This is a genomic window from Gardnerella sp. DNF01151, assembly GCF_049244235.1.
Lineage (GTDB): Bacteria > Actinomycetota > Actinomycetes > Actinomycetales > Bifidobacteriaceae > Bifidobacterium > Bifidobacterium swidsinskii.
Window position 1 is genome coordinate 115,343 of record NZ_CP058389.1, and the last position, 57,671, is coordinate 173,013.

Genomic DNA, 57,671 nt, shown 5'->3' on the forward strand with positions numbered 1-57,671 from the left:
AGGCTGTTGACAAGCTCACTGCAGAAGATAACGGACAGATTATTGTTGGCTTCCGTCCAGAAGATGCAAGCTTGGCAACATCCGATGATCCAAATGCGTTCTCCTTGAAGGTAATGAACGTGGAAGATCTCGGTTCTGATGGCTATATCTATGGCAATATCATCACCGATGGTTCTCCTGAGGAAGCATCTACTATGATGTCTGATCAAAATAAGCTCACGACTATTCGCGTGAACCCACGTGCTCTTCCAAAGGTTGGCGACACCGTGAAGATCAAGATTGATCCATCTAAGATGCATCTGTTCGCACCTTCTACGGAGTTGCGTTTGAACTAAAACGTTGGTTTGCCTGCTTATATAAGCTAATGAGCAAACTTTCGGTATAAGGTATAGAGCGGGGTTCGCAATATGACGCGAACCCCGTTTTTGGCACAAAAAAGCAGCATAATAAGTGTACAATAATACATCATTACAATGCATCGCTTATTATATATAGTTGTTATCAATAATTCGTCGGTGGTTGAGCTGTGTTTATCTGGAATGCAGTGATATCGTTGGCATGAGCTTGATTGGTAAATAAACTTTATGGAATGGAATGACGCTCCTCAATTAGACCCGCGTGCTGTGCAAGCAACTTCGGTATCTGCACAGGACGAGAATGCGTCTTCTCAAGAGCCGCAGGCACTGAAGATTACTGCGGCTAGTTCAAATCCAAAAATGTTTACACTGCCTTGGGAATTACCACTTTCTCAATGGCCTGCTGATTTATTCGTGAATTTGCCGCGTGGTATTTCTCGCCACGTTGTGCGATTTGTTCACGTTGGCGATGAAGTGTATGCAATGAAGGAAATTACTCGTCAAGTTGCAGAACGTGAGTATGAGCTTTTGCGTAGGCTTCGTAAACTTGAGTTGCCTACAGTTACTCCTATAGCTGTTGTTGCAGGACGCCATGACGCTAATGGTGAAAAGCTTGAGGCAATGTTAGTTACGAAACATTTGAAGTTCTCACTACCATATCGTGCATTATTTGCTCGTACGTTGCGTCCGGATACTGCAGAGCGCCTTATCGATGCGCTTGCTGTTCTTATGGTGCGCTTGCATCTTTCTGGCTTCTATTGGGGCGATGTATCGCTTTCCAACGTGCTGTTTTTGCGAGATGCAGATGCTTTTTCTGCATTCCTAGTTGACGCAGAAACTGGTGATTTGCATGGAAGTTTAACAGAAGGTCAACGAGAATACGATATTGATTTAGCTCGAACCAACATTATTGGTGAGCTTATGGATTTGAGCTCCGGTCAGCTTTTACCGACAGAAGTAGATGAAATCAGTATAGGCAATCGTCTAGTAGATCGCTATCATTCGCTTTGGAGTACGCTTACTGACGTTGATAAGTTCAGTCCTGATGAGATGTGGCGAATTGAACGTCGTGTTAATCGTCTAAATGAGCTTGGTTTCGATGTTGATGAGTTGGAGATGAAGACTTCAGAAGATGGTCGAAGGGTTTTGGTTCGACCTCGAGTTGTGGATGCTGGCTATGCTTCCCGCAAGCTTCTTCGTCTTACTGGATTGGATGTTCAAGAGAATCAGGCTCGAAGGCTGCTAAACGATTTGGATGCATATCGCACTTCTACATGGCGTCAAGGTGAAGAGCTGGAAATCGTCGCAACTGATTGGATGCGTGAAATTTTCGAGCCAACAGTTCGTATGATACCTCCTGAATTCCGTTCGCAAATTGAACCAGCTCAGTTCTTCCATGAAGTGTTGGATCATCGTTGGTTTATGGCAGAAAAAGTTGGCCATGACGTTGCTATGCAAGATGCTGTGACAAGCTATATTAAAAATGTGCTTCCTCAGTACAAAATGGATAAGCATGTTCTTGCTGCTATTAATGCAGATGCTGATTCTGGCGTTGTGGATGATGAATACACGTATTCTTCTCCAGCACCTGTAGGTCACGATATAGATGAAGATGATCAAGATGCTAGTGTTTGGGCAAGTTGAGTATTGTGTTATATAAGTAATCAGCTAATTCTCAATAAGTACGGCATTGATTGCCGTCTTTGATTTTAAGTGAATTTTTCGTCGGGGAGCTTCAACTCCCCGTTTTTTTATTGCAGTTTACTCGCTTACCCTAAATTTGGGTATAAAAAAGTGCCCCCTGTGGGACTCGAACCCACAACCCAAGACTTAAAAGGACTCTGCTCTGCCAATTGAGCTAAAGGGGCAACAAATGCTAAGTGTACTACATTCAATCGACGAAGTGAATATCGTGTTAACTTATGCGTGTTACATATATTTATTGCAGTATTCCGAGTGACTCAAGTTTTGCTTTTATTTGTGTTGCTGATGGCTCAACCATAAAAGTATTATCTGCAAAAGTAACAACTGGAATATGCTTTTGATTGCTAATTTCAATCGCTTTTTCTTCAGCACCCTCTTCTGTTTCAATATCGTGCCAAACGAATGCCACACCATACTGGATTAGCGCAGCTTTCGCACGTTTGCAATCTCCACACCAATCTGCACCGTATACATTTACGGTAGGCTGATCTGACATAAAATCCTCCTCAATGATTTTGTGAATTCAAATTTTGCGTAATAAATAGCTCGTACTATTTATTACTACTTTTACTAGTGTAATAGATGCAGGTGTACCTAAGCATATTGACGTTGAAGTGTAACAAAGATGAGAAAAAATAGTGAAATATATTGCTAGTGTCCCTTGACTTTCATAGTCTTGATGTCATGAATATGGTTATGGATATGAACATGCTAATTTGGTTTGCGGCTGCGGCTGTTGTTATTGTCATCTTATTAGTAACAGTTGCAGTGATTTTGCGCATTCACAGCAATAGTCATGGACCAGTAATTCCTGAAAGCGTTGATAGTGCAATCGATACAAGCAAAACTAAAGCGCGTGGAACAAAAAAATCTGAAAAACAGATAGAAAGTAACGTCGCGGTTGTACCTAATGAAGAAGTAAAGTCTGAATTATTGCCAGAAAGTACTTCTTCGCGTATTAAACATCTTCGTGAACGTTTGGCTCATAGTGCAAATCCACTTGGTCGTGCATTGTTTAATATCATAAGCAAGGACCATCTTTCGGAAGAAGATTGGGAAGATGTAGAAGATACTCTTCTTATGGCCGATGTTGGTTCTCGAGCTAGTGAAGAATTAGTAGAAGATCTACGCAAAGATGCACGCATTGCTGGTACCTCTAATTCAGAAGATGTGCATTCAGCATTGCGTACAAAACTATTGAAAATAGTAGATGAAGACGCTGATCGACGCTTAAATGTAGATAAATCAAATGCGCATCATCCTAGCGTTATTATGATGGTCGGCGTTAATGGCACCGGTAAAACCACTACTGCTGGTAAATTAGCGCGATTGTTTATTGCCAAAAAACGTTCAGTAATGTTTGCTGCAGCAGATACTTTTCGTGCGGCTGCAGCTGATCAACTTGAAACTTGGGCGTCTGCAGTAAGCGTGCCAGTTGTTCGTGCAAATAAAGATGGTGCTGATCCTGCTTCTGTTGCTTTTATTGCTGCGAATAAGGCAAAAGAAGAGCAAACTGATTTATTGATTGTAGATACTGCTGGTCGTTTGCAGAATAAAGCAAATTTAATGGAAGAGCTTGGCAAAATTCGTAGGGTTATAGAAAAAACTATGCCTGTTGATGAAGTATTGCTGGTATTGGATGCTACTACTGGTCAAAATGGCATGTCTCAAGCAAAAGTATTTGCTGAAGCTATTGGCATTACGGGCGTAGTCCTTACTAAGCTTGATGGTTCCGCTAAAGGTGGAATTGTTATAGCTGTACAGCATGAACTTGGTGTACCGGTTAAGCTAGTAGGTCTTGGCGAAGGACCAGATGATTTAGTGCCGTTTGATGCTCAAAGCTTCGTAGACGGTTTGCTCGCTTAATGCTGAGCATTGATGTAGTTGCATGAGTGGTAGTTTTTAATGTTCCACTAAAGTCTTTATGAGTTTTGGCTATAAGAGTTTCTCGGTACAATAGTTATATAAAGTAATACTTAAGCTGCAATGATGTTATTGTTGCGCTGTTTCAAATAATTGAGGTGAAAAATGACCACAATGGATCCGCAATGGGCATTGTTGGCTGGCGCGTTGGTGTTTATTATTACGCCGGGTATTGCCCTGTTCTATGGAGGCCGTGAACGCGCTACTTCCATGGTGAATATGATGATGCTTTCAGCTGGCGCTATTGCTGTAACCACACTGGTTTGGACGCTGTGGGGATGGTCGTTAGCTTTTGCTGGCAAAGATATGGCTGGTGGTGTTATAGGTGATCCATTGAGTGGTTTGCTATTCCGTGATTCGATGGTGGCAGATCATGGTGTGTTTACGTCTATGGACGCAAATTCCGGATTATCTGGCGGCATTCCTGCAGCTTTTCGTTTAGCATGTGCTGTTGTTGCAGTAGCGCTTATTACTGGAGCTCTAGCCGGTCGAGTGCGTTACGCTATTTGGCTTATTTTCGTAGCTGTGTGGATTACTTTAGTATTCGCTCCATTAGCACATATGGTGTGCGGTGGTGGATTGCTTTCGCCTAATGGTGCTATTTCACAGGCGTTAGGTATTTCAGTGCATGACTTCGCAGGTGGCTCTATATTGCATATTGCTGCGGCTGTTTCGGCTTTTGCAATTGTTATGATTATTGGCGGACATGCTCACTTCCCTCTTAAGCGTTTTGTTTTGCATATTAAGAATGTTGCGCATACGAGTGGCAATGCTAATTCTGGAGCTACTAATTCGCGTAATCCTAAAAGTCGTTTATCGCGCGCATTGTGGGCTGATGTTGAGCATGCTAAAAATGCCGCTAGTGAGACTGTTGTCTCTCCAGTTGCTACAGTGACTGAGGTTGCTGCTGAATCCACTGCAACGCAGTCAGCCGTTGAAAATGGTGTTGCTGCTCGCCATCCGCATAATGTTCCTTTCGTTATGCTTGGCGTTTTCTTGATTTGGTTCGGTTGGCTTGGGTTAATGATTGGTTCTTCTGCAGGCGTTCCTGGAGTTGCAGGTTATGCTTGGGTGAGTTCCACAATAACTGCTTCTGCTTCAATGCTTGCCTGGGGTGTGACTGAACGTTTACACTCTGGATGCTTTACTGCTTTGGGAGCTGCGTCTGGTGTTATGGCTGGATTGGCTGCAAGTGCTGCAGCCGCGGATGTTATTGCTCCATTGTGGGCTTTAGTTTTGGGTGTTCTTTCTGGTGTTATTACTTCTCTAGTGACTCACTCTCGTACTTTTGTGCGCTACGATGGTGCCTTGCATGTAGTTAGCGTGAATGGTGTTGCTGCGCTTATTGGTGTGCTTGCAGTAGGCTTATTTGCTGATGGTTCTGGATTACTTGCTGTTGGTGATTGGCATCAGTTAGTTGCACAACTGTGCTTAATTGGGATTACGGTGCTTTATGCAGGTGCTGTAACTGCAGTATTAGCTTTTGTTCTTGAAAAGCTTTTTGGATGGCGTATTTCGGAAGCTAAGGAACGTAAGGGCGTTGATTTGGTTGATCAAGGAGAGCGTGCTTACGATTTTTCTTCTATTGCACAAAGTCATGATGGCGCTGTAGTTGCTGTTGCAGATGATGATGCAAATAAAACTCAAATGGCTGTTCTTACTTCTGTTGATATTGATATGGGTGAAAACGAGGTTGAACAATCTGATTTTATGGTTAATCAATCTGAGGCAAATCCTGAGCAAGGCGATTCTGAGGTTGATTCTAAATCTGAAGTTGAGCAAAAAGAGTCTTCTTCTGAAGAAGAGTTTGAAACTGTAAAAAAAGATGAATCATCGCAAAAGAATAAAAAAACAGAAAAACGAAATAATAGTGCTAAAGAATAGACGCATGTGCGTAAGCGTTATGATTTAGCAGCAAGTTCGAATTATGTTGGTATAAACCGCATGTCTTATCTAAGATATGCGGTTTTGCTATTTTTGCTAATTTAAAATCAAGTTTTTTAATGAATAACTTATTTTTAGTGAATAAGTTATTCATATGACACGCACGAATTGCTTGATGTGGATAAAAAAGATAAGTTATCCACATTTTAGGCGTGTCTACGTGGATATCACACAAATTTATCCACATAGTGGGGATAACATTGTGGATATCCTGCGGATAACTTTTTAAAATAATATTTTTATTTGCGATTTACGCATATTTGTGTTACTTCACTCGCAATTGCTTTTGCATAAAATTTGTTAGCATATTGCAATTTTCTTTTATGCAAGCGTGACAAAGTAGCAGTAGAATGAAGCATTATGACAAATCAAAAGTTGGACAACCAGAACAAAAAAGACGTACTGCGCAATATTTGGCTACTAGCTGTACCGACTTTTGGACAGCTCATATCTGAGCCGGCATTTGTACTCATTGACACTGCTATTATTGGTCATATTGGCAAAAGTGCTCTAGCGGGTCTTTCTATTGGATCAACGGTACTTCTTACTACTACAGGTCTTTGCTTATTTTTGGCTTACAACACAACTTCACAGGTTGCGCGTCTTTTAGGCGCAGGTAAGCGTCAAGAAGGTTTTAGCATTGGAATGGATGGATTGTGGCTTGCATTATTGCTTGGCATAATTCTTACAGTCATACTTATTTTTGCCGCTGAACCGTTATGCTACGCAATAGGCGCGCGTGGCTCTACGTTGCAAAATGCTATTGTGTACACACAAATGGTTATGCCTGGATTGCCTGCGATGCTACTCGTATATGCAGCAAATGGCATATTTCGCGGTCTTTGCAACGTGCGCATAACATTATTTGCTGCTGTAAGTGGAGCTGTTCTAAATACTATTCTCGATATAATCGCAGTATTTGGTCTCAACATGGGAATTGCTGGTTCTGGTATTGCAACAATGATTGCGCAATGGTATATGGGACTTGTTCTCACTATTCCTGCAATTATTTGGGCTACTCAAAGTGGTGCGCGTCTCAAACCACATTTCCAGCATATTCTACATTCTGCTGGAACTGGTATGCCTTTGTTTGTTCGTACATTTGCATTGCGCGTGTGCATGGTAGCTACGGTTGTTACTGCGACCCATCTCGGCACCAATACTCTCGCTGCGTATCAGGTTGCTAATTCCTGTTGGAATTTTGTTATGAATATTTTGGATGCAATTGGTATTGCTGCGCAGACTATTGTTGCTGCAGCGCTAGGTGCAGGCTGTCGTAAGCGCGCAGGAATGATTACGCGTATTTGTGCTCAAGTGGGAGCTGTAAGCAGCGTAGGAGTCGGTTTATTCATGATTTTCGTGGGTTGGAGTTGCGCGCCACTATTTAGTCAGCATACAGATATTCAATTTTTAATTTCTGTAGGCATGACAATATTAGGATTGTTCTTGCCTCTTGCTGGATGGATGTGGGCACTAGATGGCGTATTAATTGGCGCAGGTGATCACCGTTACTTAGCAAAAGCTTGCTCAGTAATGGCTGCTGTGTATTTAACATTTTTGGCGCTCACAAGCGTTTTTGATGTCGTCGTCGATGCTAATGACGTGGTAAGAACTATTACTTTATGGGTTGTTTTAAATGCTGTTTATATTGGGGGGCGTGCAATAGGCAATAGTTTGCGCATAAGAAATGATACGTGGATGGATTCTGCGCTAAAAATGTAAATAAAGTTTTGTGTTAATGCATTTACGTTTTTTCATAATACGTGCGCGCGTTTATACTCGTTTTTATGGCAGATAATGATATGTGGCAATCTACTAAAGGCAATGTTATCCGCGCAGGGAGCAATCGTGGTGGCAATGGTGACGCCTCTGCATATGGTTCTGGCGTTGCAAATCGTGGTGCTGAAGTAGGTGCTACGTTGTTTGATCGTGTGCCTCCTCACGATGTTGATGCAGAAATGGCTGTGCTTGGCGGAATGCTTATGAGCAAAGATGCTATTGGCGAAGTGTCTCAATTGCTTGAAACATCAGATTTTTATTTACCGCAGCACCAAACAATTTATGATGCTATTCTTACGCTTTTTGCAGGATCCCAGCCTGTTGATGTTGTGCTTGTAGCTAACGAATTAATGAAAGATGGAAATCTCGATAAAGTTGGCGGAGCTGACTATTTGCACAGCCTAGTAGCTTCTGTGCCAACAGCCGCAAACGCAATGTACTACGCAGATATTGTGCACCAAAATGCTGTTCTTCGTAACGTTATTACTGCTGGCACAAAAATTGCGCAAATGGGCTATTCTGCTTCCGGAGCGCAAGCAGAAGATATTGTAAATCTTGCGCAATCAGAAGTGTATGAGATGAGTGCCGGCAAAGTGCGTCAAGATTACGTTGCTATTGGCCCAGTTTTGCAAAATACTCTTGATCAGCTCGATAAAATGCAAAATCATGAACTTGAGCAAGGTGTGCCGACTGGATTTAGAGATATTGACGAAGTTACTCAAGGTTTGCAGCCTGGTCAAATGATTGTTGTTGCTGGTCGTCCGGCTATGGGTAAGTCAACACTTGGCATTGATTTCGCTCGTTCAGCAGCACTGCACCACAATATGACGTCTATTGTGTTCTCTCTAGAAATGAGCAAAGTGGAATTGGCTCAGCGCATTATTGCTGCAGAAACTAATATTCCGCTTGCTGCTATGCGAAGAGCGGAAGATATTACTCCGGATCGTTGGAATACTCTTAATACTTTTTGGACAAAAATGCAAAACGCTCCGCTTTTTATTGATGACAGTCCAAATATGAGCTTGATGGAAATTCGCGCAAAATGCCGTCGTTTGAAGCAAACTAATGATCTGAAACTGGTAGTTATTGATTACCTTCAGCTGATGAGTTCCGGCAAGCGCGTGGAAAGCCGACAGCAGGAAGTTTCGGAATTCTCACGTGCGCTTAAGTTGCTTGCAAAAGAGCTTGAAGTGCCAGTTGTGGCATTGAGCCAGCTTAACCGAGGGCCGGAAATGCGAAACGACAAGAAACCACAGCTTTCAGATTTGCGCGAATCTGGTTCTATTGAGCAGGATGCTGACGTTGTGTTCCTAGTGCATCGCCCTGATTTTTACAATAAGGAAGATCGCCCAGGCGAAGCAGATATTATTATGGCAAAGCATCGTAACGGCCCTACTGACACGTTTAATCTTGCCTTCTTGGGTGCAACTTCCAAGTTCATGGATATGCCGCAAGACTACCAGCAGTAAGGGGTGTGATTTAGTATGTCAAGCCGCGACCATGAATCGCATAAAAAGTTGCGTCAAAATTTGCATAAGCATTGGTACAGTTTTGCAATGCCTGCTGTTGGTAAACTTGTTTGCGCTCTTTCTAGGGTGCTACATCATGGCGGAAGCGCATTGCCGGGGAAAGTTATTGAGAGCCTTGATTCCGGCTTTCTAGCGCGTACTCTTGCATCATTGCCATACGGAATAGTTCTTATTTCCGGAACTAATGGCAAAACTACCACAACGCGTATGGTAACTTCTATGCTGCGTGACGCAGGGCTTAATGTATTTACTAATCCAACCGGTTCAAACTTTACTAGAGGAGTAGTGGCAGCTCTTGCAAAAATAATGCCGGCTTTTGGCACAAAATTAAATGCGGATATTGCAGTTTTAGAGCTCGACGAAGCGTACGCAGTGCATTTTGTAAATCAAATCAAGCCTCGTTATTCTTTATTGCTAAATGTTATGCGAGATCAGCTCGATCGATTCGGCGAAATTGACACAACTGCAAAACTATTAAGCAATGTAGCTGCAGCAACTGAAGGAACGGTAGTGCTAAATCGCGAAGATTCACGTATTTGCGCGCTTGCAAAAGTTGTTCCTTCCGGGACTTGTGTGCGGTATTTTGGTTTGGATGACGCAGTAAAAAGCATGTTCCCAACGGATGATGATTTGCACAATACTGCTGAAAAAAGCGAAAATTGCAAAGATACTGCAGAAAGCAAGGCTAACAATCTTCCTAAAGCAGACGTTGTGCTTTCAAAAGTTGGAGACCATGAGGCCGAGTTTATACTTGATGGCAAGAGTAAAACCACATCTGTAAAACTCGACGGCGCTTACAACATTTTCAACGCTGCTGCAGCTGCAACAGTAGTTCGCGCTATATTAGCGGATGCTACAAAACAAAATTCTGCGCTGCAAAAATTCGACGACGACGCGCTTATGGAAGCGATTTCGCACGTAACTCCTGCTTTTGGTAGAGGAGAAGTAATTGAAGTTAATGGCGCTCCTGTTGAGCTTGTTTTAGTGAAGAATCCTATTGGTTTTAGACTTGCGATTGCTTCGGACCATCCACAAAATCACGATACCATGATTGCAATTTGTGACGAATACGCTGACGGTAGAGATATGAGCTGGCTGTGGGACGTTGATTTTGCAAGCTTTAGCGGCACTGGAGTTGCGTGTGTTTCGGGCACTCGCGCATGGGATATGGCTTTGCGGTTGCAATACGATAAGGTTGAGGCTCGCAATGTGAATACGGATTTGGAAGAAGATGCTAAAGCTTTTGTAAATGGCGATTTTAGTGGCAATACTAAAAATGCTAAGCGCATATATTGCACGTATACTGCTATGCTTCGCGTGCGCGCTGCTTTAGCACAACTTGCGGAAGTTAAAGACGTTGGAGTTGGGAAGTAATTGTCATGAATGGTTCCAGTGATATTAGTAAAGCAAATGCTACTTTTGAAGAAAATCGCGTGCTAGATATTGTGTCGTTGTACCCGAAAGACATGAATATTTACGGGGACTACGGGAATGTGCTTACAATTATGCGCCGAGCGGAATTGTATGGCTACGAGCCTGTGCTACACGAGTACAATGTTGGCGATTTATGGCCAGAACACGTGGATATGATTCTTGGTGGCGGTGGTCAAGATCATGGTCAAAGTAGAGTCACTGAAGATTTATTTGCGCGAGCAGACGCGATTCGTGGGCTTGCAAAAGATGGCGTTCCAATGCTTATGATTTGTGGTCTTTACCAGCTTTTTGGAGAGTATTTTGAAACCGTTGAAGGGCAAAAGCTTCAAGGAATTGGCGTACTCGGCGAGCATACGGTTGGTCAAGACGTGCGCATGATTGGAAATCTTGTGGAGCATAGTGCCGATTTTGGCGATATTGTGGGATACGAGAACCATTCTGGGCGCACAAGCTTGGAAGATGGCACGCAGCCGCTTGGCTCGGTTGATAGTGAAAATTGCGGTAACAATGGCAAAGATCACACGGAAGGAGCGCGCAAATACAATGTTATTGGAACGTATATGCACGGCTCAGTTTTGCCGAAAAATCCGCGTCTGGCTGACTTTTTAATTCGTACTGCTGCACAAAATCGTTACGGCGAATTTTCGCCAAGGCAAACTGATGCTCAACGCGCGGAGCTTGCGAAACTAGACGAATTAGCAGAGCGCGCTCGCGAAGTGGCCGTAACTCGTCCGCGGTAAATGAGCATAGGCGTATGTATGATTTAGTAAAAATTTGATCAATTATTTTATTCTATGCGCATAGTGTGTATAATCTTTTTATGAGATACAAAGAGATTGAAAAACGTCTTAAGAAAGACGGATGGATACTTTTTGCACAGCGTGGAAGTCATTGCCAATTCGTACATAAAACCAAAACGGGTAAAGTCACAGTGCCTAAACATCCAGGTGATATTAACCCATCGGTTGTTAAGTCAATCTGGCGCCAGGCAGGAATTAGTGAGACAAAGGTGAAATGATGAAATTAGCGTATCCTGTTATTCTTACTCCATACGAAGATAATAGTGGGGGTTTTGTTGCAGAAGTTCCTGATTTGCCAGGGTGTGTAACTGGCGGTAGTAATCTTGCAGATGCTTTGATTATGGCAGAAGACGCAGCAAGCGGATGGGTTCTTACAGAACTAGAAAGTGGCAAGACTGCGCCAAAAGCTAGCGATATTAATGATATTGTTGTAGAAAATCCTAATTCAAAGTTATCTATGGTTGCGCTTGATATGGATTCTTATGCTGCAAAATACGGTTCTCAGTCAGTTCGCAAAAATGTTACTCTTCCAGCTTGGCTTGACACTTGGGCGCAAAAAGCTGGCATCAGCTACAGTGGGACTTTACGCGATGCTTTAGAATCTTTATATGCTAAAGGAGCTGTGAATAAAGCTTAGTTATATTAGAGCTATATTATCTGATTTGTAATGCAATATTGCGCAATCAATTAACACAAAAGCCTGCTGAACTTGCAAAGTGTTGCAAATCAGCAGGCTATTTTGTAGTTTTTGATTCTAGTTTTCGCTTGATTTGGTGAGTGTATTAATCAATCAAACCATACAAGCGGTCGCCAGCGTCGCCAAGACCTGGAACGATATAAGCTTTGTCGTTCAAATGCTCGTCAACAGCGCAAACAACAACCTTAAAATCGATGGAAGGATCAAGTTCCTTCTCCAAGCGCTCTAAGCCTTCTGGGGCTGCCAAAATGTTAATAGCAGTAACATCCTTAGCGCCGCGCTCAGCCAAATAATGCGTAGCGGCAATAAGAGTGCCACCAGTGGCAAGCATTGGGTCAAGAAGGAAGCATTGACGACCGGTCAAATCTTCTGGCAAACGGTTGGCATAAGTGACAATGTCGAGCGTCTGCTCGTCGCGCTTCATGCCAAGGAATCCAACCTCAGCGGTTGGAAGAAGGCGAGTCATGCCATCGAGCATGCCAAGACCAGCGCGCAAAACCGGCACAACCATTGGGCGTGGGCGGTTCAAATGCTTGCCAGTCATCTTGCAAATAGGAGTTTCAATCTCGCGATCGCTAACTTCCAAATTACGGGTTGCTTCGTATGCTTCGAGGGTTACCAATTCGGAAACCAACTCGCGGAAAATATTAGAAGGTGTATTCTTATCACGCAAAACGGTGAGCTTGTGGTCCACCAGCGGATGATGTAAAACATGAAGATCCATACCTTCTAGGGTAATGCAAGCATGGCATGTTAAGCTATCGGCGTGCCGTTATTTTTGCGCAAAATATAAACAAATGTGAGTAAAAATATATATTTTATCTAAAATTAGCTAGCAAAATCTAAAAACTAAAACTAAAACTAAAACTTAAAATTCAAGATTCAGAACAGAAACGATACTGACTTGCGAAAGCGCCTGTCGGCGCAAACGCCGCTCGCAGCGGCAAAAAATGGAGCCCGGGGCTTAAACACAAGCCAGCATCATTTTGAGTATACCTTGTTTTCTATTTTCACGCGCCGCACAATTTTAATCGCAAATAATTTATTCCAACTTTTCTGCGCGCCATAATTTCGCTCCATGAGCAAAAGATAACGAAAGTGCGTGCATATTTGCTGAGATATGCAAAACTTTTGCAATTTTCTGCGTGTGCATTGTATTTGCTTGTTTGTCTAACTTTTTTGCGTAAACTTGCATTCCGCGCGCAATAATCGAAGTAAAAGCTGAAGATCGGTAAAGCGCTACAGCAAAATCGCCTGTAAAAGCACCAGAAAGAATAGAATCTGCAAGTCGCGCAATATCTTCTCCTGTAGGAGCTTCGTCAATTCCTGTAATAGCGGATGCGCTTGTTGTTTCAGGTTCGCCAAGACTCCAGTACTCAGCGTAAGCTTCGCGCTGTTTTCGTAGCGACATTCGCAATAAATAAAGTCGCCACAACATTCCAGGAATAGACTCTGCTTCCGCATGGCTCCACAAATCTGCAATAACTTCAATGCCCTCATTTTCAACCAAATTCAGCACGCGCTCAACAATTTCCGGCGACTGCGTTTTATGAACGCGGTTAAGCAGAACGGCGGCGGAGGTGTGGCTAATTTCGTTTACAACCTGCGGATCCGTGCCGCCTTCAATCTGCGTGAGCATTGCAGGATCCATTTGTGCAGGTCGGCTTGGGCGGGCAGAGCCTGTAGGACTTGGCATAAAAGCAGATCTGCTTGAATGAATAGAACTCGATTGCGAATTTAAACTAGTAGACACTTGGAAGAACCTTTTCAATATCAATAATGCGAGCGCCTTTAGGAGTACTAATTATGTGCAAAACTATTGCGCTTCCTGTAGGCATATATGGAGATTTTTGACTGAGTATGCGCTTGTGTGCTCGAGGCTTTGTTATTTCGCGCAAATAATCAAAGAAAGTGCCAATAACCGGTCGGTGCAAGCATATGACGGTTGCGTTGTTAGTTGTGCTTGCATTGCTAGTTTCGCTTGTATTTTGTGTGTGGCACTCAAGATTTTGTATTTCGTTTATAAGCACAGACAATGTAGATTTTGGTTGTTTCTCGTGATGGTCTTCAGTAAGTTCCGCAACCTGTTCTATTTGAAGTGAAGAGTCGTGTGCAAAAGCCGCAACCGTTTCAACGCAACGCTTCCAAGGTGACGATATGATTTTATTCGGCGCGTAGCAGGCAAGCTCGCGTCCTAGAGCGTATGATGCGGCTGCTCCAAGAGGTGTGATTGGTCGAGTCGCTTCGCTTCCTTGCCAAGTTTTTCGAGACTCAGCTTTTCCGTGACGCACCAAAAGCAGCGTGCTATATTCTGCTTGACCTGCGTGGAGCTTTTCTAAGAAAGCATCCAGCACTTCGCGGTCGCTATCGTGCGTAAGTTTTTTGCGCGCTTGAGAAGGAGTGAGCCATAAAACATTGCTAATTTCAGTAGGCTTGGCTGGCTTAATTGGTCCGAAAGCAGGGAGACGCTTTGCTGCAGTTGGCTTGTCGATTAAGCGCATCATCCAGTAATGGATTCGCTTTATTACTTCCGGCTGGGAATTGCGATTTTGGCTGCTATTTGATGAGCTGTTCTTGGAAGATTTTTTGCCTTCGCGCTCAAGCGGATACTCTATTTTGGCAATGTGTGGACCTAGCGTGACTGAATATCCTGTTTCTTCTCCAACTTCGCGCACGGCTGTGTGGCGATGTGATTCGTTTGGCTCGTTTTTGCCCTTTGGCCAGCTCCAATCGTCATATTTAGGACGGTAGACTAGGCAAAGTTCAAAATCGTCGTCGCTGGGCTTTATTGCATCGCTAGGCTTTATTGCATTGCTTCCTGTTTTTGCATCTTCGCCTGCGTTTGAGTTGTTTGTAATATTGCGCTTGCGATAGATTATTCCGCCAGCTGCTTCAACGTATTGCGTCGTTACTGCACTCATATTCACTATTTTAGCGTTTTTCTTTCGCAAATTTTAGTTATGCTTGGTTATTTATTGCAATTCGATTATTTGTCCATTTGGTTAGAGTCAATTTAGTTGCTGATTTTTGTATATTTGCGCTGCTTACGTTTTATCATGGCCATGACTGTGATAAAAGTGTTGTGACTGTCATTTTCTCGTCCATAACAGTGATTTTCGTATATATGACTGTCATTTTTTCGATTTTGAACATGATTTACTATATTTTGACAGTGATCTTACATATTTTGACCGAGATGTGTCGACTTATGACTGTCATTTTAACTTCCGTGACTGTGATAATTTACTCCATAGACGTGATGACTCATCAATATTGCGCCATCATCTCACCCACATCTAGATTATTGCTGTTAATAACAGTAATGAAGACATATGTAGTTACATCATTAATTCACAATTTTTCTGACAAATCTACTCCTGATACACGCTTGCATTCATTTAATATTGTTTCTACTATTTCTGGAACATCTGTCCAAGGAGCGTAGTTTGACTTTTGAGTTACTGAAGGGTGATTTTTGCGAGTTTCTCTCTGTTCGGTTTGCATATGCTGCTTTGCGTTTTTAAAAGCATTCTTATAGTTTCCAGTTAATTTTTCTAATTGGATATGCTTATTTTTATTCCCAGTAGTGTTGTGCAGTAGTCCAAGTTCTTTTGCTTCTTTTTGGCAATCTCGCGTTTCTGTGCAAGAAAGAGGGCAGCTTTTTATATGGTCAATAAGCCATACTTCGAAGCAAGGGTTGGAAATTACTAATTTTATCTTCCCACAAGTTGAATCCGACTTAGATTGAGCTTGTTGAATTTTTTCTCCAAATTCATCAACGTCTGTTACAACCCATACCAGTGTAAACGGATCGTAGTTTTCTTTTTTGCTTCTTTGCAGTCTAATTTCTCAAGTTTAATTGCATAATTCATTAAAGTGAGTGGGTCTACGCCCTCTTTTTCTATGTTAATTGATTTATGAATATCCCATGATGCAGCACAATATTTACTTACTTCTGATTTTATATAGCTAAAATACTCAAACTCTGTAACTACACCGCCACAAACAATGAGGAATCTTTTATTTCGTTTCGACTGTTTCTTCGAACGGCCGTGTGATGGAACATGAACCATAGCCCGCTCCTCATGAATACTAGTGTTTTATATCGTTTTGAATACTGGTAGTGTTTTAGCTTCTGTTAGTATTTGTAAGTATTTCCGCAAAAACATCATATAGAGACGGTTGTGGTGCTGAAGCGTATATGTTGTGTTGATAGTTTTTACCAAAGTTTACATTGCGGTTTTCCCATTCCGTAAGTGGATGTAGTGAAGATTCGCCTAATGTGTTTTTCTCTATAAACCAAATTTGATCTCTGTCGAGAATAGTTTTGTCGGTTCCAGAATTACTAATAAGACTTAAATCGTGAGTAGTAAAAATTAATTGCGATTGGTTAGGATTCGTTTCTGGATTACTGTAAAGCTTGAGTATTTCAGACACGAATTGCATGCTTAGACTTGTGTCGATTTCATCGATTAGAAGTATGGAATGTTTTGATAATGCATCTATAACGAAAGCAAATAGCAATAATGCTGTTTTAGTTCCTAAAGATTCAAAATCCTCAGGAAGCTGGCAATCTTTTTGACCAGAATGTGTAAACATTAAACGTGAAACACTAAATTTTTGCAATTTTTCAGTGTTTTCAGAAGTGTTATCTGTAAGTTTATTGTTATCTCCGTCAAGTTCATTAAGAAGATTTGCGAGTCTCGCTAGTTTTTCTGATTGTTTAGCATCTAGCTGTTCGGATTGGACTGTTACACCTTTTAATCCTAAATCTGCATATTTTAGCAACTTGCTAATGTTGGATGCAAAATCTGGATTTTCTTGTAAAACTGTTATCAAATTATTGGAATACTTATCAAAGTCAACTGTTCTGCATTGCTGTGTAGAAGTTATTTCTTCGTATGCAGCTTGCAATGCTTGTACACCTGATGCTGCAGCTGCAGATAGAAATAATGCGTTGTCTCTTGTAATTTTTTCTACAGTTTTTCCTATGGTTTTTAGATTTGAGCCAAATCGCATTGGCTTGCCATGCTCTCGTTCAAACAGCACAGTTTTTCTGTTTGTTGTAGAGCGGAAAAGCCATAGTACCTCTTCAATAATGTAGTTATTATTGAAGGTGAACCAATATTTATACCTGTTTTTATCTCTTGCAATAAATTCTATAAAGAACGTTGAAGGTTTATTTTCAGACTCTTTATTCAAAAGAAAAGGAAGTGCATTTATTTTTGAATTTGAGTTGCCGCTTTTGAAGCTTCCTTCCACAAAATTTTTTAAGAATGCTATACATTTTAGCAGATTTGTTTTCCCTGAGGCATTTCCTCCGTAAATGGCTGCAAGAGTTGATACATCTGGATGGGGCCACGAACTGTTTTTTGCATGTACGGTTCTTTGCATGCTGAATTGTTGCGATTGACGAAAACTTAGCGCGTTTTCTACGCTAAAATTAAGCAACATAGTTGCCTCCAGTGTCCAGTTTGCTGTTTGTTTACAAGTAGCATCAAAATTTTTCTGATTATTATCTACTATCTACAGCGATATTCCTTAATATAATAATATCCTAAAATATCATATTTACAATCTACAAACAGTTTTTTGCATGAAATCTACATAAAAGCAGTTGAAAATTTAAAGAATAGGATTGTTGTTCGTATGTGTGTGGTAGGTAACTTATACTAAAACGTAAGCGACGTTAAATTCTCAAACTTCCCAAAACTGGCAAATAATGCTAGGTAGGTTGTACATTGTCAAAATAGTTGCTGAGAATATTAGTTAGATATTGCAGGAGCTGGTGCCCGAGATAATCAGGTGATTATGGCTCCAACTTCCATATTCTCCGAAAAGATAGGCAATAAAGTTATTGGTCATTGCATAAATATCACTGCGTATTATATTAAGCTAAATAATAATTTCTTATTTTAATCTTGATTGGACAACTTATTATTTTTTTGATTTGCCTGGATCTATAATTGCTTCAGCTACTTCTTTAAATAAATCCCGTGCGTCAACTTGAAGAGCTGTTGCCAATTTAAATAATGTTAAAATCGATGGAAGATTTTTTCCATTTTCGATGTTTGCCAGGCTTTTTACACTTATCCAATCAGGATCTAAACCTACATGATCCGCATAGACAAATTTTTCTCTAGTTTTAGCTATATCGGTAAGTTCAAGCCTATGCTGTTTGATTATTGCGCCTATTCGCTTTATTGCATTTGATTCTTCTATGCTTTTTATGTTTTGTTTTTTTGTTTTTCTTATTGTCATAAAGATATTTTACATCAAAAAAGAACCTTGGTTCCTTTTTAATAAAATTTTGTATGATAATCTTATAAATATCTTCACCAAAAGGTGCTAGATGTATGGTTACAAACTGTAATTGTGCTTTAAGCTACTCAAAGGAGTGCAAAATGATAAAAGAATTTAAATTTGAAGCTGTGCGAACGCTTACGTCACCTGTAGATAAAGAGAAAGATGACGATGGCAACAAAGTTAAATACTATATTGTATGGGTTAATTTGCGCGATTTGCCAGAAGGAATGCCTACGGATGTAAATCCTCGTGAAGTAAATATGAAAACAGCTACAGCTAAAAAGCTCAAGGCTGCGGTTTCTAATTCGGATCCGTATTTTGACATGCATAACAGGGGAATGGTAATTCTTGCCAACCGTGTCAAAACTGATCCATCTAAATCAACAATTGAAATTGATTTTGGTGATAATTCTTCTCTTTATGGTGTTTTGGATGGTGGGCATACTTATAAAGCCATTATTGAAAATCGAAAAGAAATCCCTGAAGGAATGGATAAGTTTGTTAAAATCGAAATCTTTGTAGGTAAAAATATTGATGTAGCAAAATTATCTGATGCGCGTAACACATCTGTTCAAGTTAGCGATATTGCATTATTTAATCTTGAAAATAGGTTTGGATTTATTAAAGAAGCCTTGGAATCTAAAGGTGAAACCTATCGTAACGAAATTGCATATAAAGACAATGAGGATAAGCGTATACCAATTTCTGATTTACTTAGATTAATGTATGCATTTAATATTGATTTGTTCAAAGACGATACGAATGCTCCTATTGCTTCATATTCTGGGAAGGCTATAGTTTTTAAGAATTATAGTGAAGAATATAATAAATATGAGTCGTCAAATCCTGATGATGTAAATGATTCTAAAGAAAAAAATATTTATTATCTTCTTGCTCAAGAATTGCCAGTTTTAGTTAGGTTGTTTGAGCTTATTCAAAAAGATATGGGCCAAAAGTATAAAGGGTATAAAATTGACAACAATCAAAAGAGTGCGTTTGGCAAAATTCGTGGTGTAAAAACTACGGATAAAGCAAAAACGTCTTATCATTGCGAAGACATTAAATATGATATTCCATCTGGGTATATTATGCCTATTTTTGGAGCTTTTCGAGCGTTGTTGAAGAGGACCAAGGACGGCTCTCTCAAATGGGCTTATGCGCCGGAAGTGATATGGGAAAGGGTTGGTAAAACTTTAGTTCAAAATACTCTTGATACAGACACAAACCCAAATAATATTGGCAAACTTAAGATTGTTTGGCAATCAAATTATCGTATCGTTGAAAATGAAAAGAACAAGATGTTGATTGCGGAATTAGAATCCAATAATCATTAAATTTAGTAAATTAATAATTATCATTAGATTACGTACGACTACAAATGCCTGAGAAAAATACGGCATTTGTAGTCGTTTCTGTGTTGTGCAGAAACGTTTGCAGGTGATTTTTCTGGTGTTTGTGTGTTGTAGTCCAAAAAGCGTATAAGAAATCATGCTTTGCATATTGCAATACACGTGTGTCGCATTAATCGAATCTATTTTCTGTACATTAGCCAACTCGGACAAAAGTGTGTAAAAAATAAGCCCATAACCCTTATGGGAGTAGTGCTCATAGTATATCGAATGTAGGTTATTTCCTTAGGAGCTGTGGCGTTCGTATCAAAATATTTAATAGCGATTCATGTTGAGTGTTACTAGCTCAGTTAGTTAGATGAGTTTTTGATTGTGTTGAGGCTATGAGTATTACTACCTCGGTTGGTTGACTTAGTTTTAGGGTAAGCGGTAAAAAGTGTGTCTAAAAATCCGAGTTATCGTTGAAATACCAAGGAAAATTCTCTGTAACTAAGCTAAAAAACTTAACATTTAGTATTCCTTGACATTTTCGTAGACACGTGATCGCGCATATCAGGCATCTGCAACCGACTTAAATGTACTGTATTTCCCGAACTAACGTCATCTGTGTGTATATATATATTCTTATGCGCTAAGGATTACTAAATTTTATAACATAGTTAACTAGTGGATTGGGGTATATGTTTTATTATTACTTCAAACATCAAAAAAGTATATAACGCACTCACTTACTGCAAGAAAGCTATATTTCTCTCAAGACGCTCTAACTAACAGATACATTTTGCTGCTTATCGGTATTTGGAGCATGACCCTAGATATTGCAGGAGCTGATGCCCGAGATAATCAGGTGATTACAGCCTCAGCTTCCAATCCTTAAGAAGATAGGAATAGAACTGCTATATAGTATGTAAACAATATTATAAACGCTCAATTTTCACATAAATTATCCTAAAACTGGCAAATGGTGCTGTAGAAATTTCGGCTATTGCCGGGAATACTTGAGATTTAGCCAGATTATAAAGGGTTAATAAACACAACAAGAGCCAGAAACATGTTACTGAATCTGGCTCTTGCTTATTGTTTATTAGTTATTTGCGATTAGTTCGCACCGCGAGGCTTACGCGTGTGAGTATGAATCAAGTAAGCCTGGCTGTCAACGAGCGGACGACCTTCCTTATCACGAGAATGCAAGGTATACGTGCCGTCGCCATCCATCCACCACGAAACAGTTGAATCAGCCATTTGCAAATCAATATACTGAATTAATGCTTCAACTTGATCAGGCGCAGTAATGCGAACTAGGGTTTCAACTCGACGATCAAGATTGCGGTGCATCAAATCTGCAGAGCCAATCCACACTTCTGGACCACTTGCAGGACCGTCACCAATCTGCGGGCCACAAGAATTAGCGAACGCGTAAATACGGCTGTGCTCAAGGAATCGACCAAGAATAGAACGAACGCGAATATTCTCACTCAATCCCTCAATGCCAGGCTTCAGTGAGCAAATTCCACGCTCAACAATATCAATCTTCACGCCAGCTTGAGAAGCACGGTATAAAGCGTCAATAGTTTGCTCATCAACTACGGAATTGACCTTAATCTTAATCCACGCTTCCTTGCCAGCAAGAGCTGCGGCTTCCTCGCGGCGAATACGCTGAATAATGCCAGTGCGAACGGTTCGTGGAGCTACAAGTAAGCGATGGAAGCTTGACTTTGGAGCATAACCGGAAAGCTGGTTAAACAAGCGAGTCAAATCCTGTCCGACTACAGGATCGCAAGTAAGCAACCCCAAATCAGTGTAAAGGCGAGCAGTCTTAGGATTGTAATTACCTGTGCCAACGTGGCAGTAGCGACGCAACCCTTCTGCTTCTTGGCGTACCACGAGTGAAAGCTTGCAGTGAGTCTTCAAACCAACAATGCCGTACACAACGTGAACGCCTGCGCGCTCAAGCTTACGAGCCCAAGCAATATTTGCGTCCTCGTCAAATCGTGCCTTAATCTCAACCAGCGCAAGTACCTGTTTGCCAGCGTGAGCTGCGTCAACAAGAGCGTCAATAATTGGCGAATTGCTAGACGTTCGATACAAAGTTTGCTTAATTGCAAGCACTTTTGGATCTGCAGCAGCCTGCGCGAGGAATGCCTGTACAGAAGTAGAGAACGAATCGTAAGGATGATGCAACAAAATGTCATGCTCGCGAATAGAAGCGAAAATATCTTGAGCGTGGCTAGTTTCAACTTCCGCAATCTGACGGTTCGTAGTAGGAATAAACGGACGATACTTCAAATCTGGGCGGTCAAGCGCCTGCAATTCAAACAATACCGTCATATCAAGCGGCGAAGGCAAGCGATAGACTTCCTCAGGGCTTACGCGAAGTTGATTTGCAAGAAGCTGAGAAAGGAATGGGCTGGCCTCGTTAGAAATTTCCAAACGAATTGGCGGCCCAAAGCGGCGGCGAAGAAGTTCCTTCTCCATAGCGTTAAGCAAGTTTTCTGCATCGTCTTCCTCAACGTCAATATCTTCGTTACGCGTAACGCGGAAAGAGCGAGCTTCCTTAATAATCATTCCTGGGAAAAGTGATTCCAAGTGTGCTGCAATCAGCTTTTCCATAGTGATGAAGCCGTAGCGCTCTTCGCGACCTTCTTCGTCTGTTAAATCGTCAACTGGTACAAGGCGATTCAAATTATCTGGAATTTTTACGCGCGCAAAATGCGACTTTCCAGAATTTGGATTTTCGACGATAACAGCCAAGTTAATAGACTTGCCGGAAATGTATGGGAATGGGTGAGCAGGATCCACTGCAAGAGGCGTAAGAACAGGGAATACTTGCTTTTTGTAGTAATCAGACAAACGTGCTTTTTCTGATTCTGTAAGCTTATCCCAGCTGAGCAACACAATGCGCTGTTTGGCAAGCTCAGGAAGAATGTGCTCAATAACATAGTGAGCGTGCTCATCTTGACGGCGGTGAGTTACTTCACTAATAGCGCGCAATTGCTGACGAGGGCTTAAGCCGGATGCTGCAGTTACTGCTATTCCAGAATCTATTCTGCGCTTTAATCCTGCAACTCGAACCATAAAGAATTCGTCGAGATTTGACGCAAAGATAGCAGCAAAATTAGCGCGTTCAAGAAGTGGCAAATCTGTATTCTGAGCCAACTCGAGCACGCGACGATTGAACTTCAACCAGCTTAATTCTCGGTCGAAGAAACGATCTTTTGGCAACGGTAGCTCACCCTCACGAGCTTCACGCTTTTCTGCCTTTTCATCTTCGGCGATGTGTTCGGCAATTTGACCGCGCAGTATCGCCTTTGAGGGAGCGTCAAAAATTTGTACCATATTCTGTAATTGTATGCGTTGCAAGGGAAGTGCGCGACTGAGTGTCGATTTTATTGCTTGCTTTGCGCTCTAAAAATATCTTGCGACACGCCGGAGTGTGTCTCATGCGAACGTAATTTAACATGATAACCTTTGCATGTTCACAAAATGCCGCAAGAGTTGCGATTTTTCGTGTGCAATTGAACAGTAGTGACAATATGTTAACAAAGGCTAATTTGCTCTTTACTATTAGGCAAAAAACGATGATAATAATAATTACAAAAACAAAAAAGAGATAGCGGTAACCCACAAAAGTGTATGGATATGAAATCCGTGGACGTTGGACGGGATATTTAAGACTTTAACCGTTGCAACGAGGATGTTGTGAAGATGAAACCGCAGATATTGTTTTTGTAGATAAGAGGCTCGCCAAGGTGGCGGGCCTCTTTTGGTGTGAGGGCGATTTTACTATTTACGCAGACTGTCGCGCGTATAAGGGAAACTATCAAAGAATAAATGTTGGAATTCATTTTCTTAGCTTCTTTGAAAATGAGAATATATTGTGTTCCATGCTGTGCTAATCGCAATTGCGAGTTGTTGGACGATTGTTAAGCGACGAGTCGTTATTTATACGCGTGATTACGTGTGTGGAGTTTGAAACAAGTAAGAAGGATCGAAGGACCATGCAACATTCGTTTATGGCAATGTTGGCTGCAGAATTTATTGGCACTGCTATTCTCATGATTTTCGGAAACGGTGCTGTGGCAAACGTTGAATTAAAAAATACTAAAGGACACCATGCTGGCTGGCTAAATATTGCTATGGGCTACGGTTTTGGCGTGATGTTCCCAGTGCTCATGTTTGGCGGAATCTCAGGTGCGCATATCAATCCTGCTATGACAATTGCGCAAGCTGTAAACGGCATGTTCCCGTGGGCTAACGTTGCGCCTTATATTGTAGCTCAGCTTTTAGGCGCGCTGGTTGGTCAGCTTATTGTGTACGTAACTTATTTGCCGCATTACAACGAAACTGAGGAGTCAGAAGCAATTCTTGGCACTTTCTGCACTACGGATGCGTATAACAACAAAATTAACTACTTCCTTAACGAGTTCTTCGGCACGCTTGTGCTTGTTTTAGCTGCACTTTGCTGCCTTACTTCTCCTTGGGGTGAGAAGAATTTGGCTGGCGCTTCAATCGTCGTTGGCTTCGTTGTTTGGGGCTTGGTGACTTCTATGGGTGGTCCAACTGGTCCTGCTTTGAATCCTGCTCGTGATCTTATGCCGCGTTTGCTTCACGCAATTTTGCCAATTCCGCACAAGGGATCTTCTCGCTGGGGTGAAGCGTGGATTCCAGTTATTGCTCCTATTGCCGGCGCAATCTTGGGTGTGGTTATGTATAAGTCGTTATTTGCATAAAACATTTGCTTTTAACTGTGATTGATTGCGGTTTATTGCGATTGTAAGAAGCGCGTAATGCTAGTATGAATGCGTTACGCGCTTTTTATTTTGCAAGCTTATGCTTTGCAAGCTTGTGCTTATTAAGAAAAATATTGGAAAAGATTTTAAGAAAGATTTTAAGAAAGATTTTAAGAAAGACGAAATCATGTTTTCGAAGTCAACTATTGCAATTGGTCGTTTTGCGCCGACTCCTTCCGGGCGTATGCATATTGGAAACATGGTAGCAATGTTGGCTGCGTGGCTTTCTGCAAAATCGCAGGGTGGCCACATGCTTTTGCGTTTGGAAGATCTTGATATTGCGCGAATGCCGAAAGATGCTAGCGCGCGAGTTATTGACGATTTGAAGTGGGCTGGTCTTGATTGGGTTGGTGAGCCTACTTATCAGCATAAGCGCACTGCAATCTACCAAGAAGCTCTTGATGCGTTAGAATCTTTGCAAGATGCTGACGGAAATTCGTTGATTTACCCGTGTTTTTGCTCGCGTTCCGATATTCGTGCAATCGCAGCTCCGCAAGAAGGCGACGGTTTTATACGCTACCCGGGTACGTGCAGAAATCTGTGCAAAACTGCGGAAGGCTTGGCGCAAATCGAAAGGCGTTTGCAAAATAACCAGCAACATTCTTTGCGACTTGCAGTGCCGTCTGCTGATTCGCTGCAAGCAAATGTGAGTTTTGAAGACGCGATTTTTGGCGCGCAATCGTTTAACATTAATCGCGATTTGGGAGATATGGTGATTCGCCGCGCGGATGGCGTTTTTTCTTATCAGCTTGCGGTTGTTGTTGACGATGTTTTGAGCGGAGTAAATGATATTGTGCGCGGCCGCGATTTGCTTCGTTCGGCAGCGCTTCAAATTTGGATTGGTGAGCTGCTTGAAAAATCGGGATTTTTTGCGGCTTATGGCGTGCACTATGTGCGTCCGCAATTTGCGCATTTACCGCTGATTGATAACGCACAAGGCGAGCGACTTGCAAAAAGTAAGCACTCGCTAGACGTCGGTGCTCTTCGTGAATCTGGCTGGAGTGCCGAGCGCATGATTGGCTATTGCATGTATCTTTTGGGATACAAAAAGCCTGGTCAAAATCAGCCTGTAGATATGAGTGCCGACGATGCGCTTGCGTTATTTAAAAGCCTTGACACGCCGTGGGGTTCTGTTCGCGCAAACCTAGCCGACAAATCCGTGCCCTTCCTCGACTAAACTATGTATTTAGATTGATAGATTGGGGCAATAAATGGCATATATGGCGCAAAAAGATTTAGCGAATACTGAGGTTGATTGTGTTCGTGCGCGTCAAATTGCCGACGGCGTGCACAGCGTGCAAGACGCCATTGCTCAAGCCGAATCGCATTATGGTCGCAAAGCTGAGTCGGTTACGCTACTTGCCGCAACTAAAACGCGAGATGTTGGCGAAATTATGGCAGCGCTTAAAGCTGGGGTGAGAGTAATTGGGGAAAATCGCCCACAAGAAATCGTTGCAAAAGCCGAAATTTTACGCGCGGAAGCTGCTAGAGAAGGTTTAAGCGTTGGTGTAAACGGCGAAATTCCGCTCTACTTAATCGGTCAACTGCAAAGCAATAAAATAAACAAAGTTTTACCACTTGCAAATGGTATTCAGTCGGTTGACGGCATTGAACTTGCGCAAAAGATATCTGCTCGCGCGCAAAATTTGGGACTTTGTGTAGACGTTATGTTGGAAGTGAACGTTTCGGGAGAAGCTACGAAATCGGGGTGCGCGCCAGAACGCGCGATTGACGAAGCGTTCGCTATATCTAGTCTTCCGGCACTTAATTTGCACGGATTTATGACGCTTGGAGCGCGCGTGGATGATGAAACAATAGTGAGAAGCGGTTTCGCAAAATTGCGAGAAATTAGAGATTGTGTGAGTAAACAACTCGTGCAAGATTATGATGGAAGCTCTGTAAAATTAGAGCTTTCGATGGGAATGTCTGGTGATTTTGCGTGGGCGATTGCCGAAGGTTCAACAATGGTTAGAATCGGTTCGGCAATCTTTGGCCCACGCGCATTTGTGTAGTGTGCTGCGTAATCTTAAAAACATGAGAATTGCACGTTTTTCTTATAATGAAGTTCCGCAATACGCTTTCGTTCAAAAAGACGAAACCGACGGTAAAGATTATTTAGTAGCGCTTGAAGGTCATCCTTTAAGCTCGCAAGGAGTTAAACCAACTGGTAAACGTTACGCGTTGGATGCGGATGGCGTGCGCTTGCTTGTACCTGTAATTCCTTCGAAAGTTTACGGCTTGGCAAAAAATTACGATACGCGTTCTGATGACGAGCGCGCTACTTCTTCTGCGGCTTCTTCGCATAATGCTGAAGATATGGTGATTTTTACAAAGCCGAGCACTTCTGTAATGGGTACGGACGATCCGATTGTAATTCCTGCTTGTTCAAACGACATGAATTTTGAGCCAGAAGTAGCAGTTGTTATGGGCAAAATTACAAAAAACGTGACGGCAGATACTGCAATGAATTACGTTTTTGGCTTTACATGCGTAAACGACGTAACTTTACGAGATTGCGCAGGAAGCGACCCAATGTGGACACGCGCGAAAGGTTTCGACACTTCTTGCCCGCTTGGACCTTGGATTACAACCGAGCTAAATTGGCGCGATGCACATATTTCATTTACGCTTAATGGCGAAAATGTGCCAGAAGCGAGTGGCACCACAGCTCGACTTATTCACAGTATTCCTGAGCAGATTGCTGCGATTTCAAGCTTCTCAACGCTTCTTCCGGGAGATGTGATTTTGACAGGAACTCCATACCCGGCTGGGACTTTACGCGCGGGTGACGAAGCTATCGTGCACGTAGATGGCATTGGCTCTTTGCGAAACGTTGTTGTAAGTGAATAAGAGTTAAAGGAAAGGGTGTCTTATTTGTAAGACACCCCTAAGTTTTTCCATAAACTGTAATTTAGCAAATCGTCTACATTTGTGGATTAATTGCAAAATCGCTGAAATGACATCCATCTACTTTCCCAGCAAGAAGATTACTTGTTGTGTTATCAAAATGCACGGTTTGTTGTAGTTTGAAATTCTTTTTGTTAAGAAAATACAATGTCGATTGTGGTGTCTTTTCTCCATTTGCGTTATCTAAAATTGCTATAGCGTTTTTAGTGGTTTGCATCCAATATCTTTTTGGATTGAACTTGCTTGAAGTATTTACTGGGATGGTAAATGTAATTTGCGTTTTCCCAGTAATTGTATTAATTTTATACAGCACGCCTGTGCCTTGGTCGAGTGCTAAGAGCTCGCGATCATTGAGCATTGTCCTATTCCCATATGAAATATTTTCAAAATCGTGTTTTTCCCCATAGTTATAGGCTATGCGCTTATTTTGCAAGGTTAGCGGTATAAAATCGAATTTTCCTGATTGCGTATTCCACCGATTAATACCGTACGTGGTGAAAGTGAATTCAGGATCGTCTTTTTTATATTCCGTTGTGTCTCCAATCGAAATGATGGTGTTGCGAATGCAAGGAGCTGTGTCGTTTCCTATCGTAGAAAAACTATGTACCGTCGTTTCAGAATTTTTGAGTATATGTTTTACGGGTATTGAATCTTGGAGTTTTTTTATTACGAATCCATTTGTTCCATTAAAACTATTAGTTCCATTGTCGCTGGGGCTAATGGTGTACGTGCCACTCTCGCAAGCGCTCGATACATCATATATACGTGATTGCATAATATCTGTATTTCGCGGTTTGCCAAGGGTAATACTATTGAATTCGAGTTGATTTTTCCTAGTGCGAGTAAAACCGTGGTCAAGAACACTAATAACTTCGTGCTGATTATTTTCAAAAATGCCAGCTTGTGCAGCAGGTAATTTTTTGTGATGTTTAATTGCAATACGCATGTTACTTTTTTGGGCAAGGAAATAGTCAAATTTAGCGTCTACGAAATACAAACCATCAGTGTTCCATAATATGCTAGGAGATTCAATGGCATAAGTGGTAATAGTTTGAGAAGTTCCATCGTTGTTGAGTAATACGATGAATCCATCTCGCTTCTTCTCTTTGCCGGCAGTCATGTCACTTATTGCCACAGCGCCAACGGCATGTGAAAGATTTGCTTGTTTATAACTAATTTGTGTAGGCATCTGCTGCCAAAACAGTAGAAACAATATAGCTGATGCGATGACGGCGGCAGAAAAGCATAGTAAAACAATAATTATCTTCTTCGTAATTGTTTTGAAAAGGTTCTTATTCATAATAGCCTCATTGTTATTGTGGATAATTTTACCTGTAATATGTCGCCGACGATATATTTATATTGTAGATTATTTGCAGAAGTCAGTCTATAAAATATTCGTAAAACATTGCAATTTCACCTTAAATATGCAACATGTGATTGATTTTAGGAAATAGCCCTTAATCTTGATTTCAAAACTTGAGTCTAGTACACTCAAGTTTTAGGAATAAAGTTATAGGAAAATCTGTTATACGTATCAGATACATGAAAGTGAAAGCTCGTTAGAACTCGAAAGTATCGTCAAAAAGCTTGAAATTGCAACGAGAGTTGCAATAAAGGTTGCAACAAAAGTTGCAGCGATTTGACTTAACTGAAATGTGTTTTACAGCTTTCGTGGAAGTGAGGTAGATATGGAACAAAAGTTTACAACCTTAGCGCAAGACGCATTAAGTGATGCTGTGCAAAGTGCGGCTGCAGCTGGCAACGCGCAAGTTGACACTTTGCATTTGGTGGATGCTTTACTTCGTCAAGAGCAGGGCGTCGTTCGCGCGCTTATTGCGCAAACGGGGGCAGATGCGCAACAAATCGGTGCTGAAATTCGCAACGCATTAGTGTCATTGCCTTCATCTACTGGCTCAACTACAACTAAGCCAGATGCAAGCCGTCAACTTTTGGCTGCGCTAAGCCAGGCAGAAAAAGAAATGCGCGCAATGGGAGACGAATACGTTTCTACGGAGCACATGCTTATTGGCATAGTTGCGAGCGCGCCGAATGCAGTTGCGGATATTTTCAAAAAGCACAACGTTTCCGCAGACGCGTTGCGAAAAGCTGTGCCAACTGTACGCGGAGGCGCAAAAGTTACAAGCCCAGACGCGGAAGGCAACTACAAAGCGCTCGAAAAGTATTCAGTTGATATGACAGCGCGCGCTCGCGAGGGAAAGCTTGACCCTGTGATTGGGCGCGACCAGGAGATTCGTCGCGTAATTCAGATTCTTTCTCGCCGCACGAAGAACAATCCTGTGCTGATTGGCGAGCCGGGCGTTGGAAAAACGGCAGTTGTAGAAGGATTAGCTCAGCGAATCGTTGCAGGGGATGTGCCTACGACTTTGCAAAACAAGCGTCTTATCAGTCTTGACTTGGCTTCGATGGTTGCAGGTTCGAAGTATCGCGGCGAGTTTGAGGAACGCTTAAAAGCAGTGTTGAAGGAAATTCAACAATCAGACGGTCAAATTATTACGTTTATTGACGAAATTCACACTGTTGTTGGCGCGGGATCTGCAGAAGGTTCAATGGATGCTGGCAATATGCTTAAGCCAATGCTTGCGCGCGGTGAGCTGCGCTTGGTTGGCGCGACTACGCTTAACGAGTATCGTGAGCATATTGAAAAGGATTCTGCGCTTGAACGCAGATTCCAGCAAGTGTTTGTTGGCGAGCCGTCTGTTGAAGATACTGTGACGATTTTGCGCGGACTTAAGCAACGTTACGAAGCACACCACAAGGTGACGATTAGTGACGATGCAATCGTAGCTGCAGCAACGCTTTCAAACCGCTATATTACCGGTCGTCAGCTTCCAGATAAGGCGATTGATTTGGTGGATGAAGCGGCAGCTCACTTGCGTATGGAGCTTGATTCTCAGCCAGAAGAAATCGACGAATTGCAGCGCAAAGTTACGCGTCTTGAAATGGAGGAAATGCAATTAAAGAAAGCGGAAGATGCTGCTGCTAAAGAACGCTTAGAAAAGTTGCAAGAAGAATTAGCTAACTCGCGCGAAAAGCTTGCTGGATTGAAAGCGCGTTGGGATGCGGAAAAGGCTGGTCACAACAAGGTTGGTGATTTGCGAGCGCAACTCGATGCTAAGCGCGTAGAAGCCGACAAATTCACGCGTGAAGGCAACTTGGAGCAAGCAAGCCGTATTTTGTATGGCGAAATCCCAAGCATTCAAAAAGCTTTGGAAGAAGCAGAGTCCGAGGCTGCTAACGCTAAGAGTGAAGCGAAAGAGCCGATGGTTCCAGACCAGGTTGACGCTGATTCTATTGCAGGAGTCGTTAGCGAATGGACGGGCATTCCTGTTGGTCGCTTGATGCAAGGCGAAAATGAGAAGCTCCTAAACATGGAAAAGGAGCTTTCTAAGCGTGTGGTTGGTCAAAGCGAAGCAATTCAGGCTATAGCGGATGCTGTGCGCAGAAGCCGTGCTGGAATTGCAGACCCGAATCGCCCGACTGGTTCGTTCCTATTCTTGGGTCCTACTGGCGTTGGCAAGACGGAGCTTGCTAAGGCTCTTGCTGACTTTTTGTTTGACGACGAGCGTGCAATGGTTCGCATTGATATGAGCGAGTACATGGAAAAGGCTTCCGTTTCGCGTCTAATCGGTGCTGCTCCTGGTTACATTGGCTATGAGGAAGGCGGCCAGCTTACTGAAGCTGTGCGTAGGCGTCCGTATTCTGTAGTGCTTTTTGACGAAGTTGAGAAGGCACATCCGGAAGTATTCGACGTTTTGTTGCAGGTTTTGGATGATGGTCGTTTGACTGACGGTCAGGGTAGAACGGTTGATTTTACGAATACGATTTTGATTATGACGTCAAACTTGGGTTCGCAATTCCTTGTGCAAGAAGGCTTGGACGATGCTGCTAAACGTAAAGCTGTTATGAACGCTGTTCACGCTGAGTTTAAGCCAGAGTTCATCAACCGTTTGGATGAACTTGTTATGTTCCATCCGCTTACTCGTGAAGAGCTTGGTGGAATTGTGGATATTCAAGTTCGTCAAGTGGCTGCGCGCTTGAGCGACCGCCGCATTAGCTTGGATGTGAGTGACTCTGCTCGCACTTGGCTTGCGGAGCATGGCTACGATCCAGTTTATGGTGCTCGTCCGTTACGCAGATTGGTTCAAACAGAAATTGGCGACCAGCTTGCGCGGTTGCTGCTTTCTGGAAAGGTGCATGATGGCGCTCGCGTAGTTGCGGATTGTGAGAATACTAGCGACCATGTGATTCTAAAGATTGCGTAGTGCCTGCATTCTTCAATGTAGCCAAATAATGTAATCAAATAAAACAAAGCGTGCTGTTTATTGGATTATTCCCCAGTAGACAGCACGCTATTTTTATATCTGAATAATTGAAAACAAAAAGATTTGTGCAAATTACATTCTTTTTTATTTGAAAAATAAATTAAGACCTTTACGCCAAGTAATGAAATGATGCAAAGTACTACGCATGCTACGTCATAACTGCCGACATAAGGATAATTAAGAAAAGCTAGTACGCCCAAAATTAAGCTTGCTGTAGCAAGGTTGTTATTATAAAATAAGTATTACGTATTCAGGGCTGAATACGTTATGAAGCAGATTGAGAATGGAGATACGAATATGTTCGCAAAGAAAGGATTTGCAATAGTTGCGCTTACTACTATTGTTTATGCTGTGCCAATGTCAGCTTATGCTCAGATGAGTGGTTCTGTAGTTGGAATAGACAGAGAAAGTATACCTTGTACGGCTAGTGTTCATAATAATCAAGCAAAGTTGGTATGCCATCATTCTCCAAAATTTGTGCGTGCGAGAATAGCTTGCCGTTTTTGGCCAGATCAACTTACTAATTGGATAAAAGATGGCGTTGAATATTCTGGTGGCTGTATTTTTGGGGTTAATGATACTCCTAGCGGCAACCCTGTCACCATGGAAGTTGGAAGTAATTAGTCTAGTTGGTATAAATATCAAATTGCTATAACGTTAAGTGGGGAGATATGCAAGAATCATATACGGGCTCAGGTGTGCAACTTGTTAATGTGAATTTTTCGTATGGGAAAAAACAAATTTTGCATAATCTTTCTATAGATTTATCTTTTGGCATATGTGGTCTTTTGGGGCCAAATGGTGCTGGGAAAACTACTCTGCTTAACGTTATAGCGACTATTTATGCTCCCTCTAGTGGAAAACTTTTTGTTCATGGCTTTGACGTAACTGATCGTGCGGAAAGGGCTAAAGCTCGGTCAAATATTGGTTATTTGCCACAATCATTTGAACTTATGAATGCATCAAGTGTGTTAAAAAATGTTCAATATGCCGCATGGGCGCGAGGTTTATCGTGGAGTGCTGCGTATCAAGCTGCTTGGAATGCTCTCAAACAGGTTGGCTTGGAAAAACAAGCACATCGCATCGTTGCTAAAATATCAGGAGGTCAGCGTCAGCGTGCTGGTATTGCTTGTGTGATTGCTAGTCAGCCTGCAGTACTAATACTTGATGAGCCTACTGTTGGTTTAGATCCTGAGCAGCGTATTGATATTCGTAATTTTCTTAAGTCTTATTCGCAAAAGCATACTGTTATTGTCAGTACACATTTAGTAGAAGATTTAGCAGTAATTGCGGATCGGGTTATAGTTCTTAATGAAGGAATTATATTGCTTGATGGGAAAATGGATAATCTTCTTCAATATGCTAATCGTGAAGATCTTATGGTAACTCCATGGGAATCAGGGTATAGACATTTGCTATCTAAATTTCATAAAAATTAGTAGTAGCAGTAACTAGATATGTATAGTTTCTTATTTCGTTAATGTGGTAGCAAGTAGGGATGTGATTAAATATGCGTCAATATTCTAACTTTTTGACTGAATTCGGATTTTTTACGAAAAGTCATAAGAAGTGCACAATTATTTCACGTATTATGTACCCATTATCTCTAATAAGCAGTTGTATTTTTAGCTTATTTTTGATTGCATATCCTGTTTTTTTGGGTGTGGCAAATTTTTTAGCGCATAATAATAATTATGCGCTTTGGTTAAGAATTGATGTCACGTGGATGCATTGTTTGTCTGATATTGTTGCTTGCATTTTTGGCGCATGGTGTTCATGTAAAGCTTGCTCGCCTAGATGTTTGGTTAATTCTGCGTGGTGTGCAGGAAAATCAGCCAGTCGTTACGCTATTCCTATACTAAAAGGCGCTATACTGTGCAGTTTGTTATATTGCGTAAGTATATTGCCAACAGTAATTCAGAGTGATGTAAATATTACAAATTTTCCGTATTTTCCACTATTATGTGGAGGCGTGACGCCAAGTGCATTTTTTGCAATTGGTTTTGCTTTAGGAGTAATTATTGGCAATCGTTGGGCAATTGTATTCTCAGCTTTATTATCTTTTGCAATAATTTGGTGCTGTATTTATGGTGTCATTATAATGCATAATGGCACCATACCTCAGGGAGATATTTTTCCTAGATATTGGGGTAGTAGTTTATATGCAATACTTCCAGTGTCGGATGCTGGTATTGGTGCTGAGCCTGGTTTGCGTATGAACCCATGGTTGGTGACTTTGCGCATATTCTTTGTGTGTGTTGTTATCGTTTCATGCATTCTTTGTTGCGCGCATATTAGATATTTTTGGCAAAAGGGATCTTATTGGTGCATAAAAGCAATAAGTATTTCTTTAATTATGCCAATAGTATGTGCTTGTTGTATAGCTATGTGGGGTCCAAAACCTTGGATTCGCTCTGGACCTTTTGTGCCTCAGTGTACGACGTTTAAAGATACTGCTTTTTCTGTTTGTGTACATCCTGAAGAAGCTTATATTCGTAAACTTCGTGCTGTTAAACATTTGAAAACTGTTGCTTCTTGGTTTCCTAAGAATCAGAGAGATTCGCAAGGCAAAGGAATTGTGCTTGTGCTTGGAAATGCGTTTACTCCAACAAATACTGAAAAATCTTGGAATCTTACTAATAGTGGTTTAATAAAGTTACGTAATCTTAAAGCTACTGTTATTCAACAACAAACAGATACATTTGTTAGGCGTTCTGAGAAATATGGTGATATGACTGGTATCGCTCAAGAAGTGTTACAAAGATTTGTGCCTGCAAAATGTGCATCAAGTGCTATGAAAGAAGTATATGTAAAAAAGAATCTTGATTCAAACGCTTCTGTTACAGCATTTTTGCTTGCTCAGCTTCCTTCTCGTATAAGTAATGATGTGTATGGGTCATATGGATTTATTACAGGTGAAGCAAACGATAAAGTGGCTATGAGTATTAATAATGCTGATGATGCTAAGCTGAAACAATTTGTAAAAAATCATGTTAAAGAACTTAATCAATGTCTCATAACTCCACAACAAGTCTTATCGGAACTTGGTGATAAGCATGAAAAATAATTTTCGCGCTTGGCTTGAAGGTAGGCATTATATTGTTGCAATCGTTGCAATTTTATTGTCCGTAGTCCTTCCCTCTTTAATGCTTGTTATATTCAGATCATTTGTAACGCAGTTGCCAGTTTATGTTGGTTATATTTGTTTGCCGGATTCTGCTAATGTGCATAATGCGGTAGAAGGTATAACGTTTCAATGTCAATCTGGTAGTAGTGTTGTTAATTTTGTTGTTCCTCTGTATGAAGTTATTGTAGTTGGGTTTATTGCCGCGGCATTCGTTTGTCTTGCTCCGATTATGGTATCGTGGGAACGTTTCGTGATGAAAAGGTTGCGAATATATGCATTGAGTGCTGCTTTATTGTGTTTGTTTGTTTCATTTGGCGCTTCAGTGTTAATTGTTCGTATAATTGATTTGCAGTTATTGAGTACATTGCAGATGATTTTAGGTAATGCTTGGATTGATATTGTGCTCATAATGATTGGATTAGCCTGTTTTGGAAGGTTTTACGGCCTTGCATTTGGTGTCTTTTTAGCGGTGATGAATATTGCCACACAAGGTTTGCAAAGTAAAATTGGATTGATTTTGCGATGGTATCCTTCTGGAACTTTGCCTGTAATTCCTGGACAATCCATATTGTTATACGTCATTGTTGTTCTTACTGTAATTGCAGTTTGCCTATGGAGCGGCACGTGTGGACGTGGATTGCTTTATTTTGAACGTGCTTAAAAGACGTGTTTAATTATATTTCAAAAGTCAACTCAATAGTGTTTAATAGAACGTATGTTCGATAATATTGTGATGTTTGTTTTAATGGTGGTTGCTGTTGTAATAACCGCCATTGTTGTGCTGGCTATTGTTAAGCACAACTCTGGAACGCAAGGCGCTAATGGCGTAAACCAGCGCGAATTTAACGAATTGCGCTCGCAGTATGAACAAGCGCGCGCTCAAGCTCAAGAAAATGGCAATCAGGCTATACGCTATCGCACGCAAGCAGAGCAGCTTGCTGAGCGATTAAAGTTTGTTGAAGCAGAACTTGCTAAGGCGCAGCAGGCAGAGCAATTGCGAGTGAATCGCGAAGAACAATTGCGCGCAGAGCGAGAAGAACGCGAACGGTTAAATCGTGAAAAAACTTTGAAAGAGCAAGGTAAAGTTTTGGAAGCGCTTGCTCCAGTAAAAGACAATCTCGAAGCATTGAAGAATAAAGTTTCGCAGATTGAAGAAGGGCGTAAGCAAGAAATGGGTGTGCTAAGCACTCAGCTTAAAGGCCTAAGTGAGCAGCAAACAAGGCTTGACCGCGAAACAAGTTCGCTTTCTGCAGCATTGCGAAATAATAAGGTTCGCGGAGCTTGGGGCGAGGCTCAACTAAAGAATATTGTTGAATCTGCAGGCTTGCTTGAGCATGTTGATTTTGATACGCAGGTTGTTGTAACTGGAGTAAATGGCGAACAGCAGAGGCCAGATATGGTTGTGCATCTGCCAGGAGGCAAAACAATTCCAGTTGATGCAAAAGTTCCGTATGCGGATTATCAGCGCGCTTGCGAAATCCCAGATAACGCAAGTGACGAAGAATTAGCTAGAAGGAGCGAGCTTCTAAAAGCGCATGCTAAGGCTTTGCGAGAGCATGTTAGAGTATTAGGGGCTAAAGCGTATTGGCAGGCTTTTGAAACAGCACCAGATTTTGTAGTTGCATTTATTCCAAACGAAGCATTGCTTCAGGCGGCTCTTGAAGCGGATCCAACGCTTATGGATGATGCTTTTGCGCAAAAAGTAGCACTCACTTCACCAGTTACTTTGTGGGCCGTGCTTAAGTCTGTTGCGTACGCATGGCAGCAGCAAAGTCTTACAGATGATGCAAAAGAACTTTTCGATTTATCTCGAGAATTATATGATCGCTTTGCGGTTCTTGGGGAAAATGCTTCAAAACTTGGCGTATCTTTGGCAAGAACAGTTGCAGCTTACAATAAGTTTGCTTCTTCGCTTGAGTCGCGAGTGTTGGTAACAGCGCGTAAACTTCAGAAGTTAGATCAAAGTAAAGTTATTGCTTCAATAGATCTTATAGATTCCGATAAAGCTGATGTTAAAGAGCTGAGCGCTCCGGAAGTATCAGTAGAAGATCGTTAAGCATAAAAACATTAAAGCATCAAAAATTGAAGAACTCTAACGCTAAGGAGTGCAAAAATGGCAGAATTACAAGAGGAACGCGCTGAGCTTAAACGCATGCTTTGTGCAGATATGATTGCGAAACCATTTAGTGAACTGTTTTCTGTTACATTTGCTCAGCGTGGCTCTAAGCTGGTTGGAGATGTTCTTTTTGACGCAATTGAGAAAGCTGGGTATTCGTTAGAACGCGATGTTGACGCTGTTGGCGCGTTAACTGCTGCTGCGGTGCCGATGGTTTTTGCGCTTATTCATGCTGCAGAACGTAAAGGAATTGCACTCGACGGCTTTGTTATGGATTTTGTTTTTCCTGCAACAAAAGGCCCGTCAGTTAAAGGCAAGCGAGTGCTGTTGCTTGACTCTTGGCTTTCTGAAAAATCGTATGTTCAAACTTCTTCGCTTGTGACTTTACGACACGGAAATGAATTAAGTCTTGATTTTGGCATTGTTCATCAGCAAGGCGCGCAAATTCTTGCTATAGTTGCATTAATTGGTGGTGTTGACGCCGACGAACAAGGCACAAGGCATCTTCAATTAGTAAATCCAATAAGTGAGGAGAGTACTAAAATGGCATTTGTTCAAGCTTTCGATGAAGAAGAATTACGTGCAGATGCAGATCACGACGATTGCTGCAACGACAATTGCTGTGGCGGTCATTGCGAGGTTAAATGCACTGGCGATTGTAAGCATGACGGCTGCACTGAGCCATGCTGTGAAGATAACTGCTGTGGCGGTCATTGCAAGGTAGAGTGCACTGGTGATTGTGCTCATGATGGTTGCACTGAGCCTTGCTGCGAGGATAACTGCTGTGGTGGCCATTGCAAGTCAAGTTGCACAGGTGATTGCGCAACTGACGGCTGCCAAGACTAGCTGCAATACTAAGCAAAAGTATTAAACGGAGCAAAACTCACGCATGCACGAACCGAATCCAATTACTTTGGCTGCAAAAGCTTCCGATGAGCCAGAATTCCGACCTATAGGAGTTGGCCCATGGGAAGAAGAACATCCAGGTGAGCCTCGTCCAGATAATCCAGAATCGCCAAATTATGATGCGCGGTTTAGCACTGAATTACTAGACGAAGGCGACCAGCGTAACGTCTTAGATCGCTACAGATACTGGAAAGTAGAAGCCATAAAAGCGGATCTCGATTCTAAAGGCCGTCATGAGTTTGAAGTAGCTGTAGAAAATTGGACTCACGATTTCAACATAGGCTCTATGGTTCGCACTGCGAACGCGTTTACTGCGAAAAAAGTGTATATCGTAGGGCCTCATAAATGGAATCGTAAAGGCTCATTAATGACTGAGCTATACCAATACGTTGAGTGCTGCCCAACTATTGAAACTCTAGTAACTAATTGGCGCGAAAATATAGCACGGGAAGCAGAAGAAGCGCATCAACTTTTGCTTAAAGCGCAGGCAGAAGGCAATAAAGAAGCCGAAAAAATCGCAAATATCAAGGAACAAGATGCTAAAAACGCTCGCGTTATAGCGCTCGATATTATTCCAGGTGCTGTTGCTATGGAAACCTACAAGTTCCCTAGACGTTGCCTTATGCTTTTTGGTGCAGAAGGTCCGGGTCTTTCTAAAAAAGCGTTACAAATGGCGGATGACGTTGTTTATATTTCGCAATTCGGCTCTGTTCGCTCACTAAACGCGGGAGCAGCTGCAGCTGTTTCCATGCACGCGTGGATTGCGCAACATGCAGTGCCAAATTGCTGAATCTTAATAAAATATTAATTAGAATTTCGGTAGCAGAATTTTGTCAGCAGAATCTCATCAGCAGTATTAGTTAAAACGCAGCAGCCTGTACTCATAAACGCTTACATTTAATGTGTATTTTTTTTTATTTGTGATATTGTTAATTTATGTTAGAATTTCAACATATTACAAAGCGTTTCGGCGCAAAAACAGTGCTTAACGACGTTTCTTTCGTCGCCGAAGACGGTAAAGTCACGGGCTTTTTAGGTCCTAATGGCGCTGGTAAATCTACCACCATGCGTTGCGCGTTAAATCTTATTCACGCCAATAGTGGCACTTCTCTTATTGACGGAAAACCTTACGCAAAAATCGCATCCCCAATGACGGAAGTTGGCGCAGTTCTTGACGCAAAGTCTGCCCACAGAGGTCGTTCCGCATATAATCACTTGTACTCGCTCGCTTTAACTCACGGAATATCAAAAAAGCGCGTTGACGAAGTGATTGATATTACTGGTTTAACTAGCGTAAAAACTCGCAAAGCGGGATCCTTCTCACTCGGCATGAGCCAGCGTCTTTCGATTGCGGCGGCACTTTTAGCAGATCCGCACAATCTTATTTTGGACGAGCCAATTAACGGTTTGGATCCAGAAGGCGTTAAGTGGGTTCGCGAATTGTGCAAGTATTACGCAAGCCAAGGTCGAGCAATTCTGCTTAGTTCGCACTTGATGAGCGAAGTTGCGCTTACTGCAGATAACCTTGTGATTATTGCGCATGGCGAAATTTTGGAGCGCACAACAGTACAAGATTTTGTTGACGCACATTCTCAGCATGCTATACGTTTAGTAACGCCAGAAGGTGAAAAGCTAAAGTCTGTGCTTGTTCAGAATCATCCTGAATGCAAGATTTTGCCAGATAATCGCACGCCTCAAGACGTTCAAGAAGGCGAGCTACTCAGAATAACAGGTTGCGAGCTCAACCAGATTGCGCGCGAAATTGCGGATAATCAGATTTTGGTATATCAGCTGAATCAAGAGCATGCTTCGCTTGAGGAAGCATATTTGGCTCTTACGCACGGTCAAGAGCAGTACGTAACAAAAGCATTGCCAAATACTACTGCTGCGACTGGAACGCAATATGTAGATGGAAGGAGCGCAAAATGAGTGGGCAAATTGAACAAGCTGTTGAATATCCGGCGAGCAATTCTTACAAAACAGGCCGCAGCATGAACGCTCAGCACTTACGCCTTACATTTATGCACACGCTTAAATCTGAAATTGTTAAGCTGCGCGGACTTGCGTCTACGTGGTGGTGCATGGCATTAACAATTGTTTTGCCAGTAATTTTTAGTTTTATTATCGCGCTTGTGCAGAAAGCAATGTCTAAAGTTGACGTTCATAACAATGGTGCAGCTGGTAGCAAATCAAGTGCTGCGATTACCGTTGGGCCGAGCGATAAAAGTGATCTTATTGCATCTCAAGAAGGCATTTTCCGCTTAGTTATTAGCTTTGCTTCTATATCTTTGATTGTTTTGGCGATTTTTGCAGTGCTTGCTGTAACCGCGGAGCATTCTACAACTTCGATTCAGGCTTCTCTTACTGCTGTACCTCGAAGGGGTATGTTCTTTACGGCTAAATTTGTTGCGGTTGCAATCTACGTTTTTGTAGCCCAACTTATTGCAATGACAGTTTCGCTAGCTGCTGCAGAATTAGCTTTTATGGGAGATAACATTTCCGGATTATCGGGAAGCAACGTGTGGAAATTGCCGCTTACTCTGTTCCTTGGCTCTCCTGCAATTATGGTTGTTGTGTCAGCAATGGCCTACGGTTTTGGCATGATTTGCAAGTCAACTGCTGGCGGAATTATGTGCGTTATTGGAGCCGTGGTGATTCTGCAGACCATTGTTAGCATTATTATGCTTGCAAGCAATTTTGCGAAGTGGACTTCAATACTTATTCAGATTTTGCCAGGCAGTGCTGTAAGCCAATTCTTAGAAGCCTCCGCTAATTCTGGGCTGCAACTTCCACCAAACGCATATGTTTTTACATGGTGGCAGTCCGGTTTAGTGGTTCTTGCTTGGGCTGTAATCATGTACGCAATTGGCTACGTTATTGAAAAGCATCGCGATATTTAAACATAGTAAGTATAAATAAAATAAGCCCTGTTCAATCGCAATCATTACTGAGCAAGTGAGCGGGGCTTATTTGTTGCAACTATTTGCCGATACTAATTTCTAATTCTTCTTCTTGCTAGAAATAGAGCACCCAGCTGCAAATAACGCGATAGCCCAAGCAGCCATAGTAATAATAGATGGCACTAATTCTGGCACTAAGCTCATTGTGTATTTTCTTGAGAATCCTGATCATCTTGTTTCTTTTTAGCAAATTGAGGATGAGCATACTCTGGTCCAATATATGAAGTATCAGGCAATGGTAGCTCGGTAGTAGGCTTAGCATGTTGTGGTTGCGCATGCCGGTTGATATTTCTTTGATTTTCATATTTTGCATAGAGCTGATTCCGGCAATATCCATAATCTCTGATACGCGACTTTTTGGAATTTTACAATATTTTGCAACGAATGTGAGCTTTTTATAGAACTAGTATTTCTATAATTAGCTTTTAAATCTAATACTTTGCCGACTGTTTTTATTGGGGAATTAAGCTTTTTGTATGGGACGCCGTCGAATAATACTTCACCTTCATTGGCTTTTATGAGTCCCAATGCGCAATATAGCGCAGTTGATTGAACCGTTAGGGCCAACAAATCCCGTAACTTTGCTATCTTCTGCTACAAAAGAAATATTATTGAGTACTTGCTGTTTTTATAGTACTTGGATATATTTTGTATCTCTAACATAACTAAATCCTACTGCGAAAAATGTAATAGAAACCCTATTTGTGTAAAAAATTAAGGACTTTATCTCGTAACTGGCTACAAGATAAAGTCCTTAATTTTTTCAGTTTTATTTATTTATGCTCAATTGCAATATGAGTTCAGTCATTCTTTACAGTTTCAGCAACGCGAGGCCACAAGGTTGTGCCCCAGTTCTTGATTGTGCGCTGACGAACCAACGGCAAATCAGTACGGTTGTACACTGTACGCCATGGTTCCCATACCAAGCCGGTCTTTTCTTCCAACTTAATGCGAAGATTGCGCACATTGCCCTTGAACTGAATCGTTGTGCTGAAGTGAGCGGTACGATACTTGCCGTTTCCTTCCCAAGCGCGAGAACGTACGTATGGAGTTCCGTCGATATCAGTGCCGTACTCATCCCAGTAGACGTAGTAGCGAGCTACATAAGCTCCACGGTGATCCAAGGTCAAATAACCGTCACGGTAAGCAGAAACCTTAGTCTCAACATAATCGCTGTTGCTCTGGAGAGTTGCTACTTCGTTATCTTTTACGAAGGAAGTAGTGTAAGCGATTGGAACAGCTGGGCTAGAGGTGCTCAAATTTGCACCTTCCTGAATCAAAGCCTTCAGCGTATCGATATTGCCGGTAATAACCTTTGCTGCGCCGTTAGCGCTGCCGCCGAGAATCACTGCAGTAACAGAAGTATTCTGGAGAATGCGATGGAATTCGGTGTTTGGCTTAATTTCTACGCCCTTAATTGCCGCTTCTACTGCAGCCTGGAAATCAGTGCTCTTGCTGGTGGTATCGAACTTTACGTACATTGAGCGACCATAAGCTACGTTTGACACGTAAACTGGTGGGCGTTTGCTGTCAACGCCACGGTTCTTCAAGCTTTCTGGCGTAGTGCATGGAGCAAAGAAATCTGCTGGGCTATCTGGAGCGTCGACGCTTACTGTGTAGTAAGTTTGCTTGAAGTTCACAATTTGAGTCTGCTTCTCACCCTTGTGTACTGCATCGAAATCAATCTTCAGCGGTACGCCAATCTTTGCAAAATCAGCACCAAACTTAGCCTTGAGCTGGTTCATGCTCTGTGCGCTTGCGGAATCATACTGCATACGAGCTGCCACATGATGGCTTGCTGCATATTGTGCATTCCACTTAGAAACTAAACCGTTAACTGCTGAAGTAACGGAGCTCTTGGTTGGATGTTGCACAGTTACAGCACTCTCGCCGCCGTGGAAGCCTGGCAAATCAATGCTCAAAGTTAATGGTGCGCGATTTGCTGAAATCAAGCTTGGCATGTTATCCATCAAATTCTGGTCAGCGCGGAATAATGCACCAGGATACACGCGATCATTGTTGGCCGAAGTTACCGACAAGTTTGACGTTGTATTGGTGATGTTCTTCTTCTGATGCTCAACAACAACGAATTCGCCGTTCTTGTTGAAGCTGTCGCTGGAGAATTTATTGTTAATTGTTTCGCCGTGACGTGCGAGAATATTCGTTTTATCGTAATGCAAATCCCACAAGTAGTTGTTCAGCGAGTCCTTGCTGGCTGCGCAAGATGCAGCTGGTGCAGAAGGCTTTGCAGAAGAATCTGCCATTGCTGGAACTGCTAAGCATTGTGGAATAATAGTCGCGCCCGCGAGCAACAACATTGCTGCATTACGGTAGAACTTTGTGCTCTTCATATGTATCCTTCGATTTTTATTAGATTTTATTTCAAATTATTTTTTCAGTGAGATGCTGCAAATACGTGCTTCAGTGCATATATATGCTTCAGTGCATCAGCTTCAGCTTCTCACATCACACGATTATTACACACTTTTTATTTATGCGATAATTGTTTAAAATAATTTTTTAAGTTTCAAACAAAAGTTTAAATAATGCTGAAATACCAATACTTTTTTGTTACGTCAGTTTTGTCGTTTCGGCGTGTTGACAGATAAAATGAACGGATTTTACGTATTTTGATTCGTGATAATTTTGTGAAAATATATGCAAAATATTTGTGCAAGTATTATTTAGTGTTACACATGCGCAATTTTTAATTGCTTCAGTCTTAAAGAATTAATTTGTAGTACTTTCTCAATAAAACAAAATAATCAACAAATAATTCTCATAAAGCTTTTATCCACATTGCTTTTTTCTACTAACGAAGGTCACGTATCACACATATAGTTGAGGTTATGCCTACATTCACACGCGAAGAAATTGAGCATTTGGGCGTTTTATCCCAGATTGCTTTAAGCGACGAAGAAATCAGTCGCTTGCAAGGCGAATTGAACGTCATTGCAGAATCTATTAATAAAGTGCAGGAAGTTGCTGGCGAAGATGTGCCACCTACTGCAAATCCAGTGCCTTTGGAAGCTTATTTGCGTCCAGATGAGCCTGCTACACCTTTGACTCAAGAAGAAGCTCTTTCGGATGCTCCTAGAAGTGAGTCTGGCATGTTTGTAGCGCCTCGAATTTTGGGGGAGGAATAAAAACATGACTAATACTCAAGATTTGGTAAAACTTTCTGCTGCCGATATGGCAAAGGCTGTAAAAGCTAAAGAAGTTTCTAGCCGTGAACTTGTTGAAGCTCACTTGGCAGTCATTGAATCTGCAGAGCCAGAAATTAAGGCATTCTTGCATGTTTCTGCAGATATTGCTCTCGAGCAGGCAGATGCTTTTGATGCTAAGAACGCTAATGGTGAGACTGAAGGCTTGCCTGAGCTTGCAGGCGTTCCAATTGCAATTAAAGACATGATTGTCACTAAAGGCATTCCAACCACTGCAGCATCGAAGATCCTCGAAGGCTGGGTTCCACCTTACGATGCTACTGTTATTGAAAAGCTCAAAGCAGCTGGCATGCCAATTCTCGGCAAGACTAATTTGGATGAGTTTGCTCAAGGTTCTTCTACAGAACATTCTGCTTATCAAACTACTTGCAATCCTTGGGATACTGAGCGTGTTCCTGGTGGTTCCGGCGGCGGTTCAGCTGCAGCTGTTGCTGCATTCGAGGCTCCTATTGCTTTGGGTACAGATACAGGTGGCTCTATTCGTCAGCCAGGTGCTTTAACTGGTACAGTCGGCGCAAAGCCAACTTATGGCGGTGTTAGCCGTTTTGGTGCAATCGCTATGGCAAGTTCCTTGGATCAGATTGGACCTGTTTCTCGTACCGTTCTTGATTCTGCGCTTTTGCAGGAAATTATCGGTGGTAACGATAGGCGCGATTCTACTTCTATTCCAGCTCCTGTTCCTCCAATGGCTCAGGCTGCACGCGAGGGTGCTCGCCGTGATTTGAAGGGCTTGAAGGTTGGTTTAGTTAAAGAGCTTAGTGGCGAAGGCTTCCAGCCGGGAGTTGAAGCACGCTTTAATGAAGCTGTGCAATTGCTTAAGGATATGGGTGCAGAAGTAACAGAAGTCTCTTGCCCTCATTTCCCTTACTCTTTGGCTGCTTACTACATTATTATGCCTTCAGAAGTTAGCTCTAATTTGGCTCGTTACGACGGCATGCGCTACGGTTTGCGCGTAATGCCGCCAGCAGACAAGCCTCAGACTGCTGCAAATATGATGGCCGCAACTCGTGAAGCTGGTTTCGGTGACGAAGTAAAGCGCCGTATTATTCTCGGTACTTACGCGCTTTCCGCTGGCTATTATGATGCTTGGTATGGTTCTGCACAGAAAGTTCGTACGCTTATTATTCGCGATTTCGAAGAAGCGTTTAAGAAAGTAGATGTTCTTATTTCTCCAACAAGCCCTACAACGGCATTTAAGTTTGGTGAGAAGATGGACGATCCACTTTCTATGTATATGAACGATATTGCTACGATTCCTGCAAACATGGCTGGCGTTCCAGCTTTGAGCCTCCCAGCTGGCTTAAGCGACGATGGTCTGCCTGTTGGTATTCAGATTATTGCTCCGCAATGCCATGATGAAAAGATGTACAAGCCTGCAGCAGCGTTGGAAGCAGCGCTCGAAGAAAAGTGGAGCGGCCCAATCTGGAAGTCGCTTAAAGCTGGTTGGCTCGATTCATTGGCTAAGTAAAGTGAAATAAAGCTTAAGTAAGAAGGATTCTCATGGCTGAAAAACTTATGAAATACGCCGATGCTGTTGAGCAGTTTGATCCAGTATTCGGTTTGGAAACGCACGTTGAGCTTTGCACTCGTACGAAGCTGTTTTGCCCAGCGGAAGTGTCTTTTGGTGGTGAGCCAAACACTCAGCTAACTCCTGTAAGCCTTGGTTTACCAGGCTCTTTGCCAGTCGTAAACAAAACTGCAGTTGATTACGCTATTAAGCTCGGTTTGGCGTTGCATTGCGAAATTGCTGAGTGGAGCCAGTTCGCTCGTAAGAACTACTTCTACCCAGATATGCCTCGCGATTACCAGATTTCCCAGTACGATAAGCCTACTAACGGCAACGGTTACTTGGATGTTGAGCTCGAAGATGGCACCGTGTTCCGCGTGCCGATTGAGCGCGCTCATATTGAGGATGACGCTGGTAAGAATACTCACGTTGGCGGTGCTGACGGCCGTATTGAAGGTGCAAATCATTCTTTGGTTGATTACAATCGCGCAGGCGTGCCTTTAATCGAGATTGTAACTAAGCCAATCGAAGGTGCGGGTAGCCGCGCTCCAGAAATTGCTGGTGCTTATATGCGCGCAATCCGCGATATTGTTCGCGCCCTCAACATTTCCCACGCGCGCATGGAGCAGGGCAATATGCGCGCTGACGTGAACGTTTCGCTACGCAAAAATCCGACCGATCCGTTCGGCACTCGTTCCGAAACTAAGAATGTGAACACATTCCGCGGAATCGAAAAGACACTGCAATATGAGATTCGTCGTCAGGCTGCTATTTTGAGCGAAGGCGGCGAGATTTTGCAGGAAACCCGCCACTGGGATGAAGCAACTCAGACCACTGCTGGCGGTCGTGTGAAGTCCGACGCCGACGATTATCGCTACTTCCCAGATCCTGATTTGGTTATGCTTCACATCACTAAAGAGCATATTGAGCGCATGAAGGCCGAGATGCCAGAAATGCCTCGCGAGCGCCGTAACCGTTTGCAAAGCGAATGGGGCATTAGCGATCTTGAAATGCGCGATATTTTGAACGCGGATGCTCTTGATTTGGTTGAAGAAACCGTTAAAGCTGGTGCAACTGCAGCAGGTGCTAAGAAGTGGTGGCTTGGTGAGCTTGCTCGCGAAGCAAACACTCGTGGCGTGACTTTGGAAGAATTGCCTATTACTCCGCAAGATGTGGCTGAAGTTGAAAAGCTAATTGCAGACGGCAATCTTAACGATAAGCTCGCTAAGCAAACTGTTGCATGCGTTTTGGTTGGCGAGGGTAAGCCTGATGAAGTTGTTAAGAAGCACGGATTTAAGGTTATGAACGACGACGGTGCTTTGGAAGCTGCTGTTGACGCTGCTCTTGCTGCTGATCCTGAAGTTGCAGAAAAGCTTAAGGCTGGAAATATGAAGCCGATGGGTGCAATTATTGGCGCTGTTATGCGTGCAACTAAAGGTCAGGCTGATGCTAAGGCTGTTACTAAGATTGTGATGGCAAAAATCAAAGGCTGAAAAGTGCCGTAAAGGCTGAAAAATTTAATATTTGATAACGCTAATGTATAAACGTAAAAGCGTAATCAATATTCAAAAGTAAGTGCTGCGTACTTGCTGCATACTCAAATCAGGTTTGTTTGTGTAGCAGGTGCGCAGAATTTACTATTTATCAACATTGCGAGGCATTTTTCGTCTTCTGGATTATCATATACTATGCGACATGAGAATTATGCGAAGGGCTTAATTCTCAAAGGCACAATACAAGTAGGTGACTATGCAACAAACCAATGATGGTGTTATTAACTCTCGCGAGTTACCAAAATCTATAGTAATTCCTCAAATTCGTGGAGAGATGGCGCACCTTCGTCCAGCTACGTGCAATGATTTGCAAAGAATGGATGATTTGTGCGCATTTGATGGTGCTGCAGTTATTACTGGAAAGGATGCTAATTCAGAGCGTTCTATGGTTCATTCGTGGGTTGAAAGCTCTATGCAATGGACTAAAGATAGTCTTATTGGCGAAAATCCTTCTGAATCTTGTCGTTTTGCTGGCGATGTTCAATTGCGTCACACTATTGCGTGGGCGATTGTTCCTGATGTTTTGGATGATTCAAATAACGCTTCCGGCGACATTATTGGCATGATTTTCCTTATAGATATTGACGGATGGTCTCGCAGTGCTCGAATTCAAGTTGTTTTAGGCAAAAATTATCGAGGAAGAGGCTATTCGCGCGATGCGATGCCTAGAGTGATGACTTATGCTTTTGCATCAGAGCCGACTGGTCTAGGGTTGCATAGAATTTGGGTGGGAGTTCCGGCAACTAATACTCGTTCGCTTTCGGTGTATCAATCGCTTGGCTTTGTAAAAACAGGCACTGCGCGCGATGCATTATGGGATGCCCAGAATCAAAAATATCAAGATTTTGTTGTAATGGACACTCTTGTAGATGAATATGATGCTATTCGCTCGCTAGATGCTTTTGGGTTACACGTTATTGAAGAAAATCCTGGTGTAATTGAAGCTTTGAGTGCGCATGAACATTCTGTGGCTATACCTGTGCATCGTGATAATCTTGATGAAGCATGGCCGTACAATGTAAACGTCTCTGAAGGAAGTTCATCAAAAAAGCTTGGTGGCGCATTATAGGTCGTGGACGCAAACGTAATACGGAAGGTAAGTAATGAGCGCCGAAGATCTCGACAACTATGAAACCGATGCAGAACTTGCGTTATACAAAGAATACCGTGATGTTATTAAGCTTTTTACTTATGTTGTAGAAACAGAGCGACGATTTTATTTAGCCAATAAAGTCGATTTTAATGTGCGTTCAGCAGGTCAGGATGTTTATTTTGATGTTCAACTTACGGACGCTTGGGTATGGGATGTTTACCGCCCTTCGCGTTTTGTTAAAAATGTACGAATAGTAACTTTTAAAGATGTAAATGTTGAAGAAGTACAAAAAACAGACATTGACATTCCTGAATCTATCGCGTGATGCGCGTATGCTCAATAAGGATGTATAGGAATTGCTTACCTAGCACGCAAAGTGTTTTCGTAAAAATTTGATGTATTAAGATGGAGGACAAGTGACGGATACACAATCCCCAAAGGAATCTGTGGTAATTATTGGTGGTGGTCCGGCAGGGTTGACGGCAGCCTGGGAACTCGTTAAGGATGGCGGATCTAGCCGCTACGACGTAACAGTGCTCGAAGCCACGCGTGAGTTTGGTGGCATTTCGCGTACTGTGAAGTATAACGGCAATCGTATGGATATTGGCGGTCATCGTTTCTTCTCAAAAGATGACCGTATTATGCAGTGGTGGCGTGAAATGCTACCTCTCCAGGGTGCGCCTTCATATGATGATAAAAAGCTTGGTCGTCATCATGATTTGGAAGCAGGTGGACCTGATCCTGAAGTTGAAGATGAAGTGATGTTGAAGCGTCATCGCGTTTCTCGTATTTTCTGGAATCATCATTTCTTTGATTATCCAATTTCTCTTTCTGCAGCAACCTTGCGTTCTATGGGCTTTATCTTGACTATGAAGGTTGGCTTCAGCTATTTGTGGTCTATGATTCACAAGTTGCCAGAAACTAATCTTGAGAATTTCTACATTAATCGTTTCGGCAAGAAACTTTATTCCATGTTCTTTGAGGGCTATACAGAGAAGCTTTGGGGTAGACATCCAAGCCAGATTTCTGCCGATTGGGGTGCTCAGCGCGTTAAGGGTTTGAGCATTGTGGAAGTGTTGAAGAACGCTTTTTCCAAGCTTTTCCCTAAGAAAAAAGGCAAGGAAAAGGAAGTAGAAACCTCATTAATTGAGGAATTCTGGTATCCAAAGCTTGGTCCTGGTCAGTTGTGGGAAACGGTTGAGCGTCGTTGCCGCGAAAACGGTGCTACTGTGCGCACAGACGCAAAGGTAGTTGCTATTAAGCAAGCAGACGGAAAGATTTCCAGTGTTGTAGTTGAAGATGCAAATGGAGAGCGTTCAGAATTGCACGCCGACCAGTTTATATCTTCTATGCCAATTAAGGATTTGGTAGCTGCTCTTGAGCAGGGTGCAAATGGTGACGAAAAGGCTGAAGTTCCAGCAGAAATGCAACGCGTTGCCAAAGGTTTACCTTATCGCGATTTTGTGACTGTAGGCTTGCTTGTTAAGCGCGTGCGTCTGCGTAATACTACCACTATTCCAACGCTTGGTAATCCTCCTATTGTTCCTGATTGCTGGATTTACGTGCAGGATCCTGGATATAAAGTCGGACGTTTGCAAATCTTCAACAACTGGAGCCCATATCTCGTTAAGGATGTTGATAACACTGTTTGGATTGGTCTTGAGTACTTCTGCGACGAAGGCGACGACTTCTGGAATATGAGTGATGATGATGCTCGCAAGATGGCTATTGACGAGTTGACTCGTATGCAGGTTATCAATGGTGAGGAAGATGTTCTTGATTCTCACCGTGAGCGAGTTCCAAAGGCATATCCTGCTTACTTTGACACATACGCTCAGATGCCTGAATTGATTGATTATCTTGATGGCTTTGGTAATTTGTATTGCGTTGGTCGTAATGGACAGCATCGTTATAATAACCAAGATCATTCAATGGCAACTGCTATTGAGGCTGTAGAAGATATCCGAACTGGAGAAACTTCTAAGAAGAACGTGTGGTCTGTTAATACTGAAAAGTCGTATCACGAAAAGAAGTAGTAATTAATTCTCATATAAATTTGAGCGTTTGATTTTAAAGCGCAAATAATTTAGCGATATAGCGTCAATAATACTGGGTGTTACCCAGGTTATTGGCGCTTTTTGTTTATGCGAGTAGCTCTTTAAAAGCTTTATAGAAATTGCAATAAAATACTAAATACTATGGCGCGTCGCATTGTACAGCGTCGTATAGCTGTAGTAGCATACATAATGTTCGTTGTTATGTACATATGAATTGTTATGAAATAGCAGCGAGTTCGTGACGGATTTTTCCGTAATCTTCCATGTAAAGACTTGCCGGGTTTCTATTCCGTGCGAGTTAAGGAAAGGTAAAATTGTGGCAACAGGCCAGAATCTTGAAAAAATGAAGCTTTCAGAATTGAAAGATCTTGCGAAACAAATGGGTTTGCGTGGTACATCTACAATGCGTAAGCCTGAGTTGGTGGCTACACTGACGGCTGCTCGTAATGGGGGAGAAGCGCCTGCAGGTGTAAGTGTTCGTGTTCCTCGTGATGTTGTGAATGCTAATAAAACTGCAGATACTAGTACAGATATAGAAGATGTTAGGTCATCGAAAGACAATAGTGATTTAGAAGCGTTAGAAGTTTTGGTTCCCAATGCTGCTTCAGATCGTCGATATAGAGACGAAGAAGATTTTGGGAATAAAAATTATCGACGCGATGCGAATCGTAATAATACATTCCAGCGTCGTCGTTCCTCAGAAGATCGTAATGATAATCGCGATCGTAGAGAAGATGGGATGGATTCGCATGAGTTGGATCAAATTTTGGCAACATTACCTGGTGAAGATTCTCACGCAGAGGGTGAGCAGCGTCGTCAGCGTGTAGCTTCTCGTGACTTTGATAGAGAAGAACAGCAAAATCGTGCTGATCGTTTCCAGCGTCGTATGCGCGGTCGTGCGCGTGATTACGATGAGTCTCGTTCAGATTATTCAGATCGACAGAATCGTTCAGAACGCATGGATCGAGTAGAACGTGACGATCGTGATGAACGTCGTGCTGAGCGTGGAGAACGTCAAGATCGTAATGTTCGTCTTGATCGTGATGCGCGTGATGCACGTGACTCTCGTGAAGAACATGATTTACGCGAGACTCGCCGTGAAGAGCCTCAGGAAGAGCTCGTACCAGTAGCCGGAATTGTTGATGTCTTAGAATCTTACGCATTTGTGCGCACTTCTGGTTATTTGCCTGGCCCTAACGATGTGTATGTTTCAATGAGCCAAATTAAAAAATATGGTTTACGCAAGGGTGATGCAGTTCAAGGCTCCATTCGTGCTCCTCGCGAGGGTGATCGCAGGAATCAGCGTCAGAAGTTTGTTCCGTTGCAAACTGTTAATAGCATTAATGGCATGAGCGTTGAAGAAGCTCAGTCTCGACCGCAATTTGCTAAGTTGACGCCGTTATATCCGCAGGAGCGTTTAAAGCAAGAAACTACTCCTAATCGCATGTTGGGACGTGTCATTGATTTAGTTGCCCCAATTGGTAAAGGTCAGCGCGGTTTGATTGTGTCGCCACCAAAGGCTGGTAAAACTATTACTCTTCAGAATATTGCAAATGCAATTACTACAAATAATCCTGAAGTGCATCTTATGGTTGTGCTTGTCGATGAGCGTCCAGAAGAAGTTACCGATATGGAACGCACTGTGCAAGGCGAAGTGATTTCTTCTACATTCGATCGTCCTGCAACGGATCACACTACTGTCGCTGAGCTTGCTATTGAGCGTGCTAAGCGTTTGGTTGAGCTTGGTCAGGATGTTGTGGTTTTGCTTGATTCTATGACTCGTTTAGCTAGAGCCTACAATATTGCTGCTCCTACTTCTGGTCGTATTCTTTCCGGTGGTGTTGATGCTCAGGCGTTGTACCCACCAAAGAAGTTCTTCGGTGCTGCTCGAAATATTGAAGATGGCGGCTCTTTGACTATTATTTCTTCTGCATTGGTTGAAACCGGCTCTAAGATGGATGAAGTAATCTTCGAAGAGTTTAAGGGCACTGGAAATATGGAATTGCGCTTGAGTAGAGATTTGGCTGATAAGCGTCTCTTCCCAGCAGTAGATATTAATGCCTCTGGAACTCGTCGTGAGGAGTTAATTACTCCAGCTGCAGATTTGCCAGTTATTTATCGTTTGCGCCGTCTCTTTGGTGGTCTTGAGGCAGAGCAAGCGTATCAGACTTTGATTCCTCGATTGAAGAAAACTGCTTCAAACCGTGATTTCTTAGCTGCTATAACTCAACAAACTGGCACTGCTACGAATAATTCTTCTTCTACGACTATTGCGTAGTTCTTATTTCGTAAGGAATTAAAATTATTGCCCTTTGGATTATCTATCAAGGGGCAATAATTTTATTTATATTTATATTTATTAATAACTAATATTTTATGCAGCATGTAAAGCTTGTTGCGCAAGTGCAAATTTGCTTATGCGCGCTACTCCTTCTTTAAGTTCTTCTGCTTTTCCAGCGTAAGATAGTCGCACGAATCCGCTTCCTTCTGCACCAAAGGCTTCTCCTGGCACAACAGCAACTTTTTCTTCATCTAAAAGTTTTTTGCTAAATTCTTCTGAACTTAAACCAGTTGGTCGAACGTCAACAAAAACGTAGAATGCACCTTGAGGCTCTATAAGACGTAATGCATTGCAATTTGCCAATCCGTCTATAACAAGCTGACGTTTTGCGCGATATTCTTCTCTCATTTCGCGCACGTGATCTTGCGGACCTGTTAATGCAGCTACGCCGCCATATTGTGCGGTAGAATTTACAGAAGAATGCATCATTTCTGCAATTTTGCTGGTTTGCTCAATAACTTGACTTGGTGCAAGAATATATCCAATTCTCCATCCTGTCATTGCATAAGTTTTCGATAAACTTTCTACAATAATGGTTCGTTCGTGCATTCCTTCAGCTGCTGCAATAGATGGTGCTACAGCATTTCCGCAAGGTTCAGTTTCTGGATTGCTTGCGAATACGAATGGATGGTAGACTTCGTCAGAAATTACCCAAAGATTAAATTCTTGGCATAATTTTGCAACTTCTTCGAGTTCTTCTGCGGTTGTTACAGCACCGGTTGGGTTGCATGGAGAATTGATAATGATGGCTTTAGTGCGTGGCGATATAGCTTTGCGTATTTCTGCTGCATTAATATGCATTCCATGTTCTGGCTTAAGGGCTACAGTTACTGGAATTCCTTCGCACATTAGCACTTCTGCATCGTATGATGTGAAGTATGGAGATGGAATAATAACCTCATCTCCCGGATCTATTACTGATTTAATAGCTAAATATAATCCAATAGTAGCGCCGTCAACGGCTTGAATTTCTGTGTCTGCGTTGTAGTTTAAACCTTTTACTCTATTCGTATAATTTGCAGCTGCCTCGCGGAATTCTGGTATGCCTAAAACGTCTGTGTATTTTGTTTTTCCCTCTCGTAATGAGTTGCACGCGGCTTCAACAATGTGTGAGGAAGCAGTTTCGCCTGGTTCTCCTAGGCATAGTGAAATAGCGTCTGGTATTTGTTCTACACGGTCAAATACATCTCTAATACCTGAACGAGGTATTGAAATTGCATGTTTCGCTACTTTTGCCATGCTGTGCTCCTTTTTGATTGTTGGTTTTGATTTTATAAGAATAATCTTTAAAGGTTATAGGCTTCGTTTATACGCTTATTATGCGAATTGTACAACACTATTACGGCTGATGTTAAAAGAAAAAATTATTTTTAACGTAATAATTTGTATTTTTTATTATTTTTTGAATAAATTTGTTCTTTTTCTGTAAAAAATACTGTACCATGAAAGAGACTGCAATGTGGCGCTACATAGATTCGTTTTAGATTCTCAATTCAGCGTCGACTGGAGAATGGAGGACGTATGGCTGGAAATCCTCATAAAGCTGAAACTAGTATAGCTATGGATTCAACTGATGCAATCATTGTTGATATTCTCGAACATGATGGTCGAGCGACGTTAACTCGTTTGGCGAAGGCTTCGGGTTTGTCTGTTTCTGCAGTTCAATCTCGAGTGCAAAAGCTTGAGCGTAAAGGTGTTATTACTGGTTATCGCGCGTTAATTGATTATGAGCGTCGTGGTTTACCTGTAAGCGCATTTGTGTCTGTTACGCCACTTGATTTTGGGCAGGAAGCTACAATACCTAACAAATTGCGTGATATTTCTGGTATTGAAGCTTGCTATTCGATTACTGGTAGTCCAAGTTTTATGCTGGTAGTGCGTGTTGCTACGCCAAGCAAATTGGAAGAACTTATTAATACCATTCATCGCATAGTCCCTGTCAGTACAGAAACAACTATGGTTCTGCAAACATATTTCGATTAAATAATATGTGTGATTTTTCTGAAACAACGGTTGACGCGCGCGATACATCTCTTACGACATGTTGCAAAGTTGCTGCCGAAGAGATTATTGTGTTGCGTCAATCTGTTGATAATTTTGATAATGCAATAATTGCGCTGCTTGCTGAGCGGTTTAAAACTACGAAACGAATTGGTGAGTTGAAGGCTGAAGCTGGATTTGCTCCTGAGGATTCTAAAAGAGAGCAGCAGCAAATAGAAAGTTTGCTAAATATTGCGGAAAATGCCGGATTAGATTCTTCGATTGCGTTGAAATATCACGAGTTTGTTGTTACTGAGGCTAAGAAACGTCATCAGCAAATGCAGTCTTGAGATTAGATATTTCTGTTATTTTAATTGCGTTGAACTATGAATCACAATCAGTTTGTAGATTTTGAAAATAGATTTTCGCATATCGGTATGTAATGTTTTTGTGCATATGCGTGGCTATCTGAGTAATAAAGGCGGATAATACAAGTATGACTATTGCAACTGTTGAACGTTATGCGCATATGCTTGATGCTGCAAGTCGAGGTGGCTACGCATACCCTGCTATCAATGTTACTAGTACGCAAACTCTTAACGCAGCGCTACAGGGATTTGCTCAAGCTGAATCTGATGGCATTATCCAAGTTTCTGTCGGTGGCTCTGCTTATTTTTCGGGTCAATCTCTCAATAATCGTGTTGTTGGTTCAATAGCATTTGCAAAATTTGCGCACGAAGTGGCAGCTCAATATCCTAATATCACTATTGCGCTTCATACAGATCATTGTGCTGAGCAATATTTAGATGATTGGATTCAACCACTAATTTCTTATGAAACAGAACAAGTCAAAAAAGGCGAAGAACCATTATTTCAGTCGCATATGTGGGATGGCTCAACGGTGCCTTTGCAACATAATCTAGACGTTGCAGAACAGTTGCTGGATGCTTCGCAAAAATCTCGCACAATTCTTGAAATTGAGATTGGTGCTGTTGGTGGAGAAGAAGACGGGCATCGTGCTGATATTGACGAGAGATTGTATTCTACGCCTGAAGATGCTTTGCGTGTTGTAGATAAACTTGGCTTGGGTGAACGTGGCAGGTATATGGCAGCGTTTACTTTTGGCAACGTTCATGGAGCCTATAAGCCTGGCGTTGTAAAACTGCATCCTAAATTATTGCAAGAAATCCAAAAAACTGTATATCAGAACTATCAAAATATTTGTGATACTCGCACCTTTGGCGCTTCTAAAAAGCCGTTCCTGCTGGTATTTCATGGCGGATCTGGCTCTACCGCTCAAGAGATTGCTGAAGCTGTGCGTTACGGCGTAATTAAAATGAATATAGATACCGACACTCAATACGCTTTTACTCGTGCAATCGCTGGTCACATGTTCAGCAATTATGACTCTGTTCTTAAAATAGACGGAGAAGTTGGCGAAAAGAAGTTGTATGATCCTCGATCTTGGGGTCGTGAAGCCGAAAAAGCCATGGCTCAGCGTGTAGTAGAAGCTTGTGTGCAATTAGGTTCTGCTGGTAAAGCACTGAAATAGTAAATTTTTAATTTTATATATTTCATTTTCTTATTCGGTAGGGGCATAGAGATAGTCTTAACAGGTAAGGATTGTGCTTATTTGAGCAGCGTTAGCTCAAAAATGGAGGTGCGGCATGCCTGGTATTGTGCTTATTGGAGCTCAATGGGGTGACGAAGGTAAAGGCAAAGCAACAGATTTAATTGGTTCAAAGGTTGATATTGTCGCACGTTTTAATGGCGGTAATAATGCTGGGCACACTGTTGTTGTTGGCGATAAATCTTATGCATTACATTTACTTCCAAGCGGAATTATCAGCCCTAATGTTACGCCTGTAATTGGTAATGGTGTTGTTGTTGATCCAGAGGTATTGCTTGAAGAAATTGACGCTTTGGAATCTCGCGGTGTAGATTGTTCGCGCTTGCTTGTGAGCGAAGCTGCGCATGTTATTACTCCGTATCATCGAGTTATTGATAAAGTAACTGAGCGTTTTCTTGGCAAACACAAGATCGGCACGACTGGTCGTGGTATTGGACCTACTTACGCAGATAAAATTAATCGTGTTGGTATTCGAGTGCATGATTTATTTAATGCTGATCACTTGCGCGACAAAGTTGAAGCAAGTTTGCATCAAAAGAATCAAATGCTTGTAAAACTTTATAATCAACATCCTATTGATATTGATGCAGTTACTGCTCAACTTGTGGAGCTTGGCAAACGCTTGAAGAAATATGTTGCTGATACTTCATTAGTATTGAATGAAGCAATGGATGAAGGCAAAACTGTGCTGTTTGAAGGTGGACAAGCCACAATGCTTGACGTCGATCATGGCACTTATCCGTTTGTAACTTCTTCAAACCCTACTGCTGGTGGCGCTTGCACGGGTACTGGTGTTGGTCCTACTCGTATTACGCGCGTAATTGGAGTAGCGAAAGCGTATATTACTCGTGTTGGTGAAGGTCCATTCCCAACTGAACTTTTGGATGAGCAGGGTGACTGGTTGCGTGAGCAAGGCCATGAATATGGTGTTACAACTGGTCGTCCTCGTCGTTGTGGATGGTTTGATTCTGTAGTAAGCCGTTATGCAACTCGCGTAAATGGTTTGACGGATATTGTTCTTACTAAGCTTGACGTTTTGACTGGTTTGAAGGAAATCCCAGTTTGCGTAGCTTATGATGTGACTTTGTCTGATGGAACAGTTCAGCGTATGGAAGAAATGCCTGTAGATCAATCACTGTTTGCTTCTGCGAAACCAGTATACGAGATGCTTCCAGGCTGGAATGAGGATATTTCTCAAATTCATAAGTTTGAAGATTTGCCTCAAAATACGCAAAGTTATGTAAAGCGTTTGGAAGAGCTTTCTCATTGCCGTATTTCTGCTATTGGAACTGGTCCGCAGCGTGATCATATCA

At 42.2% G+C, this 57,671-nt stretch carries 47 protein-coding genes, 1 tRNA gene and 1 pseudogene (2 of these 49 running past the window's edge); 36 read left to right on the forward strand and 13 right to left on the reverse strand.

Annotated features, from left to right (window positions below; translation table 11 throughout):
- Together HXT37_RS00460 and HXT37_RS00465 are read left to right on the forward strand one after the other, a co-directional pair.
- Positions 1 to 335, forward strand: the end of a protein-coding gene (locus HXT37_RS00460; RefSeq protein ID WP_004110155.1) for an ABC transporter ATP-binding protein. 793 nt of this gene lie to the left of the window's left edge; 335 of the gene's 1,128 nt are visible here — the last part of the coding sequence; the start codon falls outside the window, past its left edge; it ends in the stop codon at positions 333 to 335.
- Between the two features lie 249 nt (positions 336 to 584).
- Entirely contained in the window at positions 585 to 2,000 is a 1,416-nt protein-coding gene (locus tag HXT37_RS00465; protein WP_004110152.1) for a DUF4032 domain-containing protein, read from the forward strand.
- Positions 2,001 to 2,151: 151 nt separating this feature from the next.
- Here the strand turns inward: HXT37_RS00465 and HXT37_RS00470 are convergent.
- Positions 2,152 to 2,224: transfer RNA gene (locus tag HXT37_RS00470), tRNA-Lys, on the reverse strand.
- Between the two features lie 71 nt (positions 2,225 to 2,295).
- Positions 2,296 to 2,556: a glutaredoxin domain-containing protein gene (locus HXT37_RS00475; RefSeq protein ID WP_004110149.1), complete on the reverse strand. Its 261-nt coding sequence runs from the start codon at positions 2,554 to 2,556 to the stop codon at positions 2,296 to 2,298.
- A gap of 188 nt (positions 2,557 to 2,744) precedes the next feature.
- Here HXT37_RS00475 and ftsY point away from each other — a divergent pair, with 188 nt between their 5' ends.
- The 8 genes from ftsY to HXT37_RS00515 all read left to right on the forward strand — a co-directional run bounded on the left by ftsY (position 2,745) and on the right by HXT37_RS00515 (position 12,106).
- Positions 2,745 to 3,926, forward strand: coding sequence for a signal recognition particle-docking protein FtsY (gene ftsY, locus HXT37_RS00480; RefSeq protein WP_081378914.1), 1,182 nt, complete (start codon positions 2,745 to 2,747; stop codon positions 3,924 to 3,926).
- A gap of 162 nt (positions 3,927 to 4,088) precedes the next feature.
- Complete coding sequence (locus HXT37_RS00485) at positions 4,089 to 5,867, forward strand: ammonium transporter (protein WP_012913714.1); 1,779 nt, start codon at positions 4,089 to 4,091, stop codon at positions 5,865 to 5,867.
- 420 nt (positions 5,868 to 6,287) lie between these two features.
- Positions 6,288 to 7,649: an MATE family efflux transporter gene (locus tag HXT37_RS00490; RefSeq protein WP_421779545.1), complete on the forward strand. Its 1,362-nt coding sequence runs from the start codon at positions 6,288 to 6,290 to the stop codon at positions 7,647 to 7,649.
- A 65-nt stretch (positions 7,650 to 7,714) separates the two neighbouring features.
- Complete coding sequence (dnaB, locus tag HXT37_RS00495) at positions 7,715 to 9,175, forward strand: replicative DNA helicase (protein WP_032835455.1); 1,461 nt, start codon at positions 7,715 to 7,717, stop codon at positions 9,173 to 9,175.
- A gap of 15 nt (positions 9,176 to 9,190) precedes the next feature.
- Positions 9,191 to 10,609, forward strand: a complete 1,419-nt coding sequence (locus HXT37_RS00500) for a MurT ligase domain-containing protein (RefSeq protein WP_421779547.1) — start codon at positions 9,191 to 9,193, stop codon at positions 10,607 to 10,609.
- Positions 10,610 to 10,614: 5 nt separating this feature from the next.
- Complete coding sequence (locus HXT37_RS00505; protein ID WP_119522352.1) at positions 10,615 to 11,409, forward strand: type 1 glutamine amidotransferase; 795 nt, start codon at positions 10,615 to 10,617, stop codon at positions 11,407 to 11,409.
- An 80-nt stretch (positions 11,410 to 11,489) separates the two neighbouring features.
- Positions 11,490 to 11,687 (forward strand): type II toxin-antitoxin system HicA family toxin, encoded by a 198-nt coding sequence (locus tag HXT37_RS00510; protein ID WP_032841657.1) that lies wholly within the window; start codon positions 11,490 to 11,492, stop codon positions 11,685 to 11,687.
- Positions 11,687 to 12,106 carry a type II toxin-antitoxin system HicB family antitoxin gene (locus HXT37_RS00515; protein ID WP_012913716.1) on the forward strand — a complete coding sequence of 140 codons (420 nt, stop codon included), beginning with the start codon at positions 11,687 to 11,689 and terminating at the stop codon, positions 12,104 to 12,106. The genes HXT37_RS00510 and HXT37_RS00515 overlap by 1 nt, the downstream gene beginning before the upstream one ends.
- A 145-nt stretch (positions 12,107 to 12,251) precedes the next feature.
- On the opposite strand, the gene upp is transcribed toward HXT37_RS00515, so the two are convergent.
- The 7 genes from upp to HXT37_RS00550 all read right to left on the reverse strand — a co-directional run bounded on the left by upp (position 12,252) and on the right by HXT37_RS00550 (position 18,427).
- The gene (gene upp, locus HXT37_RS00520; protein WP_004136544.1) at positions 12,252 to 12,890 is read right to left on the reverse strand and encodes a uracil phosphoribosyltransferase; all 639 of its coding nucleotides are present in this window, start codon (positions 12,888 to 12,890) and stop codon (positions 12,252 to 12,254) included.
- Between the two features lie 318 nt (positions 12,891 to 13,208).
- Positions 13,209 to 13,862: a thymidine phosphorylase gene (locus tag HXT37_RS00525; RefSeq protein ID WP_076003122.1), complete on the reverse strand. Its 654-nt coding sequence runs from the start codon at positions 13,860 to 13,862 to the stop codon at positions 13,209 to 13,211.
- Positions 13,863 to 13,908: 46 nt separating this feature from the next.
- Positions 13,909 to 15,087 (reverse strand): NUDIX hydrolase, encoded by a 1,179-nt coding sequence (locus HXT37_RS00530; RefSeq protein WP_199172866.1) that lies wholly within the window; start codon positions 15,085 to 15,087, stop codon positions 13,909 to 13,911.
- Between the two features lie 430 nt (positions 15,088 to 15,517).
- Positions 15,518 to 16,012 (reverse strand): RloB family protein, encoded by a 495-nt coding sequence (locus HXT37_RS00535; RefSeq protein ID WP_369827464.1) that lies wholly within the window; start codon positions 16,010 to 16,012, stop codon positions 15,518 to 15,520.
- Entirely contained in the window at positions 15,952 to 16,239 is a 288-nt protein-coding gene (locus HXT37_RS00540; RefSeq protein ID WP_233186330.1) for an RloB family protein, read from the reverse strand. The genes HXT37_RS00535 and HXT37_RS00540 overlap by 61 nt, the downstream gene beginning before the upstream one ends.
- 55 nt (positions 16,240 to 16,294) lie before the next feature.
- The gene (locus tag HXT37_RS00545) at positions 16,295 to 17,620 is read right to left on the reverse strand and encodes an AAA family ATPase (protein WP_103013759.1); all 1,326 of its coding nucleotides are present in this window, start codon (positions 17,618 to 17,620) and stop codon (positions 16,295 to 16,297) included.
- 483 nt (positions 17,621 to 18,103) lie between these two features.
- Positions 18,104 to 18,427 (reverse strand): helix-turn-helix domain-containing protein, encoded by a 324-nt coding sequence (locus tag HXT37_RS00550; protein ID WP_103013760.1) that lies wholly within the window; start codon positions 18,425 to 18,427, stop codon positions 18,104 to 18,106.
- 143 nt (positions 18,428 to 18,570) lie between these two features.
- Here HXT37_RS00550 and HXT37_RS00555 point away from each other — a divergent pair, with 143 nt between their 5' ends.
- Positions 18,571 to 19,806, forward strand: coding sequence for an AIPR family protein (locus tag HXT37_RS00555; protein WP_103013761.1), 1,236 nt, complete (start codon positions 18,571 to 18,573; stop codon positions 19,804 to 19,806).
- 1,113 nt (positions 19,807 to 20,919) lie between these two features.
- On the opposite strand, the gene HXT37_RS00560 is transcribed toward HXT37_RS00555, so the two are convergent.
- Positions 20,920 to 23,157: an RNA degradosome polyphosphate kinase gene (locus HXT37_RS00560; protein ID WP_004110091.1), complete on the reverse strand. Its 2,238-nt coding sequence runs from the start codon at positions 23,155 to 23,157 to the stop codon at positions 20,920 to 20,922.
- Positions 23,158 to 23,819: 662 nt separating this feature from the next.
- On the opposite strand from HXT37_RS00560, the gene HXT37_RS00565 reads away from it, so the two are divergent.
- From HXT37_RS00565 to HXT37_RS00580, 4 genes are all read left to right on the forward strand, one after another.
- Positions 23,820 to 24,551 carry an MIP/aquaporin family protein gene (locus HXT37_RS00565; RefSeq protein ID WP_012913721.1) on the forward strand — a complete coding sequence of 244 codons (732 nt, stop codon included), beginning with the start codon at positions 23,820 to 23,822 and terminating at the stop codon, positions 24,549 to 24,551.
- Between the two features lie 187 nt (positions 24,552 to 24,738).
- Complete coding sequence (locus tag HXT37_RS00570) at positions 24,739 to 25,788, forward strand: glutamyl-Q tRNA(Asp) synthetase (RefSeq protein ID WP_032841656.1); 1,050 nt, start codon at positions 24,739 to 24,741, stop codon at positions 25,786 to 25,788.
- 34 nt (positions 25,789 to 25,822) lie between these two features.
- The gene (locus HXT37_RS00575) at positions 25,823 to 26,623 is read left to right on the forward strand and encodes a YggS family pyridoxal phosphate-dependent enzyme (RefSeq protein ID WP_004110083.1); all 801 of its coding nucleotides are present in this window, start codon (positions 25,823 to 25,825) and stop codon (positions 26,621 to 26,623) included.
- 22 nt (positions 26,624 to 26,645) lie between these two features.
- The gene (locus HXT37_RS00580; protein WP_102703460.1) at positions 26,646 to 27,461 is read left to right on the forward strand and encodes a fumarylacetoacetate hydrolase family protein; all 816 of its coding nucleotides are present in this window, start codon (positions 26,646 to 26,648) and stop codon (positions 27,459 to 27,461) included.
- 73 nt (positions 27,462 to 27,534) lie between these two features.
- Here the strand turns inward: HXT37_RS00580 and HXT37_RS00585 are convergent, their stop codons facing one another.
- Positions 27,535 to 28,818, reverse strand: coding sequence for a hypothetical protein (locus HXT37_RS00585; protein WP_421779552.1), 1,284 nt, complete (start codon positions 28,816 to 28,818; stop codon positions 27,535 to 27,537).
- Between the two features lie 391 nt (positions 28,819 to 29,209).
- Between HXT37_RS00585 and clpB the strand changes: the two genes are divergently transcribed.
- The 10 genes from clpB (at position 29,210) to HXT37_RS00635 (ending at position 40,913) form a co-directional block, all read left to right on the forward strand.
- Positions 29,210 to 31,804, forward strand: a complete 2,595-nt coding sequence (clpB, locus tag HXT37_RS00590; RefSeq protein ID WP_421779554.1) for an ATP-dependent chaperone ClpB — start codon at positions 29,210 to 29,212, stop codon at positions 31,802 to 31,804.
- Between the two features lie 327 nt (positions 31,805 to 32,131).
- A complete protein-coding gene (locus HXT37_RS00595; RefSeq protein WP_180963739.1) occupies positions 32,132 to 32,488 on the forward strand; it encodes a hypothetical protein in 357 nt (118 codons plus the stop codon).
- A 47-nt stretch (positions 32,489 to 32,535) separates the two neighbouring features.
- Positions 32,536 to 33,303: an ABC transporter ATP-binding protein gene (locus HXT37_RS00600; RefSeq protein ID WP_102703302.1), complete on the forward strand. Its 768-nt coding sequence runs from the start codon at positions 32,536 to 32,538 to the stop codon at positions 33,301 to 33,303.
- Between the two features lie 533 nt (positions 33,304 to 33,836).
- Complete coding sequence (locus HXT37_RS00605; RefSeq protein WP_004136513.1) at positions 33,837 to 34,931, forward strand: hypothetical protein; 1,095 nt, start codon at positions 33,837 to 33,839, stop codon at positions 34,929 to 34,931.
- A complete protein-coding gene (locus tag HXT37_RS00610; protein ID WP_004136512.1) occupies positions 34,921 to 35,652 on the forward strand; it encodes a hypothetical protein in 732 nt (243 codons plus the stop codon). Before HXT37_RS00605 ends, HXT37_RS00610 begins: the two co-directional genes overlap by 11 nt.
- 54 nt (positions 35,653 to 35,706) lie before the next feature.
- Positions 35,707 to 37,047, forward strand: a complete 1,341-nt coding sequence (gene rmuC, locus HXT37_RS00615; protein WP_004105862.1) for a DNA recombination protein RmuC — start codon at positions 35,707 to 35,709, stop codon at positions 37,045 to 37,047.
- Between the two features lie 57 nt (positions 37,048 to 37,104).
- Positions 37,105 to 37,953, forward strand: a complete 849-nt coding sequence (locus HXT37_RS00620; RefSeq protein WP_004136511.1) for a hypothetical protein — start codon at positions 37,105 to 37,107, stop codon at positions 37,951 to 37,953.
- A 43-nt stretch (positions 37,954 to 37,996) separates the two neighbouring features.
- Complete coding sequence (locus HXT37_RS00625; RefSeq protein ID WP_103013764.1) at positions 37,997 to 38,803, forward strand: TrmH family RNA methyltransferase; 807 nt, start codon at positions 37,997 to 37,999, stop codon at positions 38,801 to 38,803.
- Between the two features lie 146 nt (positions 38,804 to 38,949).
- The gene (locus HXT37_RS00630) at positions 38,950 to 39,942 is read left to right on the forward strand and encodes an ATP-binding cassette domain-containing protein (protein ID WP_004136505.1); all 993 of its coding nucleotides are present in this window, start codon (positions 38,950 to 38,952) and stop codon (positions 39,940 to 39,942) included.
- Positions 39,939 to 40,913, forward strand: coding sequence for an ABC transporter permease subunit (locus tag HXT37_RS00635; protein ID WP_103013765.1), 975 nt, complete (start codon positions 39,939 to 39,941; stop codon positions 40,911 to 40,913). The genes HXT37_RS00630 and HXT37_RS00635 overlap by 4 nt, the downstream gene beginning before the upstream one ends.
- 860 nt (positions 40,914 to 41,773) lie before the next feature.
- On the opposite strand, the gene vly is transcribed toward HXT37_RS00635, so the two are convergent.
- On the reverse strand, positions 41,774 to 43,324 hold the full coding sequence (vly, locus tag HXT37_RS00640) for a cholesterol-dependent cytolysin vaginolysin (protein WP_004110067.1): 1,551 nt from the start codon (positions 43,322 to 43,324) through the stop codon (positions 41,774 to 41,776).
- Positions 43,325 to 43,822: 498 nt separating this feature from the next.
- Between vly and gatC the strand changes: the two genes are divergently transcribed.
- The 7 genes and pseudogenes from gatC (at position 43,823) to rho (ending at position 52,685) form a co-directional block, all read left to right on the forward strand.
- Positions 43,823 to 44,119 (forward strand): Asp-tRNA(Asn)/Glu-tRNA(Gln) amidotransferase subunit GatC, encoded by a 297-nt coding sequence (gene gatC / locus HXT37_RS00645; RefSeq protein ID WP_004105888.1) that lies wholly within the window; start codon positions 43,823 to 43,825, stop codon positions 44,117 to 44,119.
- Between the two features lie 4 nt (positions 44,120 to 44,123).
- On the forward strand, positions 44,124 to 45,665 hold the full coding sequence (gatA, locus tag HXT37_RS00650) for an Asp-tRNA(Asn)/Glu-tRNA(Gln) amidotransferase subunit GatA (RefSeq protein ID WP_119504626.1): 1,542 nt from the start codon (positions 44,124 to 44,126) through the stop codon (positions 45,663 to 45,665).
- Positions 45,666 to 45,697: 32 nt separating this feature from the next.
- Complete coding sequence (gene gatB, locus HXT37_RS00655) at positions 45,698 to 47,197, forward strand: Asp-tRNA(Asn)/Glu-tRNA(Gln) amidotransferase subunit GatB (RefSeq protein WP_119504625.1); 1,500 nt, start codon at positions 45,698 to 45,700, stop codon at positions 47,195 to 47,197.
- A 256-nt stretch (positions 47,198 to 47,453) separates the two neighbouring features.
- Positions 47,454 to 48,361 (forward strand): annotated as a pseudogene (locus tag HXT37_RS00660) (GNAT family N-acetyltransferase).
- Positions 48,361 to 48,675, forward strand: a complete 315-nt coding sequence (locus tag HXT37_RS00665) for a DUF2469 domain-containing protein (protein ID WP_004105898.1) — start codon at positions 48,361 to 48,363, stop codon at positions 48,673 to 48,675. The pseudogene HXT37_RS00660 and the gene HXT37_RS00665 overlap by 1 nt, the downstream one beginning before the upstream one ends.
- Before the next feature lie 91 nt (positions 48,676 to 48,766).
- Complete coding sequence (locus HXT37_RS00670) at positions 48,767 to 50,386, forward strand: NAD(P)/FAD-dependent oxidoreductase (protein ID WP_012913735.1); 1,620 nt, start codon at positions 48,767 to 48,769, stop codon at positions 50,384 to 50,386.
- A gap of 337 nt (positions 50,387 to 50,723) precedes the next feature.
- Positions 50,724 to 52,685, forward strand: coding sequence for a transcription termination factor Rho (gene rho, locus HXT37_RS00675; protein ID WP_410310259.1), 1,962 nt, complete (start codon positions 50,724 to 50,726; stop codon positions 52,683 to 52,685).
- Positions 52,686 to 52,781: 96 nt separating this feature from the next.
- Here rho and HXT37_RS00680 read toward each other — a convergent pair whose 3' ends face one another.
- Positions 52,782 to 53,987, reverse strand: coding sequence for a pyridoxal phosphate-dependent aminotransferase (locus HXT37_RS00680; RefSeq protein ID WP_004110055.1), 1,206 nt, complete (start codon positions 53,985 to 53,987; stop codon positions 52,782 to 52,784).
- Between the two features lie 282 nt (positions 53,988 to 54,269).
- Here HXT37_RS00680 and HXT37_RS00685 point away from each other — a divergent pair, with 282 nt between their 5' ends.
- The 4 genes from HXT37_RS00685 to HXT37_RS00700 form a co-directional block, all read left to right on the forward strand.
- A complete protein-coding gene (locus HXT37_RS00685) occupies positions 54,270 to 54,731 on the forward strand; it encodes an Lrp/AsnC family transcriptional regulator (RefSeq protein ID WP_004105907.1) in 462 nt (153 codons plus the stop codon).
- Positions 54,732 to 54,736: 5 nt separating this feature from the next.
- Positions 54,737 to 55,078: a chorismate mutase gene (locus tag HXT37_RS00690; protein ID WP_004110050.1), complete on the forward strand. Its 342-nt coding sequence runs from the start codon at positions 54,737 to 54,739 to the stop codon at positions 55,076 to 55,078.
- Positions 55,079 to 55,224: 146 nt separating this feature from the next.
- A complete protein-coding gene (gene fbaA, locus HXT37_RS00695; RefSeq protein ID WP_064622051.1) occupies positions 55,225 to 56,280 on the forward strand; it encodes a class II fructose-bisphosphate aldolase in 1,056 nt (351 codons plus the stop codon).
- A 115-nt stretch (positions 56,281 to 56,395) separates the two neighbouring features.
- Positions 56,396 to 57,671 carry the 5' portion of an adenylosuccinate synthase gene (locus tag HXT37_RS00700; RefSeq protein ID WP_004110044.1) on the forward strand. Its footprint extends 26 nt past the window's final position, so the window shows 1,276 of its 1,302 coding nt (coding positions 1-1,276); the start codon lies at positions 56,396 to 56,398; its stop codon lies off the right edge, out of view.

Excerpts from the sequence above, each read along its gene's own strand:
- HXT37_RS00625 (WP_103013764.1), top strand. The coding sequence starts at position 37,997 with ATGCACGAACCGAATCCAATTACTTTGGCTGCAAAAGCTTCCGATGAG.
- ftsY (WP_081378914.1), top strand. The coding sequence starts at position 2,745 with ATGAATATGGTTATGGATATGAACATGCTAATTTGGTTTGCGGCTGCG.
- gatB (WP_119504625.1), top strand. The coding sequence starts at position 45,698 with ATGGCTGAAAAACTTATGAAATACGCCGATGCTGTTGAGCAGTTTGAT.
- HXT37_RS00570 (WP_032841656.1), top strand. The coding sequence starts at position 24,739 with ATGTTTTCGAAGTCAACTATTGCAATTGGTCGTTTTGCGCCGACTCCT.
- HXT37_RS00635 (WP_103013765.1), top strand. The coding sequence starts at position 39,939 with ATGAGTGGGCAAATTGAACAAGCTGTTGAATATCCGGCGAGCAATTCT.
- vly (WP_004110067.1), bottom strand. The coding sequence starts at position 43,324 with ATGAAGAGCACAAAGTTCTACCGTAATGCAGCAATGTTGTTGCTCGCG.
- HXT37_RS00685 (WP_004105907.1), top strand. The coding sequence starts at position 54,270 with ATGGCTGGAAATCCTCATAAAGCTGAAACTAGTATAGCTATGGATTCA.
- HXT37_RS00545 (WP_103013759.1), bottom strand. The coding sequence starts at position 17,620 with ATGTTGCTTAATTTTAGCGTAGAAAACGCGCTAAGTTTTCGTCAATCG.
- HXT37_RS00555 (WP_103013761.1), top strand. The coding sequence starts at position 18,571 with ATGATAAAAGAATTTAAATTTGAAGCTGTGCGAACGCTTACGTCACCT.
- HXT37_RS00550 (WP_103013760.1), bottom strand. The coding sequence starts at position 18,427 with ATGACAATAAGAAAAACAAAAAAACAAAACATAAAAAGCATAGAAGAA.
- HXT37_RS00575 (WP_004110083.1), top strand. The coding sequence starts at position 25,823 with ATGGCATATATGGCGCAAAAAGATTTAGCGAATACTGAGGTTGATTGT.
- HXT37_RS00595 (WP_180963739.1), top strand. The coding sequence starts at position 32,132 with ATGAAGCAGATTGAGAATGGAGATACGAATATGTTCGCAAAGAAAGGA.
- dnaB (WP_032835455.1), top strand. The coding sequence starts at position 7,715 with ATGGCAGATAATGATATGTGGCAATCTACTAAAGGCAATGTTATCCGC.
- HXT37_RS00585 (WP_421779552.1), bottom strand. The coding sequence starts at position 28,818 with ATGAATAAGAACCTTTTCAAAACAATTACGAAGAAGATAATTATTGTT.
- HXT37_RS00465 (WP_004110152.1), top strand. The coding sequence starts at position 585 with ATGGAATGGAATGACGCTCCTCAATTAGACCCGCGTGCTGTGCAAGCA.
- HXT37_RS00485 (WP_012913714.1), top strand. The coding sequence starts at position 4,089 with ATGACCACAATGGATCCGCAATGGGCATTGTTGGCTGGCGCGTTGGTG.
- HXT37_RS00560 (WP_004110091.1), bottom strand. The coding sequence starts at position 23,157 with ATGGTACAAATTTTTGACGCTCCCTCAAAGGCGATACTGCGCGGTCAA.
- HXT37_RS00525 (WP_076003122.1), bottom strand. The coding sequence starts at position 13,862 with ATGCCAAGTCCTACAGGCTCTGCCCGCCCAAGCCGACCTGCACAAATG.
- HXT37_RS00500 (WP_421779547.1), top strand. The coding sequence starts at position 9,191 with ATGTCAAGCCGCGACCATGAATCGCATAAAAAGTTGCGTCAAAATTTG.
- fbaA (WP_064622051.1), top strand. The coding sequence starts at position 55,225 with ATGACTATTGCAACTGTTGAACGTTATGCGCATATGCTTGATGCTGCA.
- HXT37_RS00600 (WP_102703302.1), top strand. The coding sequence starts at position 32,536 with ATGCAAGAATCATATACGGGCTCAGGTGTGCAACTTGTTAATGTGAAT.
- HXT37_RS00620 (WP_004136511.1), top strand. The coding sequence starts at position 37,105 with ATGGCAGAATTACAAGAGGAACGCGCTGAGCTTAAACGCATGCTTTGT.
- HXT37_RS00580 (WP_102703460.1), top strand. The coding sequence starts at position 26,646 with ATGAGAATTGCACGTTTTTCTTATAATGAAGTTCCGCAATACGCTTTC.
- rmuC (WP_004105862.1), top strand. The coding sequence starts at position 35,707 with ATGTTCGATAATATTGTGATGTTTGTTTTAATGGTGGTTGCTGTTGTA.
- upp (WP_004136544.1), bottom strand. The coding sequence starts at position 12,890 with ATGGATCTTCATGTTTTACATCATCCGCTGGTGGACCACAAGCTCACC.
- HXT37_RS00565 (WP_012913721.1), top strand. The coding sequence starts at position 23,820 with ATGCAACATTCGTTTATGGCAATGTTGGCTGCAGAATTTATTGGCACT.
- gatC (WP_004105888.1), top strand. The coding sequence starts at position 43,823 with ATGCCTACATTCACACGCGAAGAAATTGAGCATTTGGGCGTTTTATCC.
- HXT37_RS00490 (WP_421779545.1), top strand. The coding sequence starts at position 6,288 with ATGACAAATCAAAAGTTGGACAACCAGAACAAAAAAGACGTACTGCGC.
- HXT37_RS00665 (WP_004105898.1), top strand. The coding sequence starts at position 48,361 with ATGAGCGCCGAAGATCTCGACAACTATGAAACCGATGCAGAACTTGCG.
- HXT37_RS00610 (WP_004136512.1), top strand. The coding sequence starts at position 34,921 with ATGAAAAATAATTTTCGCGCTTGGCTTGAAGGTAGGCATTATATTGTT.
- HXT37_RS00690 (WP_004110050.1), top strand. The coding sequence starts at position 54,737 with ATGTGTGATTTTTCTGAAACAACGGTTGACGCGCGCGATACATCTCTT.
- HXT37_RS00515 (WP_012913716.1), top strand. The coding sequence starts at position 11,687 with ATGAAATTAGCGTATCCTGTTATTCTTACTCCATACGAAGATAATAGT.
- HXT37_RS00475 (WP_004110149.1), bottom strand. The coding sequence starts at position 2,556 with ATGTCAGATCAGCCTACCGTAAATGTATACGGTGCAGATTGGTGTGGA.
- HXT37_RS00530 (WP_199172866.1), bottom strand. The coding sequence starts at position 15,087 with ATGAGTGCAGTAACGACGCAATACGTTGAAGCAGCTGGCGGAATAATC.
- HXT37_RS00680 (WP_004110055.1), bottom strand. The coding sequence starts at position 53,987 with ATGGCAAAAGTAGCGAAACATGCAATTTCAATACCTCGTTCAGGTATT.
- HXT37_RS00540 (WP_233186330.1), bottom strand. The coding sequence starts at position 16,239 with ATGGTTCATGTTCCATCACACGGCCGTTCGAAGAAACAGTCGAAACGA.
- clpB (WP_421779554.1), top strand. The coding sequence starts at position 29,210 with ATGGAACAAAAGTTTACAACCTTAGCGCAAGACGCATTAAGTGATGCT.
- HXT37_RS00505 (WP_119522352.1), top strand. The coding sequence starts at position 10,615 with ATGAATGGTTCCAGTGATATTAGTAAAGCAAATGCTACTTTTGAAGAA.
- gatA (WP_119504626.1), top strand. The coding sequence starts at position 44,124 with ATGACTAATACTCAAGATTTGGTAAAACTTTCTGCTGCCGATATGGCA.
- HXT37_RS00510 (WP_032841657.1), top strand. The coding sequence starts at position 11,490 with ATGAGATACAAAGAGATTGAAAAACGTCTTAAGAAAGACGGATGGATA.
- HXT37_RS00630 (WP_004136505.1), top strand. The coding sequence starts at position 38,950 with ATGTTAGAATTTCAACATATTACAAAGCGTTTCGGCGCAAAAACAGTG.